The organism is Armatimonadota bacterium, from assembly GCA_035527535.1.
GTDB lineage: Bacteria > Armatimonadota > Hebobacteria.
On sequence record DATLAK010000113.1, the window covers coordinates 1 to 57,671 of the forward strand.

Consider the following 57,671-nt stretch of genomic DNA (forward strand, 5'->3'; position numbering starts at 1 on the left):
GCTCCGTTCAGAATGACACCACCAGACCGTCGTCACTGTGAGTGGCTAGGCCCGGAGGGCCGCCACGGCGGTCGCTCCGCGACCTAGCCGCGCCAGCGAAGAGTCTCGCCTGCGCAATAGCGCAAAGTGGGTAACTGTCAGATCGGGGTGCGCTTGACAGGGCGTGCCGCGGGCGGGTAGCATACCGGGCGGGGGAGGAGTCGAGGGCGGTGGTTGCGCGCATGATAGTCGGGTTGGCGGCGGGCGCGGGCGTCGGCATGATTCTGCACCTGTCTTCCATCCGCGTGCTGGGCGGCGGCTGCCCGCTGACGTGCAATCCATACGCGGCCCTGGCCCTTGGCGCGGCGCTGGGGTTGTTGTGGGCCGTCGGCGGGTGATGGCGCGGCCCTTACCGTCATCAACAACCCAGAGCCGGATGAGGAGGCGATCATGTCCGAAGTTCCCAGCGTGACCGAGCAGGATTTCGACCAGGAAGTGCTGCAGTCGGAGTTGGCGGTGCTGGTTGATTTCTGGGCGCCGTGGTGCGGACCATGCCGCGCAGTGGCGCCGGTGGTGGAGAAGGTGGGAGCGGATCTGGCGGCCAAGCTGAAGACCGTCAAGTGCAATGTTGACGAGTCGCAGGCGCTCGCCTCCAAGTACGGCATCCGCTCCATCCCCAGCCTGCTGGTGTTCCGGGGGGGCGAGGTCATAGACTCCATCGTGGGCTTCCTACCCGAGGCCGAGCTCAAGAAGCGCGTCGAAAAGGTCATCTCCTGATTGGCGGCAGGGAGATGGTCGAACACGAACTGGCAATTGTGGGGGCTGGCCCCGCGGGACTGACGGCGGCGATCTACGCCGGGCGCGCGGGGCTGGCCCCCATCGTCTTGGAGCGCCAGCTGCCCGGCGGGCAGATGGGGCTGACCTACCTCATTGACAACTACCCCGCGTTCCCCGAGGGCATACCGGGGGTGGAGCTGGCGGAGCTGATGCGCCGGCAGGCCGAGCGCTGGGGGGCGCAGCTCCGCCTCGCCGAGGTCGAGAGCATCAGCCTCACCGCGCCGGGGGTCGCCCTGCAGCTCGGCGACGAGTTGCTGCGCGCGCGCAGTCTCATCATCGCCACCGGTGCGCGCTGGCGGCCGCTGGGGGTGCCGGGAGAGCGCGAGTTCATCAGCCGCGGCGTCTCCTACTGCGCGACCTGCGACGGCCCCCTCTACCGCGGGCAGCCGGTGGCCGTGGTCGGCGGCAGCGACCACGCGGTGGAGGAGGCGCTGTTCCTGGCGCGCTATGCCGAATGCGTGTACCTCATCCACCGCCGCGACCAACTGCGCGCGACCAAGGCGCTCCAGCAGGAGGCCCTCACCAACGACAAGATCCATCCCCTGTGGAACTCGGTGGTGACGGAGATCCTGGGCGCCGACGGCGTCGTGCGCGCCCTCACCGTCAAGCAGGTAGTGACCGGCAAGACCTCCACCCTGGAGGTGCCGGTGGTGTTCGTGTGTGTGGGCACCGACCCCGTGTCGGAGCTGGCGGCGGGAGCGGTCGAGCTGGACGAGCAGGGGTTCATCACCACCGACGCCGACCTGCAGACCTCGGCGCCGGGGGTCTTCGCGGCGGGCGACGTGCGCAGCGGCGCGTGGCCGCAGGTGGTGACCGCCGCCGCCGACGGGGCGCTGGCCGTGCGCTCCGTCGAGCGCTACCTGCGATCCCCGGGCGGGAAATAGGGAACTGTCCCCAGTTTCCCCGGTTTCCCGATTCCTTGCCACAGCGCGGCCCCCCTCATTACATCACGCTTGCCGCGGCGCCCGTGAACTGCTATAATACCCCGGACAGTACGGGAAATGCTTCCGGGCGCGCCGTCGTCGCCGGCCTTTCCTGCCCCTGAGAAGGGGGCTGCCAGACCATAGGAAGGGGGTAAGTCCGCCTTGCGGCCTTACGAACTGATCTACATCCTCGACCCCGCTCTCACTGAAGAGCAGCTCTCCGAGCAGGTCCAGCGTTTCGCGCAGGCAGCCAGGGACCAGGGCGCCGAAGTTGACGAGCCCAAGCGTTGGCCCAAGCGGCGGCTGGCCTACCGCATCAAGGGCAAGGCCGAAGGCTTCTACGTGGTCATGACGCTGCGGGCGACGCCGGCGGCGATGGCGGAGCTGACGCGAGTTCTCAAGCTGGCGGAGCAGGTGGTACGCCACATGGTCGTCGCCCTCGAGCAGCCGAAGGCGCCTGCGCCCGTGCCAGCGCAAGGAGAGGGCGCCAGTGTTCAATAAGGCAATCCTGGTGGGGCGGATGTGCAACGATCCCGAGCTGCGCTATACGCCGAGCGGGGTCGCGGTGGCGAACTTCCGGCTGGCGGTGGATCGGCCGTTCACCAACAAGCAAGGCGAACGCGAGACCGACTTCATAGACATCGTGGCGTGGAAGCAGGACGCGGAGTTCGCGGCCAACTACCTGACCAAAGGGCGGCTGGTTCTCATTGACGGCCGCATCCAAGTCCGTACCTGGGAAACCCAGGACGGCCAACGCCGGCGCAGCGTCGAGGTCGTCGCCGACCGCGTGCGCGGGCTCGACCGCCCGCGCGAGGACCGGGGCGGCGGCGCCGAGGAAGAACCCGCGCCGCCCGCGGAGGAGAGCGCCGACTCGTCCCCCGACCCCTGGGGCGACCAGTAGCTCGGGGGCGATCGGCGGCCGCTGGCGCTTGCCCGCTCCCCGCCGACCGCAGCCGCGAAGTCCCCGGCTGGCGTTGCGGGCTTTGCTTGCGAGCCACGCAGGTGGTTTCGATAGAGGAGATGCCGAGTTGGTGCTCCACCGGGAGGTAGCATGAGCGACCGTTATCGTGACCGTGATCGTGACCGTGATCAGAGATCGGGACGGCCGCGCGGACCGCGGCGCCCGCGGCGGCGCGTCTGCCAGTTCTGCGCTGACAAGCTGGACCACGTCGGCTACAAGGACGTGGACATTCTGCGCCGATTCGTCTCCGATCGCGGCAAGATCCTGCCGCGGCGCGGTACCGGCACCTGTGCCCACCATCAGCGCACGCTGGCGATTGCCATCAAGCGCGCGCGCGAAATCGCCCTGCTGCCGTTCGTCGCCGAGTGACATCGCTTTGCGCTCGCGCTCGTCATGACCGCCGGCGCATGGTGGCGTCAGCGCGGGGTGGCGTCAACGCAAGGTTGAGGCCGGTCTTCGGGCCGGCCTTGCCGGTACGATTACGGCACCCCATCGCTGAAAAGGAGGACTCGCATGGCCACCGCCCGCGGACCCCATCGCCGGACGATCGCCCTCGATGATCCCACCGGCTTCAAGGCCCTCGATTCTCGCGACATGCTGGCCATGACCGCGGATTTCCCCGCCCAGTGCCGCACCGGCCTGGAGCTCGGCGACGCGCTCGATCTCGGCGACTCCTACCGCGTGGACTACGATGGCATCGTCGGCCTCGGCATGGGCGGCTCGGCGATTGGCAGCGATCTGCTGGCCGCCATCTACCGCGCCGAGCTGTCGGTGCCCGCCGCCACCGTTCGCGACTACGTCCTCCCCGCCTGGGTGAGCGAGCGCACGCTCGTCTTCGGTGTCACCTATTCCGGCGACACCGAGGAGACGCTGGCCGCTTTTCACGAGGCGCGGCGGCGCGGGGCGCGGGTCATCGGGGTGACCAGCGGCGGCGAGATGGCGCGCCGGTGCCGGGAGCAGGGCGTGCCCTGCGTGATCGTCCCCGCAGGCCAGCCGCCGCGGGCCTCGACCGGGTATCTGCTGATGTCGCTGGTGCCCGTGGTCGAGCGCCTGGGGCTGATTGGAGATCAGGCCGCGGCGCGCCGCGAATGCCTGGACCTGCTGCAGGCGCAGGCGCGCGAATACGGCCCCCAGTCGCCCACCGCCGCCAACCGCGCCAAGCAGCTCGCGGAGCTGCTGCAGGGCCGCCTGCCCATCATCTACGGCGCCACCCCGACCCTGGGCGTGGTCGCCTACCGCTGGCGCACGCAGTGCAACGAGAACGCCAAGACGCTGGCGCTCTCGCACGAGCTGCCGGAGCTGGATCACAACGAGGTCGTGGGCTGGGAGCTGGGTCGCGACCTGCTGCCGCGGCGCTGCGTCATCGTGCTCACCGATCCCGCCCTGCCCGAGCGCATGCGCCTGCGCCTCGACATCACGCGCGACCTGCTGGGTGCCGACGTTGACGTGTACCGCGAACCCGCGCGCGGCGAGTCCGCGCTCGCGCGGGTGCTCAGCGCCATGTACCTGGGCGACTTCGCGAGCCTCTACCTCGCCTTGCTCAACGGCGTGGATCCGTTCGAGATCAAACCCATCAACGAGCTCAAGCGGCGGCTGGCAGAGCACTGACGCCTGGGCGCGCCCGGCGCTCGGTCACGCACGCGGTTGCCTGAGCGGAATTGCGCCTACACCTTCGCCACCGCGCCGTTGATCGAGAGCTGCAGGTCCCTGTTCATGGTCTGCGGGCCTTGATTGGGCACGTCGAAGGAACTGCTCATGCTCATCTGCTGGCTGAGCTGGAAGTCGAAGCGCATCATCATCCCGCGAGTGGCGTCGAACTGCATGTTGCCGGCAAGCTGTTGATCCATGCTCATGGTGCCGCTCACCGGCGGCGCGCCGCCGGCGGCACCGGTCGCTCGAGCTGCCGCGCCCAGGTCCACGTCGTGGGCCGAGGTCACCGACTCGACGCGCAGGTTGGCGATCTTGCGACCGCCGCTCCAGGTCTCGATGCTCTTGAGCATCATCTTCACACTCGTCGTCGCCAGCGCCTGCGTCCCCGGCAGGGGCTCACTGCGGGACTCCTCCAACAGTTGCCCCACCGTCAGCGGCTCCTCCGGCAGCAGCATCTGATCCTTCATCATATCCCGCATGGACATCCCGGGAACCATCGCGGCGAGGTCGGAGATTCCCGGTATCGCCAGGTCCAGCACCTCGCCCCGCGGCCCGAGCTTGATCTCGATGGGGTCCTGGAGCAAAGGTATCCTCATCTTGCCCAGCATCGGGGGCAGCTTGCCGCCCTCGACCTGCTGATCGTTGTGCTTGAACTCGCACTTGCCGCCTTTGACCGACATCTCCATCCGCTGCCCCATCAGCTCCATCTTCAGCGACAGGTTGTCGGCGCGCATCCGCAGCCGCGCGCCCCCGGCGGCGTCAACCCCCAGCACCTTGGCTACGCCCTCCCCCTGCACGACCATGTGGATGGGTATCTCCCCCGGCATGCCCGCCCCCGCCGCCGGCATGAGCAGGTCCGTGCGCATTTGTCCCTCCGCCTCCGCATAGATCCGGTAGCGCATGGTCTCATTGGGCTTGAACTTCAGCCGCAGCAAGACCGATTCCGCCGGCGGCGCCGGCGCAATCGGCGGCGCCGACTCGACCTGCGGGGCCGGCTCCTGCTGAACCCACGCTGGGGACCGGCCCGCCGCCAGCACCACCACGAGCATCAAACCTGCCGTCGTCAATCGCCGCATCGCTCGTTCCTCCTCTCGCGGGAGCCCGCGCCCCCGCCGTCGAATGGCTACCCCTGACTGGATATTCCACGCCCCGATTCCCGCACCTGTCGGCTCGCGGCCCGCGGCTGGCGCGAACCTGCCCCGGGCGCGGGCGCAAGCAGCCGCCGCCGGGACGGCGGGTGTGTGCTATGCTAGGGACGCCGGAGCCATTGACAGCCGCCCGCGGGTGGAGTATAAGGATTCCATGTAACCTCAGCCAAGTGAGGAGGTGACTGCCATGGGAGGCTGCAGCAGCAAGAAGAAGTCAGCCAAGACGAGCACCAAGACAACGACGAAGAAGAAGTAGGCCGCCAACAGGCCGCAGCGCGAGACCGGAGTCAGTAATGGCTGCCGGTCTCGCTGTTTTCGAGGGGGGAGGTGAGTGCGCCGCGCCGGGATCGTCCGTCGCCACGAAGGCGCTGGTCGCCGTCCGGCGGCCCCCGCTCACTCCAGCAGACGCCGCACCGCGGCCAGGATCTGCTCGCGGGTGAAGGGCTTGGTGATGTAGTCGTCGGCGCCGGCAAGGAGGCCCGCGCGGATCATGCGTTCGTCGCGGCGGGCGCTGATGATGAGAATCTTGATGTCACGCGTCTCGAACTTCTGCTTGATCGTGTTGCAGATGCTGACGCCGTCGAGGTCGGGCATGAGAATGTCGAGCAGCACGAGATCGGGGGGGGCGGCCTCGATCATAGACAGCGCCTGCAAGCCGCCGATAGCCTCGCTGATGGCGAAAGGCCGGTCGAGCTCGACGAGCATGGCGCGCATGAGCACGCGGCTCGCGCGGTCATCGTCCACGATGAGGATTCGCTTGGCCGCCTGTTCCTCCGTCATCGCGCCCTCCAGACCGTTGATGCCGGTTGCCGTGGGGACTGCTTGTGCCGCACCGGGAGGGTACCATCTCGCCCGTGGGGTGTCAAGCGCGCGCGCTGCGTGCGGGTGTGACCTCGGAGTATTGGCATGCCCCACAAATCACGCCTCTCCCTTCCAGGGAGAGGATCAAGAGCTTGCCCTGAGCGAAGCCGAAGGGTGAGGGTAAACAGTCCCGCCGTCCACCCTCACCGGGCTCGCCAGAGCTCGCCGACCTCTCTTCCAGGGAGAGGGATGCGCACTGTCTGCGGCCGCACCAAAGAAAGCAAGGTCACACCCCTGCGTGCTGTGAAGGGCGAGTTTCGATACGGGGCGGACCAGGCGCCGCGCCTCCGGTCGCGCCGACGGTCAGGGGATGGTGAGGTGAGGAGAGATGTCGTTGATGACCAGCCCGGTGGGCGCCTTGGGGTAGAAGTAGGTGGACTTGCCCGGCATGCGCTGGCCCGTGGTTGCAGCGCGCTGCATCTGTGCGACCGTGGTGGGGCGCAGGAATAGGGCGCAATCAAAGCGGCCATCGTTCACCCGGCGCACGGCTTCCGCCTCGTCGGTGATGTAGGTCACCCGTTCGCCAATGCGCTCTTCGCCCACCACGGCGTCTATGAGCAGTCGGTGGATGAGCACGGTTGCCAGTTGGTTGTATCCCCCGGGGCCCGCGTCCGCCGGCAGGGACGCGCTCTTGACCGACAGCAGCGCGTATCCCTCGGCGCGCGTGTAGATCCCGAACTGCGCCCCCCCCGGGGGCGGTTCCAGGGAACGCGCGAGCGCACGCGCCGCGCCCTGCGGGTCGGCGGGGTCGTGGTCGAACCGGCGGCGGATAAAATGCAGTTGCGCCAACGCCTGCAGGCGCTCCCACTCCTCGCGCCCCTGCAGCTTCAGCAGGCGGTGCGTCGGCAGAATGACCATCCCTGGCTGCTGCGCGGGGCACAGCACGGCCAGGACGTAGTTGAACGCCGCCTGCGCCGGGGCGTCAGGATGGGCCGGAGCAAGCTCGCGGCTGACGGCGAGCGCCGTTTCGTAGCGATGGTGTCCGTCGGCGATAAACAAGGGCCCGCGTCCCACCAGCTCGCAGTAACGTTCAGCCACCTCGTCCGCGGGGTGGCGCCACAGGCGATGGCGCTCATCACCGGTCGCGGCGTGAGCCACCGGCTGCCCGCGCGTCATCTTCGCGATGACGTGCGCGACCTCCCCCGTGGGATCATCGTGCAGAACGAACACCGGGCTCATCTGCGCCCGGCACGCCCGCATCAGCAGCCGCCGATCCTCGCGCGCGCCTCGCAGGGTGCCCTCGTGCGGGAGCACGGCTCCCTGCTCGAACGGCGTCAGGCGCACCGCGCACAGCACTCCCACGCGCGTGAGGCGCTCGCCCCGCAGGGCGAATTCGTGGGCGTGAGGATAGAGGCTCGGGCCCTCGTCGTAGCGCAGGACGCCGTCCCGGCGCCACGCCTGCAGGGTTTGCGCGGCCTGCGCGTAACGGTCCGCGCCGCCCTCGTCCGCGGCGCCCGTGTAGCTCAGCTCAAGGCGCACCGCGTTGTGCGGGTCACGCTCGCGCAGCCGCTCGCGCTGCTCGGGGCCGATGACGTCGTACGGCGGGGCGAGAACGCCGCTGAGGTCGGTGCGCGCGTATCTGAGGCCGATCAAGGGCCGAACCACGGGGGATGGAGTCACCACCAGATCACCTTGCTCATGCTTGAGGGCGAAGCCGCGCTTCCCGCATCCGCGGCCCCTTGCTGTCACGAAAACACGTGCTGCGCACGGTAGCATCCGGAAGCGTCGTAGGCCGCTGCGGCGCCGAAGCGCCGGGCGTCGCCGACGATAGCGCCCATTATAGCGGCGCTCGCGCGCGCTGGCAAGAGCGCCCGGAGCGCGCCGTGGGATGTGACCGTTCCTGGTTGGGGTGGCCGGTTGTGTGCCCGAATGTGGCACAGCCGCCCTCGGCTGTGAAGGGGGCGCACGCCGTGCGCCCCTACAGATTCTCGCGACCCATCCCCACTTTCCGCGGTCACACCCGCGCCGTGCCGCGCCTTGACACGCCGCGGCGGGGGTTCCTATACTGGTGTGGTGCCCGCGCTGCGGAGTGACGGCTGGGGCCGCGGCGAAACAATCCATGTCAACACACCTGCCCTCCTGGTTGATCCCACGGCATCGCAAGCGGCCCGCCCTGGAGCGGATGGTTCCAGTGCTGCGACGCTGTGGCGTGTCCACGATCTGTGAAGCCGCCAAGTGTCCCAACGTCGGCGAATGCTTCGCCGCCGGCACCGCCACGTTCTTGATCTTGGGAGAAAGCTGCACGCGCAGATGCACCTACTGCGCGGTCGAGCACGGGGTAACCCAGCCTCCGGACCCCCATGAGCCCGAACGCATCGCCGCCGCCGCCCGCGAGCTGGAGCTGGGCTACGTCGTCATCACCTCGGTGACGCGCGATGATCTGACCGACGGTGGGGCGCACCACTTCGCGGCCACCGTGCGCGCCTTGCGCCGCGCGCTGCCCCGGGCGCCGGTGGAGACGCTGGTCCCGGATTTCCGCGGCGACCGGGAGGCGCTGGCGGTGCTGGCCGAGGCGCGCCCAGAGGTGTTCGGTCACAACGTGGAGACGGTGCCGCGCCTGTACCCGAAGGTGCGCCCGGGGGCGGACTACGACCGTTCGCTGCAGCTGCTGCGCGAGGCCGCGCAGGCCGGCATGCGCACCAAGAGCGGCGCCATGTTGGGGCTGGGCGAGCGCCTCGACGAGGTGCGCGACGTGATGCGCGATCTCGCCGCCGCGGGTGTCAGCGTCCTCACCCTCGGCCAGTACCTGCAGCCGTCGCGCCGCCACCAGGCGGTGGCGCGCTACCTGCGGCCGCAGGAGTTTGCGATGCTGGAGGCCGAAGCCGCGGAGATGGGATTCGACCAGGTCCAGGCCGGGCCGTTCGTACGCAGCTCCTATCATAGTTCGCGTCACCCGGCGCGCGGCGCGACCGCGCCGGACCGCGGGCAACGGTAGCCTCGGCGATGCATCGCCTCTGGAAGATACTGGTCATTCTCCTTCCCCTGCTGGTGATCGTCGCCGCGGGGGTGGCGGCGCTGTCGGGGAAGAAGCTGGCCGCCCGCCTGCGCCCGGTCGTCGAGTCGCAGTTGTCACAGACCCTTGGGCGCGAGGTGCGCGTGGGCGGCATCAGCGGCGGCCTGCTGCGCGGGGCGGTGCTGCACGACGTGACCATCGCCGACGGCAAGCGCCCGCAAGGCGGCGTCCTGGCGCGGGCGAAGCGCGTAGCCGTGCGCTACCATCTGCGCCCGCTGCTCTCGGGCGGCAAGGGGAGCGCAGCCGCGATTGACCGCGTCAGTGTCACCGGCGCCCGCGTCGAGTTGGCTCGCGACCGGGGCGGGCGCTGGAACATCGCCTCCCTGTTCAAGCCGCGGGTGCCGCCGGCTCGACGCTTCACCGGAGTCGTCACCATCGCGGACAGCACCCTCGTCTTCACCGATCAGTCGCCTCCGGCGCCGGTCACGCGCTCTCTGCAGATGCGCTTGGTCAACCTCTCGGGCCGCCTGACCCCCGACCCCAGGCGGGGATTGGTGTTTCGCCTGAGCGCGCAGGTCGCCGACGGGGGCATGAAGCGCATCGCCGTCGCGGGCAGCTCGGACGGCAAGCGGACGGTGCTGCACGTCGCGGCCGCCGACGTCAACCTCGCGGATTGGGGGACGCGTCTGGCGATGGGCGGCGTCCACCTGCTCGGGGGCAGCGCCGACGTCAACGTCACCGGCGCCGTGGCCAAGCGCGATGCGAGATGGGTCTTCGACTATGTGGCGCGAGCGCGGGTGCGCGACGCCACGCTGCGGCTGGGGCGCGGGCGGGAGCTCCTGCGTTCCGTCACCGGGCCCCTCATCATCGCCGGCGGCCGGCTGCGGCTGCTGGGTGTCACCGGCACGGTGGGCGGAGCGCAATTCGCCGCCTCGGGCAGCATCGGCGTCCTCTCGGCGCCGCAGCTTGACCTGCGCATCAGCACCGATCACCTGGCGCTCGAGACCGCCGCGCGGATGGCGGGCTTTCGCCCTCCTGCCGGGCTCCAGACTGCTCCCATCAGCCTTGACCTCGCGGTCCGCGGCAGTTTCCTCCACCCCTTTGCCCAGGGGACGGTGCGCTCCCCGCGGGTTCGCTACCGCGGCGTGGCAGTGAACGAGTTGGCGACCAAGGTTTCCTACCGCGACGGCAAGGTGTGGCTGCGCGGCATGCGCCTGCGCGCGCAAGGGGGCGCGGTGAGCGGCGACGGCTGGCTCAAGCTCGAGCGCGGGGCAACTGAGGTCGCTTTCGAGGTTTGGGGAAGAGACCTGGACCTCGGGGGTCTGGTATCGGCGGCTCGCGCGGCCGGGCTGGCCGTGGGCGCACCTGCCGCCGGCCGCGCGCCGCTGGTGGTGACCTCCGAGGCGGTCGCCGGCACCGTCAACGCCCACGTGGCAGGCACCTGGGACGCGCGCGGACTACGTGCCGCGGGGAGCTTCGAGGCCCGCGACGGGCGTATCGGCGACCTCCGCTTTTCCGCGGCCGCCGGAGCGGCGCGCCTGGAGCGCGGGGAGCTCCAAGTGGCGTCGGCGCGCATTGATTCGCCCGCTGGCACGGCCGTGGTTCGAGGCGCCATCGGCGCCGACGGCACCCTCGACCTGCAAGTGGTCGCCACCGAACTGGACCTTGCCGCTCTCACCCGGCTGGTGGGGGCGCGCTCGGAAGTCGGCGGCGTTGGCTACTTCTCCGGCACCCTCTCCGGCAGCCTCGCCGATCCCACCGCGTCCGGGAGGTTCGAGGCGCTCGACGCTGAGTACGCCGGCCAGCGATTCGACCTGCTGAGCGGCGCCGCGACCGCCTCCCGCAAGTCGCTGACCGCGGACGGGTTGCTGGCATATCAAGCTGGCACGCGCTACGCGGTATCCGGGTCTCTGACCGGGCTGGACCGCCCGCGCGATCAAATGGGCGTTGCCGGCCGGGTTGAGGTCAGCTATGCTCCGCTTGCCGAGCTGCTGGCGCGGGCGGGAATAGAGGCCGACGTCGAGGGGCGGGTCGAGGCATCGGTCGAGATCGGGGGGACGCTCGGCGAGCCCACCGCACAGGGCTGGGTGCGGCTTTATCGTCCCATGTGGCGCGGAATCGCGGGCGACTACGCGCAGGCGCGCTTCGACCTGGCAGGCGGCGTCGCGCGCATCAGCGAGGCGCGGGCGCAAGCCGGCGAGTCACAGCTAACCGCCGCGGGCGAGATTACGACCCACGGCGAACTGCGGCTGACCTACTCCGCCGATGTGCAATTGGCGGACCTGCCGCCTCGCGCCTCCCTCGGTCTGCCGCTTGATGTCAGTGGGCGCGTGACCGCGAGCGGAGAAATCGGCGGCACCGTGCGCCGACCGCTGCTTACCGCCGACGCGCGCTGCGAGCGCATTGCGATTGGGGCTGAAGTGCTGACCGAGGCCACAGCGCAGGCGCGCCCCGGCGACCCGCCGCAGCACATGGAGCTGCGCCTGTCCTTCGCCCAGGGACCGGCGCGCTATCAGGCGGCGGGCTGGGCCGACATCGCCAGCCGCACCGTGCAGCTTGAGGCGAGCATCACCGGCGGCCGATTAGGGCGCCTGCGATCCGCCCTGCAGGCGATGGCTGAGCGTTTCCCCCCGGATTCGGTCGCGGGGCGCGTGGGCCAGGCCGTGGCGACGGCGCCATCGCCGGTGCGCGGCAACCTCGACTTGCAGGCGACCGTCTCGGGGCCGTGGCGGGCGCCGCTGGCGGAGGTAGGCTTCCAGGTTAGCGATGCCTCCATCGCGGGCGCGCCCATACCCGACGTCACCGCGGCCGTCAACCTGCGCCGCCACGCGCTGGAGGTGCGGCGCTTCGAGGCGCGCCGAGGGGCGGCATACGCAATGGCGAGCGGCACGGTGGAGCTCGACGGCGAGCTTGCGCTCGAGGTGGACGCATACAACGTGCGCGCCGAGCTGCTCGAACCATGGCTGGGTCTCAAGCGGCAGGTATCCGGATCGGCGGACCTTTCCGCCTCCGTCGGCGGCACCATGCAGCGGCCCACGATCGTAGGTTCGATCGAGGTCGCGGATCTCGCCGCGGGAGGGCTGCGGGTCGAGCACTTGCGGGTGTCGCGCTTCGAGGTGCAAGGTGATTCGCTGGTGGCGGATGACGTGGTGGTAGCGCTCGGGCCTCACGTCGTACACGCGAGCTGCGCGGTGCCCATAACTTGGCGGCCGTTGGGGATTGATGCCGCCCGCCCGCTCTCGGCGGCCCTCAATCTGGAGGGGCAGGACCTGGCGCTCCTGGCGCGCGTGGCGCCCGCCGTCGCCGAGTCCGCCGGCGCGCTCGATGGGCGGGTGGTGATGGGCGGAACCCTCCGGCGCCCCGAGCTGTTCGGCGCGATCAAGGTCAGCCACGGGACCGTCAAGCTGCGCGCGCCACAGGTGGGCGTCAGGACCCTCGAAGGCAGCGTCCGCTTCGAGGGGCGCCGGGTGCTGGTGGAGGGCGTCACCGGCTTGGTGGGCGACGGCGCCTTCAAGGCGCGTGGGGAGGTCGGCCTGGTGAGCCTGCGTCCATCGCAGCTGATGTCGAATCGCTTCGACCTCACCTTTGCCGGTGCGGGTCTCGATCTCGATTTCGCTCCGCTGTTCGTGGGCAAGGTGGACGCCGACCTGGCGCTGGCGAGCCCGCCGCAGGCCGACACGCCGCCCGCAGTGCGCGGCCGGGTGCTGCTGGCGTCCGGGGATCTCGGCCTGCCGCCGCGAGGGGCACTGCGACCACTGGCGCAGAGCTCGCTCTTCGACCCGTTGCTTGCGATCAACGTGGAGTTCGACCCCAACCTATGGCTGCGCACACCGACGATGTCAATGCAGGTATCCGGCAACGGGCATATCGGAGGCCGGCTCACAGCGCCGGTCGCCACGGCCACGCTCGAGAGCCGGCGCGGCACGGTGGATCTGCCCGTCGCCCATTTCCGGGTCAGCTACGCGTCCCTGGACGCGACCGTGTCGTCGCCCAGCGCGCCCGGCCCCGGTCTGCCGCCGGCAGCGGAGGTACGCGTCGTCATGCGGCTCGATGCCGAGGCCAATGTGCGCGGGTACCGGGTGTACCTGGCCATGTCGGGGCCGCTCACCGATCCCAACGCCGAGCCGCTGGTCGAGTTGCGGTCGGTGCCTGCGCTGGATGAGCAGAGGCTGTGGGCGCTGGTCACCGGCCTGCCCCTGGGGACCGTAACCTCGGAGCTGGGCAGCTCCACCAGTGCGGTGGTTACCACCGGTCTGGGCGGGGTCGTGCTCTACCCCCTCGAGCGCGCCCTGGCGAGCGCACTCGGGCTGCAGGAATTCGGCGTCGAGTACAACCGCTACGAGCCGCTGCGGGTTCGCGTCGGCGGCTACGTTCTGGAGCACGTGTATGTTACTTACCTGCGCAGCGTGTCCGCGGACATCCGGGAGTGGGACTTCGTCCTTGCCTACGAGGTCTTGCCCTCGGTGGCGCTGGGCGCGCGCATCAATGAGCGCAACGAGCTGCTCTGGGAGGGGCAGACGACCTGGCGGTTCTAACCCAGATCATGCATCGTCAACGTGAAGCGCTCACCCCATGGGTGTGTCATCCCGGTCGCGTCGCTCCCGCGGAATGACATCCCCGAAGCCTTCCGCGTGATCCGGTGCCCACTCCTCTCACCTTCGACCGGGCAGGCTTTGGCAGGGAGGGGAATGCCTCCTCCGAGATGCCAACTTTTTGATTATACCCTCCGCGTTCACGCGCTTGACAAACCACGCTGGTGTGGTATAATGCAAACAGATGTTTACATTATGGGGGGAGACGCTTTGTTGCTCGGTTGTCTGATTCTGCCGCGATTATATATCGAGGCCGAGACGCAGCGACGCCCGCACCTTGGTGGGCATTCGGTGGCGATCCATGTGCGCGGCCGGGTCTTTGCAGTATCCTCCGCCGCCCAGGAGTCGGGCCTGCGCCCGGGCATGTCGCTCGGCCAGGCATACGCGGTGTCACCAGGCGCCGAGCGCTTGCCTTATGACGGCGATCTCTATCAATCCGCGCAGGAGCGCGTGCTGCGAATCTGTGCGGATTACGTCCCGGCGATCGAGCCGCGGCGCCTTGACGAACTCTTCCTCGATTTGACAGGGGCCGGCCCGCCCTCCGAGATAACGGCCATGATTGCCGATTCGGTGCAAAGGCGGGCCGGCTTCACCTGCCGGGTGGGGGCTGCATCGAGCAAGCTGGTGGCCCGAATAGCCGCCCTGGAGCAGCCGGGCACGGTAGTGGTGATAGGGGAGGAAGCTCGCTTTTTGGCCTCGTTGCCCCTGTCGCGGATGTGGATGCTCGACGGCGATGACATCGCACACTTGGAAGCGCTGGGCATTACGACTATCGGCCTGCTCCAAAGGGTGCCCCGGGCTCGCCTGGCGCAATGGTTTGGCCGCGGCGCGCGCCGGGTGAGTGATCTCGCGCGCGGGGTTGACGATTCCCCCGTCAAGCCCGTTTATCCGCCGCGCGTCATCGAGGCTCGCTTCGCCGTGGCCGATGGCATTGGTAACGCCGAGGGCGTGGACTACTGCCTGCGCCAGCTCTCCGCCGAAATCGCGAGCCGGCTGCGCGAACGACGAGAAGCATGTTGCCGCCTGTCCCTGCAGGTGGAGCCCGAGGGCGGGCGACGGATTGCCCGCACCCTCCGGCTGCGCTCGCCGGCGAACCGAGACCGCGAGCTCCTGAGTGGGTGCAAGCTTCTGCTGGTCCGCATGGAGCTCACGGGGCCGGTGACGGAGATAACGATCCAGGCATCGAATTTGCGCCGCTGCTCGGCCGTGCAGCACGACCTCTTCAGCGACCTGCCGCCGCGCGCGCGGGAGGGACACCCCGAGCGGTCGGGGTGCCACATGAATCGCCGGCGTGCCGGGGAGGCCTTGGCGGCGGCGCAGGAACGTTTCGGCAGCCAGAGCGTGCGGCTGGGGGCACAGCTCGAGGTGCCGCGGCGAGAGCGCATGCTCGCGGCCGTTGCGGATGACGGATAATGACCAAGCGCCTCGATCTACCGCTGCCCATGGTCGAGGAAAGCGAGGGCCGGCCGCGGGCCTTTCACTGGCGCGGTCGGCGCATCGTCGTGAGCGAGATCCTCGACCACTGGGAGGAGGCCGGCTGCTGGTGGCAGGGCGAGCAAGCGCGCCGGGTCTATCGCGTGCAGGCCGTGGGCGGGGCGATCTACGAGCTGCACCACCAGCCCCCCGCCGGCTGGCGCCTCTACCGCAGCTATGACTGAGGGAGTCCGCTCCGCAGATGACGCGGATGACACGGATTCAACCGCCAAGACGACGATGTTTGTGCATCTTCATGTCCATTCGCCGTTTTCTTTCCTCGACGGCGCCAGCTCCATCGAGGACCTGGTCGCGGCGGCGGCGGCGTGCGACATGCCGGCCCTGGCGGTGACCGATCACGACAACCTCTCCGCCGCCGTCGGCTTCCACCAGGTGTGTGCGGCGGCGGGCATCAAGCCCATCACCGGCGCCGAGGCAACACTGGAGGGCGGCCATCACTTGACCCTGCTGGCGCAGGACCCCAGCGGCTACGCCAACCTCTGCCGCATCTTGACGCAGGCGCACCTGGGATCGCCGCGCCTGCATCCCGCCGCCTCCCTTGACGCGTTGCGCGAGCACAACGCGGGCATCATCGCCTTGTCGGGGTGCATGAGGGGGGAGGTGCCTGCGCTCATCCGCCGGCGCCGGTTCGCCGCCGCAGAGCAAGCGGCCCGGCGCTGCCGCGACATCTTCGGCGACCGCTTCTTCCTGGAGATGCAGAACCTTCTGCTGCCCGGCGCCGCGAGCCTCAACCGCCGCTTGGCGGAACTCGCGCAGCATTTGGGCGTGGGCGTGGTCGCCACCAATAACGTGCACCATCGCACCCGCGCGGACTTTCCCGTCCACGACCTCCTGACCTGCGCCCGCACCCTCACCCGGCTCGACGACGTCCACCCCGCGCGTCGCCTCAACGCCCACTGCTATCTGCGCTCCGAGCGGGAGATGCGCGAGTTCTTCCGCGACCATCCGCAAGCCGTCGAGACGGCCGGGCGCATCGCCGAGATGTGCGCGCCGGCGCTGCGCCCCGGCAAGTATCGCTTTCCCGCCTACCCGGGGCTCGACGGCGACACCGCCGACGCCATGCTCCAGCGCCTGGCCGAGCAGGGTGCGCGGCGGCGTTACGGACGCATCAACGCCGCGGTCGCCCAGCGCCTGCGCCACGAGCTGTCCGTCATCCGCCAGCTCGGTTTCGCCGACTACTTCCTCGCCGTGTGGGACCTCGCGCAATTCGCCCGCCGCCGCGGCATTCGCTATGCCGGCCGCGGCTCCGCCGCCGACAGCCTGGTCGCCTACTGCCTGGGCCTCACCGGCGTGGACCCCGTCGCCCGCGAGCTGCTCTTCGAGCGCTTCATGAGCCTCGAGCGCGCGGCCCCGCCCGATATTGATATTGACTTCGCCGCCGAGCGCCGCGACGAGGTGACCGACTACGTCATCGTCCGCTACGGCGCCGAGCACGTCGCCGCCGTCGCCACCTACAACACCTTCCGCGCCCGCAGCGCGGTGCGCGACCTGGGCCGGGCCATGGGCTTCCCCGCCGAGGACCTCGATCGCCTCGCCCGCCATCTGCCCTACCTGGCGGCCGATGCCATCGCCGAGGCCTTCGACGCGGTGCCCGAGCTGCGCGACAGCGGCCTGCCTCGCGCGCGCTATCGTAAGCTGCTCGACATCTGCCAGGCGGTGGCCGGCTTCCCGCGCCACCTCTCCACCCACCTCGGCGGCCTGGTCATCACCGGCGATCCCGTCACCAACCTTTCGCCCCTGCAAATGGCCGCCAAGGGCATCCCCGTCATTCACTTCGATAAGGATGATATCGAGGACCTGGGCCTGGTCAAGCTCGACCTGCTGTGCCTGCGCATGCTGTCGGCGGTGGATGACGCCGCGCGCGCCATCCGCACGCGCGACGCGAGCTTCGACTACGACGCCATCCCCGATGACGACCGGGCGACCTATGATCTCATCGCCGCCACCGAGACGGTGGGCATGTTCCAGCTCGAGAGCCCGGCGCAGCGGGCCTTGCACGCGCGGCTGCAGCCCGAGCGCTTCGAGGACCTGGTGGCGGCGGTGGCGCTCATCCGCCCGGGGCCGATCCTGGCCGACATGGTCGAGCCTTACCTGGAGCGCCGCGCCGGGCGCGCGCCGGTGATATATCTGCATCCCGCCCTGGAGCGCATTCTCGCCAAGACCTACGGCGTGGTGCTGTTTCAGGAGCAGGTGATCGAGATCGCCATCGCCATCGGCGGCTTCACCCCGGGCGAGGCTGATCGCCTGCGCCGCGCCATGACCCATCACCGCTCGTGGGAGGAGATGGAGCGCATCGGCGAGCAGTTCATCGCGCGCGCCGTCGCGCGCGGCGTGAGCGACGAGGTGGCGCGCGAGATCTTCTCCTATATCCGCGCCTACGCCGGCTACGGCTTTTGTGAGGCCCATGCCGCCGCCTTCGCCGACACCGCCTATAAGACCGCCTACCTCAAGGCGCACTACCCGGCGGAGTTCTACGCCGCGCTGCTGTCGCACCAGCCGATGGGCTTCTACCCGCCCAACACCCTGGTGTGGGAGGCCAAGCGCCGCGGCATCCCGGTGCTGGGGCCGGATGTCAACCACAGCGCGGCGGGATTTACCGTCGAACGTGGCACCCCAACCGCTCGGGGTGTCCCTCCGGCTCGTGGCTCGCGGGCCATCCGCGTGGGGCTGGTGCAGATACGAGGGATGGGAGAGGGGTCGCTAAGAACCGTGCTTGATGCGCGTCAGGCGGGGCCGTTCCGCTCGCTGGAGGATTTCCGCCGCCGCGTCGCCATTGACCGCGACCTCGCGCGGAATATGATTCTGTGCGGGGCGTTCGATGCATTATGCCCCCATCGGCGCGAGGCGCTGTGGGACCTCGACGCGGCGCTCAGCAGCGCCGGCTTGACGGGAAACCTGTCCCCGGTCGAGCACTGTCATTCTGAGCTGAAGACGAAGAATCCCCCACCCCATTGCGCCTCGGACCTGGCCGACAGCATCCCTGGTAGGGGATTCTTCATTCCGCCGCGCGGCATTCAGAATGACATGCGTCGGCACGCTGATTCCGAGCCCTTCGAGTGCGCTCAGGGTGACAATGGTCCTCCGGAATGCGGCACCCCGACCGCTCGGGGTGTCCTTCCCTCCTCAGCGCAATCCAGTACCCATGCCCCCGACTTCTCCCCCCGCGAATAATGGCGCTACGAGTTCGATATTCTGGGCCTCGCCTTGCGCGCGCATCCGGTGGGCTTGATCCGCGAGCGCCTGCGCCGCCAGGGGATCGTCACCACCGCCGCCGCCCGGCGCGGCCGCAGCGGGCGGCGGGTCAAAGTGACGGGGCTCATCATTCGCCCCCATCGCCCACCCACCAAGAGCGGCCGCACCGTCGTCTTCTTCACCCTCGAAGACGAGACCGGGATGTTGGATGTGACCGTCTTCGATGCCGTCTATCAGCGCTGCGGCAAGGCCATCTTCACCCAGCCGATCATCACCGTCAGCGGCCGCCTCGACCGCCGGGGAGATGCATCAGCGCCCGCCGCGCTGGTTGCGGACTCAGTGACCTGACACCGCCCCACCCGTCCCCTCCCACGGATCGGGCACGGCCATAGTCAACGACCTCTTCGCGGCAGCTCTCAGGCCATTCCCTGGCAGCCGCCAGAACAACCCTCGCGCAATGTCACCCCGAGCGAGCCGAAAGGCTCGGGATGACACTCTGTGAAGGGGCGGTTTCGCCAGACACTCGAAGGCCTGACTCCCGACAGGGCCGAAGATGCCCATCGTGGAAGACCATGCCAACGCTGATGCCCGCCAGGAGGACGTGACGTGACCAGCTCACCCCAGGCTCAGGGCGGTAGCCGCCGGAACCGTCGGCGCGCCCGAGTCGCGCCTCTCTCACTCGCCCTCATCACGATCTCCATCGCAGTCACTCTCGTCGCGACCGGCTGCGCGGAGCGCGACGCGGACACCACCACTGCGGACGAGGCCATGCCCGCCTACCCCGCTTCACTCTCGTCGGAGAGCACGCCGAGCGAAGTGGCGGAGGCCCTCATTCGGGCACTGGATGAGGAGGACCAGCAAACCCTCATGGCCCTGGTCGCCGTCAAGGCAGAGATGGAGGCGATCGAGGCCATCTACCGCGAACACGGCCGCACGCACGAAACCGATCCCGTGGAAGCGGCCAGTCTCGCCGCCTCCGGCTGGCGGGCAACCTACTCCTTCCTGGCCCCGGGGGCGACCCATGTGACGGACGAGGACATCAAAGTTGCCGGGCCGGTCAGTGCGGAAACGGCGACCGTCACGGCCTCGGCCGAGAGCGCCGCTGACCGCACGCCGCGGTCACTTACGATTCGGCTGATGCGCGAGGACGGTGTGTGGAAGGTCCGGGCCGGCTTGCAGACGGCGGGCGGAGTGCCCTCCACGCGCCAGTAACCCGGTTTGCAGGCTCATTAACGCTCGGCCCCGGTTCGGCCGAGCCTTCGGCCTGCTACTCGAGCTGACTCAGCAAACGCGTGAACGTCGCCTGGTGATTCGCTTCGTCGGCGAGCAGCCGCCGCAGAATGTCCTTGTGCTCGGGTCGGCGGGCTTTGGCGGCAGCTCGTCGGTACAGTTCGATCACCCGGCGTTCGCCTTCGATGTGGGCGCGCAGCATCTCCTGCGGGGTTGACATCGGGCGCAGGAGCTTGAAGTCTCCCTTGGGGATGCCCCCCAGCGCATAGATCAGCCGCGCGGTGGTCTCGGCATGCTCCAGCTCGTCCCGGCACGCCTCGCGCAGGGCCGCCGCCAGCTCCGGGTCCTGCAACTGCGCGATGTGCTGCGGCATCAGGAACAGCGCGCCGTACTCCACCTCGATCGCCTGATTGAGAATGGTAACCAACTCCTCGACGTCGCTCATCGGTTCCTCCTGGCTGCGTCAGCATCGTGTCAACTGCAATTCCTTCCCCGCGGCAGGGCAGGGCCTTGCCAGTGCATCCGCACAATCGCGACCGCGGATGCGATCCCAAGGCGACACGCCTGGGCGGGACCAGGGTAGGCATCGTGCGCCCCGGCCCACCCAAGAGAGGAAAACGCGCGGTGACAGGCGAACCTTCTGTCGGGCAGGGGCGGCTGCTTGCCCGCTGCCGACACAGGGAGGTTTCGCATGAGCAAACCGAGGATTGGACTCCAGCTTATCATCTACGGCGGGCGCACGGCTCAGGACCTGGGCGGCGTGCTGCGCGAGATCAAGCAGGCCGGCTACCAGGCGATCGAGAGCGGCGCCCGGTTGCAGATTGGCGATCCGCGCGTGCAGGACCTGCTGTCCGAGACCGGCCTGGCGGTGGCCGGCATCCACGGCGACTTCAGAGATGTCGTTTCCGCCGAACGCGTTGACACCATTCTCGCGTCTCTCACGCAGGTGGGGGGACGCTATTTCATCTGCTCCGATGTGGCGCAGGGAGACGGCATCGAGTGCTACGAGAAGGCGGCGCCGGTGTTCAACACGGTCGGGCGGCGCTGCCAGGAGGCGGGCGTGGTGTTCTGCTACCACAACCACGCCTCGGAGTTTAAGGAATTCGGCGGCGTCAGGGGCATCCACCGCCTCGCCGAGCTGACCGATCCGGCGGTGGTCAAGCTGTGCATTGACGTCTACTGGGTGCACATCGGCGGCGAGCGCCCGGTGGACTTCATCGCGCGCTACGCCGACCGCGCGCCGTACTTCCACCTCAAGGACGGCGCGCCGGGGGTGTTCAAGGAGCTCGGGCAGGGGGAGGTTGACCTCAAGGCGGCGACCGCCGCCGCCCTGGCGGTCAATCCCGAGTGGATCGTCTGCGAGCAGGATCGCACCGACAAGGAGGTGCGGCAGTCCATCACCGAGAGCCGTGCGTACATGCGCGACGAACTGGGGCTGTGACGCGCGGCCTTGATGCGCGGCGCGCGTAAGGGCACGCCATGCCATGCCCTTACCTGCGTTCGCGATTGCCATCACCGGGGGCCGTGCGATGAGAAGCACATCTCGCTGGCTCCCCGCCCTGGGGTGGATGGCCGTCATCTTCTGGCTGTCGAGCGGCGTGGATGTCCCCGGCGGCATCGAGGTGCCGGACAAGGCCGCGCATTTCGCGGCATACGCGGTGCTCGGAGCGCTGTTGTGGTGGGCGGCGGCGCCGCTGGGCGTGGGGCGCGCGGGAGCGCTGGCGATGATGGTGGGCGCGATCTATGGCGCCGGTGATGAGTTCCATCAGCACTTCGTGCCCGGCAGGACGCCCGACCCGTTGGACTGGATGGCCGATGTAGGCGGCGTGGTCGTGGCGGTCGCGATCGCTGCGGCGATGATGGGCGCCCGCCGCGCGAGGAGGACTTGACCACCCCGGCGGCGTAATCCCCGGCGGTGGGTCAGCGCATGGCCGAGTCCACTATCTCCGGCATCCAGCCGACCGCGGCTGTGAAATGGCGGGTACACCTGGCGCGGCGCCACCCGTTGCGTGCCGCCCTCGCGCTGTGCATGGTTGCCGCCAGCGCGGCCGCTGCCTATGTCCTCTGGGGGCACCCCCTGGCCGCCGTGATCGCCGGCTTCCTGGTGCTGTCGGCGGTCGCCGAATTCCTACTGCCCATCAGCTATCGCATCGGCGCCGACGGCGTGTGGTGTCGCAACTTTCTGTCCGTGCGCCACCTGCCCTGGGCCGACATCCGACGCTGCTATCGCGACGACCGGGGCATCAAGCTGAGCCCGCTCGGTCACCGGTCGCGGCTGGAGGCCTACCGGGGCATCTACCTGTGGCTGGAGGGCAACGACGCGGCGGTCACCGACGCCATCCGCGCCCACCGGGGTGGGGGCACGGTCTTGTGAGCGCCGACTTGGCGGATGCCGATCGCGAGTTGCGCGACCGGGTCATCGAGCGCGTGGGGAGGATCATCGTCGAGCGGCGGCTGGAAACGCCGGCGCTGCTGTTTTTGGAGTCCAACCGCCCGCTGACGTTCCTGGCGGGACAGGGGGCGCTGGCGACAATGCCGTTGATCGGAGGGTTCATCCCGCCGGCGGAGATCGAGGCGCTGGCGCGAGTGCTGGAGTCCGAGGACAGCCTGGACCTGCTCGTCGCGCGCATCGAGGAACTGGCAGAAGAGCGGGACGCGCCAGCGGCGGACAAGTGATCACATGAGCCTCGAACACGCCAACCTGTTGCATATCGCCATCGTTGGCGTCATCAGCGTCACCATCCTCATTACCATCCTCTCCGCGCGCGGCGGCCGGGACCTCTACATCCGCCGCATACCCGGTTTGTCGGCGATTGATGAAGCCGTCGGCCGCGCCACCGAGATGGGCCGCCCGATGCTGTTTTCGACCGGCCTCAGCTCCATTGACATCAACACCCTGCAGGCGCTCGTCATCGCCCAGCACGTCGCTCGGCTGGCCGCCCGCTACGGCAACCGGCTGATCGTGCCGGTGGTGGACCCGGTCGTGTTCGCCATCGCCGAGCAGCTCGTGCGCGAGGCATATGCCGTGGAGGGCAAGCCCGACGCCTTCCGCTCCGAGGACGTGCGCTTCCTTTCCGACCAGCAGTTCGCCTACGCGGCCGGCGTCATGGGCCTCATCAACCGCGAGAAGGTCGCCTCCACGTTCTTCTTCGGCTACTTCTACGCCGAGTCGCTGCTGCTGTCCGAGACCGGCCAGGAGGTGGGCGCGATCCAGATCGCCGGCACCCCGGCCACCACGCAGGTGCCCTTCTTTCTGGCATCGTGCGACTACACCATCATCGGCGACGAATACTATGCCGCCAGCGCGTATCTCACCCGCGAGCCGACGCTGCTGGGCAGTCTCGTCGGCCAGGATATCGGCAAAGGGCTGCTGCTGCTGCTGGTCGTGGCGGGCACCCTGACCGCGGTTCCCGGCACGCCGCTGCACTTCGTCAACCAGTGGCTCGCGCGCTGGCTGTTCGGGGGGTGAGGACGGACTAACCCAATGCGAACCCGCAAGTGGACAATAGTCGTCACCATATACGTGATGGGCGGGCTCATCGGGGCGGTCGCCTGGTGGGCGTTGGTGCAGGCGCTGAGCCCCATCTTCAGGCCCGTCGAGGGCGGCGCATTCTACGGCGCGGTGAGCGCGTCGGTGCTGCTGTGGGCGGCCGTCATGTACCTGCTGCACCGGCTGCCGGCGTCGGTGAAGAAGCGCGTGGTGGTGTTCATGACCTTCGTCGCGGGCCTCTTCTACACGCTCGAGTTCTACCTGCCCGAGAAGAGCGCCATCTTCTTCTGGCGCCCCAGTCACACCAATCCCTTCACCCCGATGCTGGATCCCGTCGGCGCGGCCACCTCGGTGATCTTCGGCTTCACCTTCTTCCTCGGCGCCTTCAGCCTCTCGCTGGTTCACGGCAAGCATATCGCTGCGCGGCGTCCGGGCTACTACAACAGCATCGCGTTCTTCGTCGCCTTCGCCGCGATGGCGGCATTCGGCCTGTGGCAGGCATACGCGCCTAAGGCGATCCTGGTGCACGACCACTGGGGGCTGCGGAACCTCTCGGTGCGGCAAGTGTACGACTACCTGTTCATCAGCACCTACGTGCCGTTGGGGGCGGCCCTATTCTCGGTGCTGGCGTTCTACATGGCGACCGCGGCGTTTCGCGCATTTCGCGTGCGCTCGGCGGAGGCGGGTTTCATGATGGTCGCCGCATTCATCTGCATGTTGGGGCAGGTTCCGCTCGGAATGTGGGTCACCCACCACCTGCCGATGACCGGCCCGCTGTCGCACCTGCGCACGGAGGCGATAGCCAACTGGATCCTCGGCGTCTTCAGCATGGCGGGCCTGCGCGCGGTCGGCTTCGGCATCCTCGTGGGCGGCCTCGCCATGTCGCTGCGCCTGTGGCTCAACCTCGAGCGCGGCGCCTTCTTCGAGCAGGAGCTATAGTTGGGGCGTGATTCACAATTCTGGTCCCGCCGCGTGATCTGGCTGGCGCTGGCGATCGCGACCGCCGCCTTTCTGCTGGTCAAGGTCAAGGCGGTCATGTACGTCAGCAAGCCGGCGCGCGACATCTACGATGCGATCGAGGCGGTGCCGGCGAGCAAGCTCATTGTAATCTCGTGCAGCTGGGCGCCGGGCACCATCGGCGAGAACGGCCCCCAAACCGAGGCCCTCATTCGCCACTGCTTCAAGGCCGGCAAGCGCTTTGCCATCTTCGGCTTCGTTGATCCCGCCGGCCCCGGCCTCGGCCAGGCCATCGCCGAGCGCTGCCAGGCACAATACGGCCGCCGCTATGGCCGCGACTGGGTCAACTGGGGCTTCAACATCGGCGGCATTCCCATGATCCGCGGCTGGGCGAAGAATATCCCCGGCACCATCAAGCGGGACATCTTTCGCAAGCCGATCACCTCGCGCCCCGTCATGGCCGGCATCAAGACCGTGCGCGACATCGGGCTGGTGATCGAGATCACCCCCAGCCTGAGCCTGCAAACGTGGGTGGACTTCATCTATGGCATCTACCGCACACCCATCGCCTACGCCTGCACCGGCGTCATGGGGCCGGAGGCGTTTCCCTTCTATGACGCCCACCAGATCGTCGGCGTGCTCAAAGGTCTGGCAGGAGCGGCCGAGTACGAGCAACTGATGGGCTATGAAGGCGACGCCCTCAAGCGCATGCCCGCGCAGTCATCGGCCCATGCGGTGGTCATCGCCCTCATCGTGCTCGGCAATATCCTCTACCTCCGCGCGCGGCGGCGGGGCGAGGCTCCGGAGCGGAGGCTCGGCGGCTCATGAGGTCTCCTTTGCTGCGCCTGCTCATGTGGCTGGGCGTGTTCGGGGCGGGCGCCTACTTCGGCATCCGCCACCACGTCTTCGCCGGCACCCTCGCCGTGTGGCTTTCCGCCATCGCCACTCTCGCCATCTACTCCATTCTCTACCGCGAGAACGTGGTGTTTCGTTTCTTCGAGCATGTTTTGGTCGGCCTGGCGACCGGCTACGGCTTCTATATCGTTATCACCCAGGTGCTCGAGCCCAAGTGGTGGAATCCTCTGGCCCTCGAACACAAGTGGTACTGGGTCTTCGCCCTGCTGGTGGCGGCGATGTTCTACACCGTGTACTCCAAGCGCTGGTCGTGGATGAACCGGCTCGCGGTGGGGACCTTCATCGGACTGGCCGCCGGCTACGGCATGGTCGGCTTCGTCACCGAGCTCGCGCCCCAGCTCAAGGCCTCGTTCAAGCCGTTGTGGAGCCACAGCGCCCCCTATGTGCAAGCCAACAGCCTGCTCTTCTTCATCACCATCATCACCGTCATGAGCTACTTCTTCTTCTCCTTCGAACAGCGTCACCCCGTGGTCAAGGGCAGCACGCGCCTGGGCCGCTGGCTGCTCATGGTCGCCTTCGGCGCCATCTTCGGCAACACCGTCATGGGCCGCATGTCCCTGCTCATTGACCGCCTCGAGTTCCTGCTCCACCACTGGCTGCGCATCTTCGGCGGCGCCTGAGCAGCACCGCCCGCCGCCCCGCCGGGGCGCACAAGCAGCCTAAAGGCTTGACTCGCGACGCCCCCCTGGGGCAAGCTGTCTCCGCCGCGACCCTTCCGCCCCGCGTCGGATCAGCGTCACACCGCACCGCGGGCCCGCCCGCGCCGACGCCGACGCTCGGGGGATGGTTGGGCAGGACTTGACCGGCGCTGCGGACAAGAAGGGCCGCCAACCTCGCCGCGGGTTGTGCCCGCCGTTCGCGCACGGATGGAGGGCTCCGCGGGCGACGGGAGATCAAGCATGCAGGGCGATTGGACCTACGGCGACACCGATGACAGAATCGCCGAGGACTTGCGACTCCGCCTGCCGGAGCGGATGCTCGATGCCCACGCGCACCTCTACCGGCGCGCCAGCCTGAAGGTATCGCCGCCCGACCTGTGGACGACGGGGCCCGAGGTCGCCACTGCGCAGGTATGGCGGGAGCACGTCGGCCGGCAGGTGGGGGAGGGTCGCCTGGTGGGGGCGCTGTTCGCGGGCATACCGACGGTGGCGCAGCTGGCGAGCCTGGCACGCGAGAACTCCTTCGTCCTGGAGCAGTGCGAGACGCTTCCCCACAGCCGCGGGCTGGTCATCATCTCCCCCGACTGGTCGCCCGCCACCGTGGCCGCATGTCTCGATCACCCCCAGTTCGCGGGTTTCAAGCCCTACCACACGCTCAGTAAGGAGACGCCGACTTTCGACGCGGCACTGGGCGCCTACCTGCCGCAGTGGGCCTGGGAGCTGGCGGACGAGCGCGGCCTCGTCATCCTGGTGCACCTGGTAAGGAGCCGCGCCCTGGCCGACCCCGACAACGCGCGCGAGCTGCGCGAGCACTGCCTTAAGTACCCGCGGGCCAAGGTGCTGCTGGCCCATGCCGCGCGCGGCTTTCATGCGCCCAACACGGTGCAGGGGCTGCCCGCCTTGCGGGGGCTGGAGAACGTGTGGTTCGACAGCTCCGGAATCTGCGAGGCGACCGCGCTCGCGGCCATCCTCACCGAGTTCGGCCCGCGCCGGCTGCTGTGGGGCAGCGATTTCCCGGTGTCCGAAATTCGCGGCCGCTGCGTGACCTTGGGCGACGGCTTCGCGTGGCTGCAGCACGACACGCTGGTGTGGGACAAGCTGATCCCCTCGTGCGAGCCCATCCTGGCGGGGCTGGAATCCCTGCGCGCACTGGCAGAGGCGGCAGACGATTTGGGCCTCAATGCAGCGGACCTTCAGGACATCTTCGCCGACAACGCCTTGCGCCTGCTCGGGTTGAAGCAGCAGTCTCGCGCCGTCACCCAGGACCTTTATCGCCACGCCAAGCAGCGCCTCCCCGGCGGCACCCAGCTCGTGAGCAAGCGCCCGGAGATGATGGCGCCCGAGCAGTGGCCCGCCTATTTCCGCGAGGCGCGCGGCTGCGAGACATGGGACCTCGACGGCCGCCGCTACTACGACATGTCCACCAACAGCGTCGGGGCGTGCCTGCTGGGCTTCCGCGACCCCGAGGTCACGCGCGCGGTGCGGCGGCGCATCAACCTGGGCAGCATGTCCTCCCTCAACCCGCCGGAGGAGGTGGAGCTCGCCGACCTGCTGTGCGAGATTCACCCCTGGGCCGAGCAGGTGCGTTTCGCCCGCTGCGGCGGCGAAAGCTGCGCCATGGCGGCGCGCATCGCCCGCGCCACCACCGGCCGCTCGCTCATCGCCGTCTGCGGCTATAGCGGATGGCACGACTGGTATCTCGCCGCCAACCTGGGCGAGACCGATGCCCTGCGAGGACATCTGCTGCCGGGACTGTCTCCCACGGGCGTCCCCGCCGAGCTGCGCGGCACCACCTTGACCTTCAGATACAATCAGCGCGAGGACCTGCAGGCGATCCTCGATGCGCACGGCGACCGGCTGGCGGCGGTGATCATGGAGCCCTGTCGCCACGCCGACCCGGAGCCGGGATTCCTGGAGTTCGTGCGGGAGAGCGCACACCGCGCGGGGGCGCTGCTGGTTTTCGACGAGATCAGCATCGGCTGGCGCCTGCACTTCGGCGGCGCTCACCTGCGCTTGGGGGTCAACCCGGATGCGGCCATCTTCGCCAAGGCCTTGGGCAATGGCCACCCCATCGGCGCGGTTATCGGCACCCGCGAAGCGATGGCGGGCGCTCACGAGTCGTTCATCAGCAGCACCTACTGGACCGAGGGCGTCGGCCCGGCGGCAGCGCTGGCGACCGTGCACAAGCTGCGGCAGGTAGACGCGCCGGCGCATGTGGCGCGCGTCGGCGGCCAGGTGCAGGCGCTCTGGCGGGCCCATGCCGACAAGCACCGCCTGCCGGTAACGGTGGACGGCGGCTACCCGTGCCTGGCCCGGTTCGCCTTCGACCACGAGCTGGCCCCGGAGCTGCGCACCCTCTACACGCAGCTCATGCTGGAGCGGGGCTTTCTGGCGGGAACGAGCATCTACCCGACGCTGGCGCATACGGATGAAATCGTCGGGCTTTACGGCGAGGCCATAGATGAGGTGTTCGCCGAGATCGCGGCCGCCCTGACGACGGGGGAGGTCAAGGCCCGGCTCAAGGGCCCGGTGGCGCACAGCGTCTTTTCGCGTTTGGTGGACTAGGAGTGGCCAATACGCATGATCGCCGATAGCGACCTAGTGGAGCAGCACGGCAGGTATTGAGCGGCGAAGGAGACGGCAGTCATGTCGGCGACCGCGAAACCCTGGTTGGAGCGCGAGCACATCCGCCTGGCCATGCTGGGCATGGTGGACGGCAACGGACATCCCTACTCTTGGAGCGCCATCTTCAACGGCTACGATCCGGGGGAGATGGCGAAGTGCCCCTACCCGGCCATCGCCGCCTACTTGGGCAAGCAACCCAAGGACACGCTTCAGATCCCCGGCGCCCGGGTGACTCACGTTTGGACCGATGACCCGGCGCAGGCCCCGCTGGTGGCGAAGGCGTCGCTCATCCCCAACATCGCCGCGCGCCCGCAGGACGTGATCGGGCAGGTGGACGCGGTCATCATCGCCACCGACAAGGGCCACGAGCACGTGGCGCGGTGCCGGCCATTCGTGGAGGCCGGTCTGCCGATCTTCGTGGACAAACCGCTGGTGGACAACGAGCAGGACCTGGCGACCTTCAGCGAGTGGGTGGCACAGGGCGCGCCCATCATGTCGTCGAGCTGCATGCGCTACTGCAAGGAGTATATGCCGTACCGAGTCTCCACCCATGAGTTGGGAGCGCTCAGATTCGCGTGTATCACCATGGCCAAGACCTGGGAGCGCTACGGCATCCACGCCCTGGAGGGGATCTACCCCATTTTCGGGCCGGGGTTCATCTCGGCGCGCAATGCCGGGACCCGCGACCGCAATATCGTACATCTCAAACACCACCGTGGCGCGGACGCGGTGGTGGCGAGCATCGGCGACATGCTCGGCGCCTTCGGGGCGCTGCAGTTGTGCGGCACCGCCGGCCACGCGCAGGTCACCGCCGGTGACACGTTCCATTCCTTCAAGGCGCAGCTAGCGGCCTTTATCGAGTACCTGCGTACAGGTGAGCTCCCGTTTCCGTTCGCGGAGACCCAGGAGCTGATGAAGCTCGTCATCGCCGGCATCCGCAGCCGCGAGGAAGGCGGGCGCGAGGTGGGGCTGGCCGAAATTATGCCGGCGTAGCCGGCGCCGGCAAGGAGGCTCGAATGTCCGAGGCGATTCCGCTCCGTATGCGCCCCAGCCGCGTCCTGCGCAAGCTGCGCGCGGGCGAGGTGGTGAGCTGCTTCAAGGTCAACTTCGCCGACGCGCGGCCGGTGGAGATCGTGGGCCTGGCCGGCTTCGACTGCGTGTGGGCGGATCTGGAGCACATCGCCAACGACTGGTCGCTGATAGAGAAGCAGGTCTGGGCGGCCAAGGCCTACGATCTCGACGTGGTCGTGCGGGTGGCGCGCGGCAGCTACAGCGACTACGTGCGGCCGTTGGAACTGGACGCGGCGGGGATCATGGTGCCGCACGTCATGAGCCTGGCGGACGCCCGGCAAGTGGTGCGGATGACTCGCTTCCACCCGCTCGGGCGCCGGCCGGTTGACGGCGGCAACGCCGATGGCGCGTACTGCAACCTCGACCTCGCCGACTACATGCGCCAAGCCAACGAGCAGCGCTTCGTGGCGGTTCAGATCGAGGACCCCGAGCCCCTGGCTGATCTGGAGGCCATCGCCGCAGTGGAGGGGATTGACATCATCTTCTTCGGCCCCGGCGACTTCAGCCAGGGCATCGGCGCGCCCGGGCAGTGGGACCACCCCCTGATCGCGGAAACTCGCCGGCGGATCGCGCGAGTGTGCCAAGGTGAGGGTAAGATCGCCGGCACACCCGGCACGCCGGCCACCCTGCGCGAGCTGGTTGACATGGGTTACCGGTTCGTCACCATGGGCGCGGACGTGCTCGGCCTGAGCGCGTACTGCAAGGGGCTGGCAGCGGAGTTCGGCAAGCTGAGCAGGTGACGACGATGGGCGTGCGCGATCGGTTTTCTCTCGCGGGCAAGGTGGCGCTGGTCGCGTCACTGCGAGCTGTTTGCGGCGGCCCGCACCCACAGCAGCCGGCCGGAGAGGTCGGTGGAGATCTCAACCGGACAAGCGATGTCAACGTCTTCGCCGGTCAAGACATCCGTCGTCTGCAATGCCGCCGGCGGTAGGCCCATCGCGGGCCGATCGAGTTGCAGCGAGACATCCAATTTCTGCTCCAGCCACACAGCCAAGGGCGGATGCCAGGTGGCGATTGCCAGCAGGGCGCCGTTCGATGGATGGCAGAAGGCGGTCACCAGTGTCTCGGGGCGATCCACGACCACGGCGGCCGGCCGTTGCCACCATCCGCACATTCGCGCGTCTTTGATCCCGAAGCGGTCGAAAAATCGCCACAGCGCCTGCTGGCGGTCAGTGCCCGCCCCCCAGCCCATGCGCGGCCAAATGCCGAACAGCATTCCGCGGGCGAAGTACTGCTCCTTCGACAGCATCTCCGAGGGCACGCCAAAGGGCACCCCCGAGATCTCCACCAACCACGCCCAGGGGTCGAAAGCATCGTAGGGGAAACCTTCGCCGTGCCAGATGCTATCGGTGAAAGGTAGGCACAACATGTAGGTCGTGATGGGCGAATCAAGCAACGTGTCGCCGTGATGCGCGTCGATCGTCGCCGCGGGCTGCGTCTCCTGGAAGATGGTCCACAGTCGCTTGGCCATCTCGCGGTGCGCCAGCGTCGAACCGTCGGCGCCGTCCCAATACGCGCCATCGGTGCCGAAGTGCCGCGTCATGTAGCGCATGGCCTCGAGATAGAAGTTTCCAGTGCGCTTATCATTAGCCATCCCCACCGTGTGCTCGTTGCCCAGGTCGCGGTGCAAGCGCGGCCAGCCCGGGGGCAATCCGTCGGGCAGGTGATTCTCATGCCAGGCATCCTGGAAGCGCAACCGCGGGTTCGGGTCATCCGCATCGGGAAACCGAAAACCTTCATATACCAACGCCCAAAACTCGGGCGCCAGCGTGGACAATTCACGCCCCGAGTTGTAGACCTTGACCAAGATGCCGCGCTTGTGCGCCTCCGCCGTCAGCCGTGACAGGTTGTCCGGTCCCTCCCACTGCCAGGGGTAGTTGAACGCCGGTCCCCACCAATCATGCAAGTTAAGGCGCTTGACTCCCAACGACTTTACTTCATCAAGCCGCAGGCAGTTGTCGCGCAGATAGCTCTGCGGGGTGTCCTCATCAGAAGGCTCGAATCCCCCGCCCCGGTGCAGGTAGCGGAAATCCCAATGACGCGGGTCCGGTGGTTTCACCGGAGTCGGGCGCAATGCGAACGTCATTTGCCACGTCGCTGCCGGCCCCAGGTCGTGCGCGCCCAGGTTCAGGCGCAGCACGACCTCGTCGTCGTTCTCAGTGACGGTGGCGGCATCCACCCGTGATACGTCCTGCCACGGAACCGTGTCCCACGTCATCCAGCCCAGCCCCGCGTCCACGGATCCCAGCCACAAGTCAGGGGTGAAGCATTCCGCGTGGCGCGCGATCTTACGCCAAGCGCGATCACCATCCCGCCGCCCCCGGTAACCCATGCCGGACGCCAGCTCGGCGTGCCGTCTGCGCCATGACACACTGAGCGCCAGATCGCTCACCGCGCAAAGATCCTTGGCATCAAGCCGCAGCGTGATCACCGCGCAACCATCGAACTCCATCCAGCCGTCAACGGCGAGCTTCAGCGCACCAGCGTTGGCAGCGCCGCGCCAGGCGACTCGCGCGTCGGTCGCCTGCGTGATCTCGAACGCGCCGTCATGCAGCGCCAACTGCGCGCCGCCACAATTGCCGGTGAGCGTGATCGGCGCGGCCAGGATGTCCTCGCCCCCGCAGGTGAGCCTCTCCGGCAGGCCGCAGGCATTGAGTGCCAAAGTATGCCCCCAGGTGGATATGGCTCGCCCCTCCTGCGAGATCCGCAGCGGAGCGAAGGGCGGATAGACCCCTCCCGACAGCCCGATGCTGCTGTCGAGCCAACGCAAACGGCTGAGCCGCCAAAGCTCGTGATCCCCCTGGTCCGCAACCACGGCCTCGGATATCCGCAAGCGGATGGGCACGCTGGTCGCGGGCAAACCCGCAGGTTGCACCGTGACCGCCCCGGTGTACGCGCCGCCGGCGGCATCTTCAGGGATATCCACGCCGAACCACAGCGCCCGCACCTGTCCTTTCGGCAGTGCGAACGGGCCCGCGGGATTCCGCACGTAGGCCGCCTTGCTCCTCGACTCCAAGGTCAGGCACTGGATGCGCGCGCCCGGGATCACGCCGTGTTCGGAGCGCAGATCAGTGCAGGTGACCGTGAGGTCCGGCGCGCCCTGCCGACACGCCCAGATGCCAAGCTCGAAGACGCGATACTCGTTGCGGTCCGCGGCGAGCTCGATTTCAGTTCGGGGACCTTGTCGCGCCCAGTGCGCTGGGATCTCCAGGTTGAGTTTGATGGGGTGGTCCCGGTCCTCGGGGAACACCAGGTAAGAAGCGCATGGAAAGCGCGCCAGCAGATCGTCAACCTCCGACTTGAGCGCAATCGTCTCCATCGGATAGAAGCTGTCGAGCGCGCAGCGCGCCTCGATACGCTTCGCTGCCGCCGCAACTGGCGCGACGCTCGTCTCGGCGGCTAGCAGCCACGACCGCGACGGCTCGAAGAAAGCGGGCTCCGCCGCGCCGTAGTACAGATGATATACTCCGGGGCCGGCCACGGGCCGGAACTCGATGACTACGCGCTCCTGATCGTAGTGCAGCAGGCGCGCGTCGGCGATCTCTTCCTTGGTCGCGGCGCTGAGAAGCTTGAGGCCTTTCATGCGAATGGAGCGGCTGGACCTGCGCCAGACCGCTTCGCCGCGCGCCACGTCGCCCGCCCGGCTCACTGCGAAGACTATCCGGCACGGCCAGATGTTCCAGTTGAACAACTTGCGGCGGCCGGGTTTGTCGCCGCCCCAGGCGATCTCCGCCCACCGCTTCTCGCCCGAGCGCTGCTGATCCACGGGCCAGGCGTCCATTTCGGCTTGTGAAACGACTACGTGCTCAAGCATTGGTTGATTGCCTCTGGTGCTTCACGCGCGGCGTCCGCAGGTGGATTTCCTTCCGCGGCAGAGCGACTCCTGCCATTGGCGGCGCAGCGCAGAGGTAAGGCTGGCGGCCTTGGCGAACGGTCAATCTTCATTGGGCGCGCCGGCCAAGCTGCACATCTGCGGCACCGGGAGCGCCGTGCATTGCGAGCCCGGCTCAGCCCAAAGTGTCGGAGCGTACAGCCAAGCGACAGGTGTTCACCGCACTGGGTGGTTTGCACGTTTGCCCGGAAGGCGGGACTGAAATGCTCATCCCCCGAGGGGCGCTAGCGGAGTTCGGCAAGCTGAGGAGGTGACGACGATGGGCGTGCTCGATCGGTTTTCTCTCGCGGGCAAGGTGGCGCTGGTCACGGGCGGCGCCGGGCTCTACGGCCGCCAGATCGTGGCCGCGATAGCGGAGGCGGGCGCGCGCACCTTCATCGCCTCGCGCAACCTGGAGGCCCTGGAGAAGGTCGCGGCCGAGCACCGCAAGGCGGGCGCCGACGTCACCGCTCTGCAATACGACCAGGGCGACGAGGGCTCCATCCTTGCCTTGCGGGACGAGCTCATGCGCCGCGCCGGCCGCATTGACGTGCTGGTCAACAACGCCGTCACCCGCCCCATGAAAGCGGGTTACCTTGACGACGCCTCCACCTTCGCCGAGAGCATGCGCGTCAATGCCACCGGCCTCTTCGTCATCACCCGCGCGTTCGGCGACATCATGGCCGAGCAGCGCGCCGGCTCCATCATCAACATCAGCTCGATCTACGGTGTGGTCGGCCCCGACCCCACCAACTACCGCGGCACCGACATGAGTGGCTGGGGCGCGGACTACTGCTTCCACAAGGCGGGAATGATCAACTTCACGCGCCTGGTTGGCAGCTACTACGGCCCTCGCGGGGTAAGGTGCAACTGCGTCTGCCCCGGCGGCCTGCGCAGCCCCACGCAGCCGGAAACCTTCGTCCGCCAGTACGGCGACCACACCTTCCTGGGGCGGCTGGCCGACGACACCGACCTCATGGGCGTCATCGTCTTTCTCGCCTCCGATGCCTCACTCTATGTCACCGGCGCCAACATCATGGTGGATGGTGGCTACACGGCGAAATAGATGCTCACCGCGCGACTTGACGACCTGGCCCTCTCCCGGCTCATGCTGGGCACGGTTCAACTCGGCATGCCCTACGGCATCGCCAACCGCGCCGGGCAGCCATCCTACGAGGTCGCTCGCGACATCATCGCCTGCGCTTATGAGGGCGGCGTAACCTGCTTCGACACCGCGGCAGCCTACGGCGCGAGCGAGCAGGTTCTGGGTCAGGCGCTAGCGGAGCTCGGCCTCGCCGACCGGATGACGGTGGCCACCAAGATCCGCCCGGTCGAGGATCGGACCTTCTCCGACGCAGCGGCGCGGGAGAAGATCGAGGGGTCGGTAGCCGGCTCCCTGCGGGCGCTGCGGCTGGAGGCGCTGCCGCTGTGCCTGTTCCACCGCGAGCATGATTTCCGCTGCATCGAGCACCTGCTCCGGCTGAAGGAGAAGGGGCTGGTGCGGCACGTTGGCGCGTCGGTCATGACGCCAAAGGCAACCGCCGCCATCATCGGCTCGGGCCTGGCGGAGGCGGTGCAGCTGCCGGCCAGCCTGCTCGATCACCGTTTTGCGCGCGCGGGGATCCTGACCGAGGCGCGGCGCCGTGGGGTGGCGGTCTTCGCGCGCAGCATCTACTTGCAGGGGTCGCTGCTGATGTCGGAGCGGGAGATTCCGTCCTGCCTGGAGGCCGCAATCCCCGTGCGCCGCGAGCTGGAGGCCTTGGCGCGCGAGGCCGGCATGAGCCTGGCGGAGCTGGCTGCGCGTTACGTTCTCAGCCTCGACGGGGTCACCTGCGTCGTGATCGGTATGGAGTCCGTCGAGCAACTGCGCGAGAACCTGACGCTGATCGAGCGCGGCCCGCTCGCCCCCGCTCTTTGCGCCGCTATCGGCAGGGCGGTGCCCGAGCTGCCGGACGACCTGCTGATGCCCAACCGATGGCAGAACGTCTGAGCGGGCGCGCCGACGCCCACCGCCGGGAACCGGCGCGCGGAGCCCGGATCATTCATATGCGCTCGGATCCGATGCAGAGTGCAAATGCCCCGGCTAGCGGTCCGGCGGTGCCCGGGGGGAAAGGCGGCCATCATGCGCGGCGCGCAGGGCAGCCTGGTGATTCGCAATGGGGCGGTCTTGCCGCCCGCCGGGGAACCGGCGCGGACTGACGTGCTGATCGAGGGCGGGGGTATCCGCGAGATCGCCCCCGGCCTACAAGCCAAAACCGTAATTGATGCTGCCGGCGCCTATGTGCTGCCGGGGATAATTGACCTGCACATGCACGGGATGTGCCGCGAATCCCTCGAGCAGGGCGCCCTGCTCGACTTCGCCCGCCTCGAGGCCGAGCGGGGGGCCACCACCTTCTTTCCCGGCTTCTTCGGTGCGCCCCAGGCGACGGCGGAGCTCATGGCTCGCCACCGCCGCGAGACGAACGAGCTGCGGGACGTGCCCCAGGTGGGCGGGTTCCGCCTCGAGTCGCCCTACCTCGCCAATACCGGCGCCGGAGTGAGCGACGACCTGGCGCCCATAACCAGTGGCACTACCGAGACCTTGCTCGAGGCCGGCGGCGACCATATCAGGATCTGGGACATCTCGCCCGAGCTGCCGGGAGCCCCTGACGCCATCCGCCGGCTGGCGGGCCGCGGCATCCTCTGCAGCATCGCCCACACCGGGTGCACCGTCCGGCAGGCCCGGGCCGCCGTGGACGCCGGCGCCGGATTGGTGACCCATTTCTATGACGTGTTTCCGCTGCCCGACCTCACCGACCCCGATCCGGGGGTGTACCCGTCCGGCCTCACCGACTACCTGCTGATCGAGGACCGCGTCGGGTGCGAGATTATCGGCGACGGCACCCACGTCCATCCCCATCTGGTTGAGATCACGCTGCGCTGCAAGACGCCCGCCAGGGTTGCATTCGTCACCGACAGCAACTACGGCGCGGGCCTGCCGCCGGGGCGCTACACGACCCCCAGGTGGGGCGATATCGTCGTTGACGGCCCCAATCACGGCGTACGCCTGGCGGATCGCGGCATGGGACTGGCGGGCAGCGCCCTGACGCCGATTGATAGCCTCCGCAATGCCGTGCGCCTGTTCGGCAAGGACCTCGCCACTGCCAGCCGCCTGTGCTCGACCACGCCCGCCCGCCTGATGGGCCTCAACAAGGGCGAGATCGCGGTGGGCAGGGACGCCGACCTCATCATTCTGTCCCCGGAGCTGGAGCTGCTGCACACCATCGTTGCCGGCCGGGTCGCGTACAGCCGGAGCGGGGACGAATGAGCGCGCATACGCCGGTGATCGCTCCCGACCGGTCGCAGCCCGCGGTGGACATCGCGCTGCCGGGAGCAGCAGGAATCTGGCGCCTGCGGGCGCCCGAGAATGCGGTGGATGACCGCGGCTTCGTCAGGCGCTTTGATCCCGCGCCCGCGCCGAAATGGCGCGTCGGCCCACGGGGGCTGGACTGCCAGATAGCTGTTTGTCCCCCCGGAAGAAACATCACGCGCCGCGTGCCGCCAGTATTACTCCATTAGCTTAGGCGGGACCGAGTTTCGCCCCTGATACTACAACGTGTCAATCTTGGCGCAGCACTAGCGCCCCGCCGCGCGCAGGTACTCCCTGCTGATGGCGAGGTCGGCCAGCGGGTCTTGCAGGTGCGTGTCCTGCTCGACAAAGACCCAGCCGTCGTAGCCCGCGCGCCCCAGCGCGCGCATGACCGCCGAGTTGTCGAGGCCGATATTGCCCGCGCCCAGCTCGCAGAAGCGGCCGCGCTCCGGCCACCGGTCGAGCCCGATGTCGGGGTTGACCACCAGCCAGTCCTTCACATGCACCGCCACCAGGCGCTGCGCGTGCTCCTCGATGATGGCGATGGGGTCGCCCTCCGCCGCCGCGAGGTGAGCGGTATCAAGGATGAGCCCGCATCCCGGACAGCGCGCGAGGAACTGCTCCAACTGGGGCTGGGTCTCGACCGCGGTCCCGAGGTGGTTGTGGAGGCCGGCGCGAATGCCCCATCGCGCACATGCTGCGGCCTGAACGTTCACCTGGCGGCAGAAGGTATCGAAGTCCTTGCCGGTGACATTCGTCCACACGTAGGACTTGCCCAGCGCCGCGGTCCACTGAATGGAGGTCTCGGCAGTGGGGCCGAGGCAAGTGGCGAAATCCATCCCTATTCGGCGCGCGCGCGCAGCCTTGTGCATCGCCTCCTCCGCGCCGATCGCGCGCAGCCGCTCGACGCCGTCGTAGCCGATGGCCTTCAGTCCGGCCCAACGCTGCTCCGAATCGAAGTCCCCACCCTCCCACACGTTCATCCCGTAGTCAGCGACGCCAATCCTCATCGCGTTTCCCTCCAGCGGTAGCTGCGAATTCGCTCCGTCGTTCATCCCTACTGCTTGCCTTGAGCTCGTCGAATGGGTCGCAGGACGCCCCGCTCGCCGGAGGCGCGCGAAGCGGCTAGGCCCTGCGGGCCGCCACGACGGTCTTCAGACCTAGCCGCTTCGCTAGCGGATACAGCGCAGATACTGCACGTGCCCATAGCTGGCGACGCGGGCATAGGCCCACAGGTCGGGCGCATCGCCGTCGGCGCCGGGCACGACCTCGAACGTCAACGCGGTCTCGCCGCCCGGCGCCAACGCGAAGCCTTGTGCGGCCGGCCGCACCTCGGCCAGCGCGAACTCGCCGACCGCCGCGCCCCACGTCTCCAGCGGAGTGATGACATCCACCCGCCCCTGCACCGCGTCGGGGTTGGGGTTGCGCAAGGTGACCTCGATGCGATCCTCCACGCGGCGCGCGGACGCCTCCACCGGGTGCAGGTCGCCGACTGGTAGGACCTCCTGGTAGAGCTGTCCCTCGAACTCGACCTCGGCGCGGATATAGGCGGGCTGCGCGTCGCCCGGGATGATGACCGCCACCTCGTAGTCCTGCTCGCCGCCGGGCGCCAGTCGGAACGGCACCTGGGCGGGCGTGATCGTCCACCCCGCAGGCACCGACAGGCGCACCATGCCCGCGGCCTCGCGGTCCGCCAGGGCGCTGGCGACGGCGAGGCCGAAGCGCGTGGTGGCACCCATCGGCGGCGCGCCGCGCATGGTTACCGACACCGGCTGGTTGCCCATCGGCGCCGGCCCCAGGTTATGCTCCCAGTAGCGCGTGTGGCAGGGCTGGAGCGGCTCGCGCTGCGGCCCGAGGCGCGCCCCGGTCAGCAGCGCCTGCCGCTGCACCGCCAGCTCCAAGGTCTCGATCTTGCACGGCGCGAGGTCGAGCGCCACCCCGTCGCCGCCGACGTGGATCGGCGCCGTGCGCTCCTCCAAGGCGTTGACCCGCCAGGCGTCGGTGATGGTGAAGGGCGTGGACAACTGCGCGCGCGCCGCCTCGCCGTGGCCCTCGTAGATGCGGGCGATCAGCGACTCCGCCGCGGCGGGATCACGCCGCGCGCCCATGGCCAGCGGATTCCCCCGCGGCTTGAGGGCGCTGAGGAACACATTGCCCGGTTCTACGGAGAGGAAGCTGTGGCGCGCGGGCAACTGCCCCTCGGCAGGCGCGCACGCTACCACCGTCAGCGGCTGGTTGAACTCACACGCGCGGCGGGTGGTTTCGCCCCGCCGCCAATCGCCGCCGTGGGCGTACAGCGCATAGCGGAAGCGATGATCCTTGTGCTCCGGCACGAAGAAGGGCGCGAGCTTGCCCTCGCCCCAGGGCAGACCCGGCCACGCCGTGGTGTGCATGAGGGTGAGGACCGCCGTGCCGTCGGCCTCGACGCTGGCGCCGATGTTGCCGCAGTTGATGAGGGCCACGCCGTAGTCGTCGGCGCGCGGCTGCTCGTCCGCCACCGCATTGCTGTGCGACGGCAGCGAAATCACGCCGTCGGTGATATCCTTCTCCAACTCGGCGACGGCGGCGGCGCCGGCCTGCGCGTCGCGCGCGATCACCAGCAGCGCCGGCAGGAGCCGGTCCCACCCCGGCACTGCGGGCGCGCCCTCGGGGTCCCGCTCCCCCGCCGGGTCCACGGTCACGACGAACGCATAGCCCGAGCGCTGGATCGCCTTGTCCGCTTGGGCGGCGACCGCCGGCGGCGCGGCCTCCAGCAGCCGGTGCGCGTGGGCGTTGTCGCGGCCCACGGACAGGGAGAACCGGAACGTGCTGTATGGCCGGTCAGCTTCAAGGCCGGCGTCATCGGTGAAGGCGCCGGCGGTGACGCCACAGCGCGCGAGGATGCGCATGAGCCGCTCGCCCAGCAGCCGCGACTCGGTGCTGCCGCCGGTGATGATGGCGGCGTAGCCAACGGAGAAGCTCACCTCGGGGCGCCCCCTCGCCGGGCGGGCGGTGATGCGCAGGCAGTTGCCGAGCTCGACCCAGTTCTGCGCGGGCAGCAGGGCGCAGCCGGACATCGCCTGCTGGCGGTAGGTGCGGTAGTCGAGATAGCCGGCGCTGCGGCGCCGCGCGACGGCCCCGAAGCGCTCCTCGAACACGGGCGCGCACCCCTCCAGGGCCAGCGGAAAGGTGGCGGCGAAGAGTTGGTGCTGACCGCGATAGGCGCGCAGATCGGTGGTGAAGTCAATGCGGTCCACGCCGCGATAAACCGCGATCTCCTGATCGCGGCCGGCGCAGTCAGCGGCGCCGCCGCGGACGATGATCCGCTCCATGACCGGTCCCCGCTCGACCCAGACAGCGGCCGGCTCGTCCTTCGAGAACGCCTGCTCGCCGGTGGTGAACACGTGCCACGGCGGCTCCTCGCGGTCGGCCTGTTCGCCCAGCACCGCGATCTCGTTGCCGGGGTGCCCGCGGGAGAGGTCGAGCAGTTGTCGCTTGGCCCGGTTGTCGAGGATGGAAATGAGGCCGCCGCCCGCCGGCGCCACTGCGGTGACGCTATAGTGCTCGTTGGCGATCACGCCGCGGTCGGCCTCGCGTCGCTCGCCGCCGCGGGGCGCGCGGGCGGCCGGCGCGACGTGATAAACGACGTACCCCACGGGCGGCACATCGGTCGCGATGAACGCGATCTCCGCCTCCGCCACGCGGTCGCCTTCGCGTCGTTCCGAGAGCAGCTGGCACGGGACCTGCCTGCGTCCGGCCTCGTGCAGGCCGAATCCGTGCACCGGCGGGTCGAACCTCAGGCGCGCGCGGCAGACGTCGGTGCGTGCCCACGGCAGAGGGTTGAAGAGTACCAGGGCAAACAGCGCCTCGTCCCGGGCCGGCGCGGTATCCGCCAGCCCCGCCAACGCCCCCAGCGCGTCAACGTGCACCTGGTGGGCGAGGTCGAGGGTCTCCCGGTATGTGGCCATCAGGTCGAGGAAAGGAATGTCAGAGGAGACGCCGGTGATGGCATCGTGGTGGTGTCCGAACATGAGCCCGCGCCAGGCCTTGTCCAGCGGGCGATGGGGATAGTCCGCGCCCAGCGCCCACGCGATCGCGCACCAGCACTCGGCGGCGTAGAGGGCGTTCTCGGCCAAGCGGTTGGCGATCTTCAGTTCGATGCGCGAGACGTTGACGCCCGCGTGGTACATGGCAAGGTCGCGCGAGCTGGCGGGGAGTATCGCCTCCCCGCGCGCCAGGCGTTCCGCCACCATCTCCAGGTATTCGCCGGGCAGCCCCACCCGCAGCTCGGGGGTGTGCGCGCGCAGCTCCTCCGGGCGCCCCGCCAGCCACTCCAGCGGCGGTCTCATGTCCCCCCCGACCAGCCGCATATCAACCCCGAGGCCGGGGATCTCCGGCTGCACCGCCCCCTCGTCACCCTGCGGCCCGAGGCGGTCGAGCAGGTCCTGCCACGACTGCGGGTAGAACCAGTACGGCTCGCGTTTCTGGATAACCTCGGAGCCGTCAAGCGCGATCGCGCGGCACAGGGGCTCGGCGCCGATGATGTCCTTGGAGAAGATGCAGGCGCCGAAGCCCACCTGGCGCAGGATCTGCGGCAGTTGCGGGCAATGGCCGAAGACGTCGAGCGGCAGGTAAGCCTGCGGGGCGATGCCCAGGACGCCGCGCTGGAACGTGCGCCCGTACACGAGGTTGCGCAGCAAGGCTTCGCCGTGGATAGAGGTCTCGTTGGGCTGGTTGTAACCGCCGTTGACCTCCAGGCGCCCATCGGCGATCAGTCGGCGCAGGAACGCGCGCTGCTGTGGAAAGGCGTTCCAGTAAGGCTGCAGGTAGTCCAGCTCCGACAGCAGGAGCTGGAAGGAGGGATCACTGCGCGCGAGCTCCAGATAGGCGGCGATCAGATCGAAGGCGCGGGCGGTGTAGGTGCGCTGATCCTCCTTCCACACCGGGTCGTAGTGGAAGTGGGGGACGAGGTAGATGAGTCCTGTGTGCGGCATGCTCGGTTGTTCCTTTGCCGTACTCCGGGCGGCGACTCGCAGCGGCCGGCCCGCCGCCCGGCGAGTGATGATGGCCCTCCGCGCGGCATCGGGCGACCGCGCGAGCTGCTTGCTTGACCGGCCTCACGCGATGATGTATCCTGCTGCCGACGGTCGCGAGGTCTCGGGGAGCGAGCGATCAGGACGCAGCATGGTTAGGTGGATACGGCGCCGCCGGTGGTTGCTCCTGCCGGTCGTCATCGGACTTGCAGCCCTGGCGTGGGGGCAGGTGAGCGGCTACTTGGCCTGGAGGCGGACCCTGCACGGCTCCGGGTTCGTCGCCGAGATGAGTCTCCCGCGCCCGGGCGACCGCGTGCTGATCGTGGCGCCGCACCCCGACGACGAGGCACTGGGCTGCGGTGGGTTGATCCAAGCGGCCCTGCAAGCAGGCGCCGAAGTGCACGTGGTGCTGATGACCAACGGCGATGCCTCGGAGCTGGCCGTCATCTTCGGCGAGAAGGAGTTGCCGTTCGGGCCGCGCGCCTTCATCGAGCTGGGGCAGGCGCGGCGGAAAGAAAGCCTGCGCGCGCTGTCCGGCCTCGGGTTGCCCGCCAAGCAGGTCCATTTCCTCGGCTTCCCGAACAACGGCTTGGCGGCCCTCTGGCAGCCCGAGCACTGGCGCTACACCGACCTCTATCGCTCGTCGCGCACCGACGCCTCCTTCTGCCCGTATGACAACGCCTTCACCCCCGGCGCCCCCTATTGCGGGCAGCAAGTGCTGGCGGAGTTGATGGCGGTGCTGCACCAGGTGCGGCCCACCGTCGTCTTCGTCACCGCGCCGCAAGACGCCCACCCCGATCACTGGGCGACGTGCTGCTTTGTGCGCTACGCGCTGACGACGGCGGCGATGCGCGGGGCCAAGTGGGCGGCGATGACCCCGGTTTACGGTTATCTCGTGCACTGGCCTCGCTTCCCGCAGCCGGCGCGGGCGGCGACCAAGCTCGCGCTGCTTCCGCCCCCCGCTCTGTCCGGCCTCGGCTCGCAATGGCAGCGCCTGTCCCTCGCGCCCGAGATCGCGCGCCGCAAGCTCAAAGCCATCCGCAGCTATCGGTCCCAGGGCCCCGGGCTCGCCCGCCTGCTGCTGAGGTTCGCCCGAGCCAACGAAGCGTTCGAGCTGCTCCGCCCGGTGAACCTCGAGCCCGGCGGAGCATACGTCTGGAACCACCCGAACACCCGCCATCGCGGGCTCGGCGGAGCCCAGGTGACACGGCTGCGCCTGGAGGCCTCGCACCACCAGACCCTGGCGGTGCGGCTGGGTACCGCCCCCGGCCGCATCAATGACCACGCCGTCATCGGTCTCGATATCAGGAGTTGGGACCAACAGGGCGCTCCGCTCATCACCACCATTTACCTGCGCGCCGACGGCCGCGGACACGTCAAGCACGTGGGTGCGGTCGCGGCCTCCGGCGGACCCGTTACGGTGGGGGCGCACGGGCCCCGCCTCCTCGAGATCCCTGCCGTCCCGCTGGCGCCTGGCGCTCTCGACCGCGAGGAGTTCCTGATTACGTGTTGGGGGAGCACGCGCGATCGCGTCGCCGAGGCAGCGGTGGCGGGCGTGGTGCGGCTGCGGCCGACCGCCGCCCCCCGCACCGTGAGCAATGAGGACGGCGAACGACGGGGACGACGCACGTCCACTTGCCGCCTGTCTGCGTCCCGGTCGCGCTCGGCGTCTGGTCATCGCTCCCGGCGGGCATCGCAACCCGGCAGGCCAGTGCCGGCAGCCGAATCAGGCAGCGCGAATGGGTGCGAAGTGGCACGCTTCTTGCTCCCACGAGGGATTGCCGCGTGCTACAGTGTGGAGGTGCGCCAACGTGCTGCGTTGGGTTACGAATCGGGTTGTGGGCGCGCTGCTTCTGGCGCTGTTCATCGTCATTGTCGGAGGTTGCGGGTCGAGCGGTCAGGTTCCGCTCGCGCGCACCGATACCCCCACGGCGACCGTCTCGGGTATCGTCCTCGACCGCACCACCGGCCTGGCGGCCACTGATGCGATTGTCCGCATCGGCTCCATCATCGTGCGCGTTGACGACGCGGGCGAGTTTATCGCGGTCGTTCCCCCGGGGGCCTTGGAGCGCTCAGTCGGCGCCGACGGCTACCAGACCTTCTCCGACACGGTGACCGTCGTCCAGGGGGACAATGACCTCGGCGCGGTGTACCTGGTGGAGCTGCCGCCCCCACCACCGGCATTCTAGCGAAGCCGGCGCATCCTGGGCCACGAACGGCTCCCCGACCGCCGCCACCACCAGCTCGTCTCCCCGCGCGCAGTTCGCGCTCCACCATCAGCGACATGGCTGGAGGGGACAGTTCCTTTCCGCCCCGGGCGTGGGCGCTGCCCTGGGCGACGGGGAACTATCCCCTCGCGCGCGGCGCCGCGTCTGGTCAAGCGGGGAGGGATTTGATAGAATCCCCGGTGAGGCGTCGCCCCATGCCGACCTGCGACTCCACCCAGACCGCGGAAACCAGCGCGACCTACCTGTCGGCCGCCGACCGGCGCCTGCTCGATCGCGCCGCCGGCGACCTTCAGGTGGCAGCAGACCTTGCCCACGCGGACCTGCTGATCTTGTGCCCCACTGAGCGCCCGGGGCGCGTGGTCGTGGCGGCGCACGGGCAGCCCTCGACCGCCCACTCCCTCTATCCGCGCAACCGCCGGGGGGACGTCATCGCCGCCGAACGGGGGTCGCCTGTATGGCGCAGTCTCCACCGCGGCCGCCCGTCGCGCGAGCTCGACGGTCTGCTAATCGCCGGCGTCCCGGTCGAGGAGCGAGTGACGCCGATGCGCAATCGCGCCGGCAAGATCGTCGCCGTGCTCGATATGCACCGCAGCGCCTACTACCGCCGTCCGGCGCGGCGCCCCAACGACGCGCTACGCGAGGCCGCCGCGGTGCTGGCGACCATGATCTTTGCCGACGCGATTGATGCCGCCAGCATGGAGAAGCTCATTCACGCCGGCGACGGAATCGTCGTCTATGACGCCGCGGGCAGCATCATCTACGCCGACGCGCGGGCGCGCGCCATTTACCGGAAGCTCGGCCTGCCGCGGGTGGCGGGGCTGCGCCTGGACGAACGCGAGCTGGCGGGGGCGGTGGTGCTCAAGACCCATCGCTTTCGCATCCACAGCGAGCACGAGATCCAGATCCGCGACGCGGTCATCATCAAGCGGGTGATACCCTTGAGCCACCACGGGCGCGCGGGCGGGCAGTTGGCGGTCGTGTGCGATGTCACCGACCTGCGGCGGCGCGAGCGCCAGCGCCTGGTCAAGGCGGCGGTGGTGCAGGAGATCCATCACCGGGTCAAGAACAACTTGCAGACCATCGCCAGCCTGCTGCGGCTGCAACTGCGCCGCGCCGCGAGCGAGGTCACCCGCCGCGCGCTGCGCGAGAGCGTCAGCCGCATCCTGAGTATCGCCACCGTCCACGATTTCCTCAGCCGCGAAGGCACCGAGGCGGTGGACCTCAAGGAGCTGGGGGCGAGCCTCCTGCAGGCGGCGCGTGAGGGCCGCCATGCCGCGGAGGTGCGGGTTGACGTCAGCGGGCCGCACGTGTCCATCCGCGCCGACCGCGCCACTCCCCTGGCACTGGCGCTCAACGAGCTTGCATTGAATGCCGTGGAGCATGCCTTTCGCGGTCGGGACCGGGGACACGTGAGCCTGGCGCTGCGAAGGGAGGGGGAGGTGTTGGTGCTGGAGCTGCGCGACGACGGCGTGGGTCTGCCGGCGCTTTTCTCGCTCGATGCGAGCCCCAACCTGGGGCTGCAGATCGTGCACATGCTGGTGACGCAGGACCTCAAAGGGCGTTTCGAGATGGGCAGCGACAACGGCACGTGGGCCCGTATGACCGTCCCCTGGACGCAGGTGGAGGAGAGGAATGAACAGGCTGCGAGCGCTGATCGCCGATGACGAGTCGGTCATCCGCATGGACTTGCGGGAGATGCTGATCGCGGCCGGCCACGAGGTAGTGGCGGAGGCCTCCAGCGGCGAGGAGGCCGTGACCCAGGCGCGGGCGCAGCGGCCTGACATCGCCATTGTGGACATCAAGATGCCGGACTCGCCCGCCGGTCGGGAGGCGGGCATGGATGGGATTGAGGCCGCGGGGGTGATCATCGCGGAGCAGATTTGCCCGGTGGTGTTGCTCACCGCCTACGGGCAGGCCGAGCTGGTCGCGCGCGCGCGCGAGGCCGGCGTCTTCGGGTATGTCACCAAGCCGTTCGAGGAGCGCGACCTCCTGCCCGCGCTGGAGATCGCGCGCAGCCGCTACGAAGAGCTGGCGGTGCTGCGGCGCCAGGTCGGCGATCTCCAGGAGACCCTGGAGACGCGCAAGCTCGTCGAGCGCGCCAAGGGCATCCTGATGGACGCGCACGGGCTGTCGGAGAAGGATGCATTTCGCCGCCTCCAGCAGGAGAGCATGAACCGCCGCAAGTCGATGCGCGAGATCGCGGAAGCTATCATCCTCGCCGCGGATGTGGCGGAGGGGACGAAGTAGGGCACCCGGCGCGCGTTCCGGAAGACGGTGACGCAGCCGTCTTGGCTGCGAGGTATCGGGGCGACCTGCAGGGGCGCAGAGAGCCTGCGAGGGAGGTCGGGTCCATGGGACGTGAAGCGGCCAAGCTGGACTGGCGCTGCTGGTTCGAACGCTGGCAGAGAATGCAGGACTGTTATGTCCCGCAGCGTCGTCGTCGTTTCGACCTCATCTTCCAGTTTCCACAGCTTGGCCCCGAGGACGAGGTGCATATCCTCGACCTTGGCTGCGGGCCCGGGTCGCTGGCCTTCCACGCCTTTCGGCATCACCCAAACGCTCGCGTGGTGGCGGTAGATCTCGACCCGGTGTTGCTCGAAATCGGGCAGCACGTGGCGGAGCAGACGGAGGTGCAAGTCCAGTTTCTGAACAGGGACGTGCGGCAAACTGACTGGTGGCGATCATGCGAAGGCCGCTTCGAGCTGGTGGTTTCGGCGACCACGCTCCATTGGCTCGGCCGACACAGCCTCGCCGAATTGTACCAATGCGTTTTCCGAGCACTGAAGCCGGGTGGCTGGTTCATGAACTCCGACCACATTGCCAGCGATGCCCCCGGCCTCCAGGAACGCTACCGCCAGATGCTCTCCACCGCGCGAGAGGCCGCGTTCTCCGCCGCATCCGCGGACGACTGGGATGGGTTCTGGAATGAGCTGGCGCGCGACTTGGGTGATTCTGAGATGCTGGCAGTGAGAAAGGCGACCGAATACTGGGAAGGCAGCGAAGACGGTCAGCCTCGTCAATTCCATGTTTCTGCATTGCGTCAGTGCGGATTCGAACCGGTTGATGTCATCTGGCAGGAGATGGGAGAGGCGATTGTCGGCGCGAGGAGGCCGGCCTAGCCAGAGGGCAGAGGCAACCAAGGGTACTCGCAGCTGTCCGGCGCTGGCCGGCGCGCGGCCGGTACGGAAAGCCGGGGATATCAATATGGACCGCGAAACTGCCTATCTGGCCCGTGACTTCGCCCGCTTCTACGACTGGACCTACGAGGGTCGTGTAGAGGACATCCCGTTCTACATCAATGCGGCCCGCGCACCGATACTCGAGTTGGCCTGCGGTACCGGCCGCATTACCATACCGCTGGCACGGGCGGGATTCCAGGTTGTCGGCCTCGATATCTCTGCCGAAATGCTTGAGATCGCAAAGGAGAAGCTGAGCCGGGAGCCGTCGGAGGTCCGGGCGCGTATTCGACTGCTGGAGGCGGACATGAGCGCTTTCATTCTGGAGGAACCTACCGCCCTCGTGCTGATCCCACAGGCTTCCTTCTTCCATCTGCACACCAGACCAAAGCAGGCGGGCTGCCTCTCGTGCATTCACCAGCATCTCCTGCCTGGCGGGTCGCTGATCGTTGACCTGATCCCGGCCCGCATGATGTTGAACCAGACCGTAGGGGTAACCGACAGCGTGAGACGCGGCGTATCATCGTACACCGGCAGGATGACCCAGGAGCTCAATCGAAAGCTCTCGATTGACAAGCCATGCCAGCGCGTGACCGTGGAACACACCTACATTGAGGAACAGCCGGATGGCCACGAGGACCACTACGTCTTCGTGGACAGCTATACCTGGGTGACCGAAGGGCAGATGCGCAAGATGCTCCGGGCGGTCGGCTTCGGGAGCATTGAGGTGTTCGGAGATTACGACCGTCAGCCGCTCACCCACAGTTCTCCGCGCATGATATTCATGGCGAGGAAACAGGACCACGACACCGCCGAGGCCGCCCTCCTCGCCGCCGACGTGGCGCCCCCAAGGACTCGTCATGCCGGCGAGTGAATTTGGCAGTAGCTCCCGGAAGGCACCCGGGGAGACCGCGGGAAGCCGGGCACAGTTGCCCATTTCGCTGACAGGTAGGGCTGCGACGCCGCGGGGCAAATGAGGGCGGTGCGGAATCTGAAGTCGGGCCGGTCGGTGACTGACGTTGCGCCGGTCTGCGCTCCGCTGCGGGAAAACAGATGCGAAAGCTCAGCGATGTCTTCACCGCCAAGGAGCGCACGTTCTCGCTCGAGTTCTTTCCGCCGCAGACCCCGAAGGCGCTGGAGACGCTGCATCGAGACGCGGCGACGCTGGCGGAGCTGGGGCCGGACTACGTCTCCGTCACCTACGGCGCCGGCGGCTCCACCAGCAACCGCACCCGCGACCTCGTCAACCAGCTCCGCCATCGCCTCGACCTCACGGTCATGCATCACCTGACGCTCGTCAACCAGACCCGGGAGGAGCTGGCCGGCATCATCCGCGGCCTGCAGGCCGACGGCATTCGCAATATCCTGGCCCTGCGCGGCGATCCCCCGGCCGCCATGGGCGGGCGGTTCCGCCAGGTCGCGGGCGGCCTCGAGTTTTGCTACGAGTTGATTGACCTCATCCGCGACATCGGCGGCGACTTCTTCAGCATCGGCGTTGCCGGCTTCCCCGAGGGGCACCCCGACTGCCCGACCAAGGAGCTCGACACCGAGCACCTCAAGCTCAAGCTCGATCACGGCGCCGAGTTCGTGGTCACCCAGTTCTTCTTCGACAACGAGGTCTATTCCGAGTACCTGGAGCGTAGCGCGCGCGCCGGGATCAACGTCAGAATCATCCCCGGGGTGCTGCCCATCACCGACTACGACAAGCTGCTGACCTTTGCGTCGCGCTGCGGGGCCTACATCTGCGAGGCCATCCACGACACCTTCGCCTCCTTGCGCGCGGATCCGCAGGCAACCACGCGGCGCGGCGCGCAGTACGCCCGCGAACAGTGCGAGGACCTGCTGCGCCGCGGCGCGCCGGGGATTCACTTCTACTGTCTCAACCGCGTCGAGCCGGTGCGAACGCTCTGGCGCCAACTGCGCGGCTGACCCCCAAACGGTTGCTGGTCTCGCGCCGTCGGGCGAGGTCCGCCAGGCACGCGGGCAGGCGAGGGCTTGAAGGCGGGGGCTTGACACAGCGCGGCCCGGCGCTATCATGTTGCAGGCGCGATTGCGCCTCCGGCGCGCCCGACGACGGGCAATGAAGTCCAACACCCCACCCCCCCGCGGGGCGGGGCTATGCGAGCTGAACCTGGCGCTGCCCGTCGTCTCCACCATTCGCCGCCAGAAGGCGCAAGCCGTCGGCAGGCTCATCGCCCGCTGCGGCGACCGCCGCCACCGGCAAGGGGCAACTCGATGAGCGTCAGCAGGCCGAACATCCTCTATATCATGTCCGATGATCATGCCTCGCACGCGATGAGCTGCTACGACAGTCGCATCAACGAGACGCCGAACATCGACCGCATCGCGCACGATGGCATGCGCTTCGACAACTGCTTTTGCACGAACTCCATCTGCACGCCAAGTCGGGCCGCCATCCTCACCGGTACCTACAATCACGTCAACCGCGTCACCACCCTGACCACCAGGATGGATAATCGCTTGCTGACCTTCCCCAAGCTGCTGCAGCGGGCCGGCTATCAGACGGCGGTCATCGGCAAGTGGCACCTGGGGGAGGGGAAGGCCCACCAGCCCACCGGCTTCGACTACTGGAACGTCCTGCCCGGACAGGGCCTCTACCACGACCCGGTGATGATCGACATGGGCCGCGAGAAGACGTTTCCCGGCTACGCCACGGACCTGATCACGGATTTCTCCTTGCGCTGGCTGAGGGAGCGCGACCCGGCAAGGCCGTTCATGCTTCTCTGCCATCACAAGGCGCCGCATCGCGCTTGGGAGCCGGATGCCGAGCACGCTACGATGTACGAGAACGCGGCCATCCCCGAGCCGGAGACCCTTGATGACGATTACCGCAACCGGGCCCGGGCGGCGGCGGAGGCACAGATGCGGATAGAGCGCGACCTGGTGGACGAGGATCTGAAGCAGCCCGTTCCCCACGGCCTGACGCCGCACCAGGAGAAGCGCTGGAAGTATCAACGCTATATCAAAGATTACCTGCGCTGCGTGGCGGCGATCGACGACAACGTGGGGCGCATGCTCGACTTCCTTGACGCCGATGGGCTGAGCGAGAGCACGGTCGTGGTTTACACCTCCGACCAAGGCTTCTTCCTGGGCGATCATGGCTGGTACGACAAGCGCTTCATGTACGAGGAATCGCTGCGGATGCCGTTGCTGGTGCGCTATCCGCCCGAGATCGCCCCCGGCTCCGCTCGCGGCGACATCGTGCTCAACGTGGACTTCGCGCCCACGTTTCTCGATCTCGCAGGCGTAGATGCGCCGGACGATATGCAGGGTCGCAGCTTCCGTCCTCTGCTGAGGGGCGAGCATGTGGCGGACTGGCGGCACGCGATGTACTACCGCTACTGGATGCACCTCGGCCATCACCGTGTCGCCGCCCACTACGGGCTGCGCACCCTGCGCCACAAGCTCATCTATTACTACGGCGACGCGTGCGGACAACCCGGGGCGGTGGACGATCCCAGAGAGCCGGAGTGGGAGCTGTTCGACCTTGACAAGGACCCGCACGAGCTAGACAACATGTATCACGATGCCGGCTGCACCGAGGTAGTGAAGGAGCTGCGCCGGGAGCTGCGGCATCTGCAACAGGAGGTTGGCGACGAGCCGCACCAGGCAGAGCTGTAACGCGGTCCGCCAGCGCCATCCACGCCAAGGGAACCGTGCAAACCTCGCCTGTGAATCCGGCACCGCGGCCGCGGCGCCCAACACGGCCGAGGCGGCCATGCTACATGGAGGCGGCTAGGCCAACGCTCCGAGTTCACCGCACCGCCACAATTGATATTGACAAGCGGGTCTCGCTGGCATACAATCCACACGGCTGACGGCCGAAAAAACCATAGCGATGCGGCAGTAGGCCAGGCGTCCCCGCCCGGCCCAGCAGGAACCCGCGACTTCAGCCCTTGACGCGCCTGCTTCATGCCATCCTGAGCACCGGGTGGCAAGGAGCAGGCGCGTTTGGTTTGTGGCCGTCAGTGGCGGAAGGAGCGATGACCGTGTGGGACAGACTGCAGTTGGAACCTATCGTTTCCGGGTGCCCAAATCGCTGCCGTCACTGCTCGGAGGAGGGTGGCCCGCCTTTCGGCGCGCTCATGAGCCTTGATGATGTCAAGTGGCTTGTGGGCGAGTTCGGGCGCGCCTTCGAGAAAACGACAGGCCACGCCCCGAGTGTCCGCTGCGGGCTCGACACCTTCGAGCCCACCGCTCATCCGGACTTCGTGCGCCTGAAGGCATACGAATTGTCTTTCATCCCCGAGGCCCGGCGGCACGAGTTCGACATGCTCAGTTCCAACGGATATGGCCTGGCTCGCCTTGAAGACTGGCGACCCGTCTATGAGGCGCTGATTGCTGCAGGCTTCTCGGGAATTGGCTTTGCGATCCACGGGCTGGAGGCCGAGCACGACTGGTTCGTGCGGCGATCGGGAGCCTACCGGGACCTGGTAATCGCGACCCAGCGGGCGCTTGCCTGCGGCATGAGAGTCTGGTTCGAGATACACCTCAACAAGAGAAACCTGGACTCGTTCAACTCGATTGCTGAGATGCTGGAACAACTCGGTGGAGGCAAGATCAGGATTATCACCGGCGTCCCCGGTTTCTTCCCTAATGACCGCCTACGGGAATTCGAGGCGTTGCTTCGGCCCACCAAGGCTGACCTCGACTTGTTCGCCGAGGCCCTAGAGCGGATGAAGTGCGGGGTGGAAACAGAGGCGGTCTGGACGCAGCGCCTTATGGAGAAGGGCAGGAAGATATGCCCGCACACCTACGAGCATGGCGGCAACGTACCCTCGGAACGCACGCTCGGCCGGCTTGTCGTCATGCCTGACTTAGACGTGAAGGAGTTGTTCTTCTCACGCCCTGCGATTCCGCACGGCAATGTCAGGCGGGACGGCATCGAAAGCGTCTGGCGCAGCATTCTCGAAGCGCAGGGGCCCCCTCTCCCTGAGCCGCAAGAACTCGCGCGGCTTTACGGCGACTTCGGGTCCCAGGCCCTCCATCCTTGCGGCGACAGCGTCTACATGAAACTTTGCGATCGCTACTGGCACGGTCGACCGCAGACCGCAAGCGGGAGGACATCAAGATGACCCCAGGCCTTGTGATCAAAGAAGGGTCCCGCGTACGGATTCGTCAATTGTGCGAAGACGATATTCCGCGCATGGCCGCGCACGGCTTCGGCGGCGAGGAGGGAACAAGACGGTGCTACGCCCAGGAGTTGGAGAAGCCCGACGGGCCGCGAGAGGGCATCACTAAGCAATTCGCGGTCGAGACGAAGGACGGCGTATGGATCGGCTTTGCCGGCTTCGGGGCAACGCGCGGCGCGGATGCAGGAGGCTACTTCTTCATTGACGAGCCCTGCCGCGGCCAGGGGTATGGCACGGAGCTGATGCGCTGTGTCCTGCAGGTCATGTTCGAGGACTGCGGAGCGGCTCGCTGTCTCATTGATTACCATGACTGGAATCAGGTGGCGGCACGTCTGTACGCGAAGTTCGGCTTCGAGGAGAAGATGCGCATCCGCATCCCCGATGATAAGTTGACAGACGAGGATCGAGCGATGGCGCCCGGCCAACCGGTCCATGCCGTGGTGATCGAGTTGACAAGGGAGCGGTGGGAAGCATTGCAGGCATCACGATGAACGCGATACTCAATGAGATGATGCAAAGCTGGCACCTGGGCCCATGTACTGACGCCAGCGCGCAGATTCCTGCCTTACTGGAATCCCTCCAGGCGGCGGGCCTGCTGCGCGCCAGCGCTTGCGCCGTGCTGCTGGGCGAGCAGTATCACCTCGGCGGGGCGGAGGACACGCGGCACATGGCGCAGGCGGTGGGAATCGCCGCTGGCGACAGGGTGGTTGACCTCGCCTGTTATGTCGGCGGGCCGGCGCGGCAGCTTGCGCGGGAGTTCGGCTGCCAAGTAGTTGGCGTGGACATATCGCCGATGCATATCGCCATCGCGCGGGAATTGACGGAATTGTGTGGCATGTGCGGTGTAGGGGCGGGATTCATCCCGCCCACCGGAGGGCGCGACAGAGAGGCTGTCTCAAGATTGGCAGCGTCGGAGACTCTCCGGCAAGAGTGTCATTCCGAGGGAGTCGCAGCGACCGAGGAATCCCCTACCGGGGCTGCACAGGAGGTAGGAGATTCCTCGCTGGCGCTCGGAATGACAACGTCGAGGGGCGCGCCTGAACTCCATGACAAAGTGAGCTTCCTCTGCGCCTCGGCGGATGCGGTACCGATGTCGGACGGCTCGTTTACCGTCGCCTGGTCGCAGGGCAGCTTCCCCTCCGACCTGAGCTGGCTGACGGAGATCAAGCGGCTGCTGGCGCCGAACGGGCGACTGACGTTTACGGCGACGATTCGCCGCCATATGGAGCATGGGCGCTTCGCCCGTGACCTCCAGGCCGGGGGCGGCCAGGCTCCATCGCTACCATGCCCCACAGAAGGGCCGGCATTGCTGTCGTTGGGCGAGATGGCCGACCGTGTCACTGGATTCGGCTTCCGCGTCATCAGCGCCGAGGACATCTCGCAGTGGGAAATCGAGCACGGTTGGCTGCCCGCGCGGCGCAAGCTGGAAGAGCGCGAGGAGCACTATCACCAATTGATGGGCGAAGAGTGGGTGCGCTGGGCCTACGAAAGCCTGGACGCCGACATCGCCTTGTGGCGCTCCGGCGCGGCGGGCAGCGGGCGCATCATAGCGGTGAAGGAATAGACGATGCCTGCCATTGTGCCTGATGAAGACATTGGCCTTGCCTTCGACATGCACGGCTGCCCGAACCGCTGCCGGCACTGCTATATCGGCATACCCGCGGCGGCGACGGGGCGCATGACCGAGGACGATGTGCGCTGGACGGTGGCGCAGTTTCGCGCCTTTCGCCGCCCCGGCGAGGACGCGCCGCTGTGGCCGCGTATTCGCGTTTCCACCTCGGTGCGCGAGCCGGACTACGGAGACAACTACCGGCGCCTGTACGAACTGGAGAACGAATTGAGCGACCTGCCGTCGCTGCGGCCAAGGTGGGAACTGCTCAGCGTCTGGCGGCTGGCGCGCGACCCCGAATACGCTGCGTGGGCGCACAGCATCGGCGTGCGCGTTTGCCAGATGACCTTCTTCGGCCTGGAGAAGGTCACCGACTGGGCTTACCGGCGGCGGGGCGCGTTCCGCGACCTGCTGCTTGCCACCGAGCGGCTGTTGGCGGCGGGTATTCGCCCGCGCTGGCAGTGGTTCTTCACCAAGCGCATCCTGCCCGACCTGCCGGGGCTGATCGCTTTGACACGGGAGCTGCGCCTACGCGAGCGCTGCGAGGCGCTGGGCGGCCCGTTCACCCTGTTCATGCACTGCCCCTCGCCGGACGGCGAAGCCTGGCATCTGGAGCATCTGCGCCCGACCGCCGTAGACGCGCACCGGGTCTCAGCGTGCCTGCGGGAGCACGGGGAAGAGCAGATTCTGCGCCCCCTGGGTGAACCGGAAGGGCGAATCGCGCATCTACTATATGGGGAGCACAAACCGACTTCCACCGCAATCGGCGACCGCGTCCTCGAGGGCAATCACCTCTGGCTGGACATCCTGCCCGGCTTCGACGTCTATTCCAACCTCGGCGAGCTGACCCCCGCCTGGCGCCTGGGGAACCTCAAGACCGACGGGGTGGCGGCCGTCATTGACACGCTGGAGAACAACAGCACGCCAGCGCTGCGGGCGTACTTCCGCGTGCCGGTGTCCGAGCTCGCGCGACGCTATGGCCGCCCGCGCGGGCGGCGGCTCTACGTGCCGGACGACTTGAAATCGCGCTGGGCGATCATGTGGGCGCAGGACAACTCGCACGTCGCTTGCGCTGCGCTCAAGGGGAATTGACGTGGCTGCTGCTGATAGACTGCCGGAGGTGATAAGGAAGGCCGTCGCGCGGGCGGCGCCCGACGCCGAGATCCGCGTCGCGGCGGCCAGCGACCTTGGCGCGGACGGGCGCTACGGCGAGCGCTGGCTGGTGCTTGCCGGCGACCGCGTGCTGGTGCTCGCGCCCGACGGAGCCGAAGCGACGACGCGGGTTGACCTGCCGCTGAAGGACATCAGCGAGGTGGTGGTGGACAACCTCGTCGGCGGGGGGATGCTGCAGGCAGTGGTCGGCGGCTACAAGCTGGACTTGCTGTCGTACACCAATGCCCTGTCGGAGCGCTTTGGGCGGGTGCGCGGCCAGCTCGACGCCGCCGCCAAGGACAAGCCCATCCCCGATCAGCCCGAGCGCCAGAGGCGCTGCCCTATGTGTGGCCTGGTGCTGGGGGTGGAGACGAAGGTGTGCCCGCGCTGCGTGCGCAAAGGGGCGGTGCTGCGGCGGCTGCTGCAATACGCTCGGCCCTATCGCGCGAGCCTGGTGCTGGTGGGCGCGCTGATGCTGGCCGCCGCCGGCTTCGGCCTGGCGCCGCCGTACCTGACCAAGATCCTGGTGGACCGCGTGCTCATCCCGCGCGCGGAGGCCCACCTGCTCGTCTGGCTGGTCGCCGGGCTGGCGGGCAGCAGCGTCCTGAGCACGATCATGGGCATCTGGCGCGGCCGGGTGGCGGCATGGGTGGGCGGACGCGTCAGCTTCGACATCCGCGCCCGGCTCTACGAGCGCCTGCAGTGGTTGTCGCTGCGCTTCTTTGATCAGCATCCGACCGGCGCCCTCATCTCGCGGTTGACCCAGGACTCCGGCGGCGTTCAGGACTTTCTCGCCTTCGGCCTGCCATGGATCGCCAGCAACGCCATCGGCGTCATCGGTGTGGCGGCCGCGGTTTTCGTCATCAACTGGCGGCTCGCCCTGCTGGCGCTCATCCCGGCGCCGTTGGTGAGCCTGCTCTCGCGCGCCCTGTGGCGCCGCATGCACCGGGCGTTCCACAGCTTCTGGTATCGCTGGGGCCGCTTCCACACGCTGATCAACGACGCGTTCTCGCGCATCAAGATCGTTCGTGCCTTCGCCCAGCAGCCGGCGGAGATCGAGCGCTTTCGGCTGCGCAACGCCGACTTGCTCGGCGCGTCCGTCTATGCCGAGCAGACGTGGGCGACGCTCATGCCCTTGGTGGGGATGCTGATTGCCAGCGGGTCGTGGCTGGTGTGGTACTTCGGCGGGCTGATGATTGTCGGCAGTCGCGGCCCCACGGTGGGCGACCTGATGGCTTTCCTGGCCTATCTCGCCATGCTCTACGGCCCCTTGAACGGCCTCACTCAAAGCGCACAGTGGATGTCGCGCGCGCTCACCGCCGCCGAGCGCATCTTCGAGGTGCTCGATGCCGAGGCCGACAGCGAAAAAGCCCGCGGCCATGTCGTGCCCGAGACCATTCGCGGCGAGGTTGAGTTCCGCAACGTTGTCTTCGGCTACGAAAAGCACCAGCCGGTGCTCAAGGGCCTCTCGTTCAAGGTCGCGCCGGGGCAGATGCTGGGTCTGGTGGGCAAGAGCGGCGCGGGCAAGAGCACCATCATCAATCTGCTGTGCCGCTTCTACGACGCGGACGAGGGGGAGGTCTTGATTGACGGCGTCAGCTTGCGCGACCTCGACCTATCATTCTACCGCGCGCGCCTGGGCGTGGTGCTGCAGGAGCCGTTCCTGTTCAACGGCACCATCGCCGAGAACATCGCCTACGGCCGACCCGACGCCACGCGCGAGGAAATCATGGCCGCGGCCAAGGTCGCCAACGCCCACGACTTCATCGTCAACAAGCCCGACGGCTATGACGAGCAGGTCGGCGAGCGCGGCGGCAAGCTGTCGGCGGGTGAGAAGCAGCGCCTCTGCATCGCGCGCGCGATTCTGCACGACCCCGCGGTCCTCATCCTCGACGAGGCCACCGCCAACGTGGACCTCGAAACCGAGGACCAGATCCAACAGGCGGTCGCGCGCCTGATCGAGGGGCGCACGACGTTTGCCATCGCGCATCGCCTGTCCACCCTGCGCAATGCCCACAACCTGCTGGTGCTGGAGGAGGGCAAGCTCGCCGAGTTCGGCACCCACGACGAGTTGGAGGAGAAGAAGGGCGTTTACTATCGCCTGCTGGACATCCATCGCAAGACTTCGATGATCAAGGCCGTGAGCAGATAGCTATGGATAACCAACAGCCGGTGCCATCTGTGCAGCCTGGCGAGCCGCCGACGCTGCGCTACCTCGACCCGGAACAGGTGCGCGTCTTTCGCAGCGAGGACGGGCGACTGCGGGCCACCATCGCCGACGAGCTCAGCATCCTCGCGCCGCGCTTCCTGCGCGTTCAGCCGCTGACAGACCCCGACCGCTACATCTCCATCCGCGAGGCCGACCCCAACGGCAAGGAGGCGGGGCTGCTGCGGCGCTGGCGCTCACTCGCCCCCGAGTCACGCGAGCTGGTGGGAATCGAACTCGACCGGCGCTACCTCTACCCAACGGTGCGGCGCATCCTGTCGGTGCGCAACTTCTGGGGGCTTGTCCAGTGCGTATTCGAGACCGACCGCGGGGTGCGCGAGGTGACCCTGCGCGATGTGCACGACAACGTCATCTACC

50 protein-coding genes (1 of these 50 running past the window's edge) are annotated in these 57,671 nt (G+C 68.2%); 43 read left to right on the forward strand and 7 right to left on the reverse strand.

Annotated elements, in window-relative coordinates:
• Nucleotides 1–221: 221 nt before the first annotated feature.
• From VM221_08080 to VM221_08110, 7 genes are all read left to right on the forward strand, one after another.
• Nucleotides 222–377 carry a hypothetical protein gene (locus VM221_08080; GenBank protein HUT74776.1) on the forward strand — a complete coding sequence of 52 codons (156 nt, stop codon included), beginning with the start codon at nucleotides 222–224 and terminating at the stop codon, nucleotides 375–377.
• Between the two features lie 52 nt (nucleotides 378–429).
• Entirely contained in the window at nucleotides 430–756 is a 327-nt protein-coding gene (trxA, locus tag VM221_08085; protein HUT74777.1) for a thioredoxin, read from the forward strand.
• A gap of 14 nt (nucleotides 757–770) precedes the next feature.
• On the forward strand, nucleotides 771–1,700 hold the full coding sequence (trxB, locus tag VM221_08090) for a thioredoxin-disulfide reductase (GenBank protein HUT74778.1): 930 nt from the start codon (nucleotides 771–773) through the stop codon (nucleotides 1,698–1,700).
• A gap of 201 nt (nucleotides 1,701–1,901) precedes the next feature.
• Nucleotides 1,902–2,240 (forward strand): 30S ribosomal protein S6, encoded by a 339-nt coding sequence (gene rpsF, locus VM221_08095; protein HUT74779.1) that lies wholly within the window; start codon nucleotides 1,902–1,904, stop codon nucleotides 2,238–2,240.
• Nucleotides 2,230–2,640, forward strand: coding sequence for a single-stranded DNA-binding protein (gene ssb, locus VM221_08100; GenBank protein HUT74780.1), 411 nt, complete (start codon nucleotides 2,230–2,232; stop codon nucleotides 2,638–2,640). The genes rpsF and ssb overlap by 11 nt, the downstream gene beginning before the upstream one ends.
• Before the next feature lie 150 nt (nucleotides 2,641–2,790).
• The gene (gene rpsR, locus VM221_08105; GenBank protein ID HUT74781.1) at nucleotides 2,791–3,069 is read left to right on the forward strand and encodes a 30S ribosomal protein S18; all 279 of its coding nucleotides are present in this window, start codon (nucleotides 2,791–2,793) and stop codon (nucleotides 3,067–3,069) included.
• A 144-nt stretch (nucleotides 3,070–3,213) separates the two neighbouring features.
• On the forward strand, nucleotides 3,214–4,308 hold the full coding sequence (locus tag VM221_08110) for a bifunctional phosphoglucose/phosphomannose isomerase (protein ID HUT74782.1): 1,095 nt from the start codon (nucleotides 3,214–3,216) through the stop codon (nucleotides 4,306–4,308).
• A 56-nt stretch (nucleotides 4,309–4,364) separates the two neighbouring features.
• Here VM221_08110 and VM221_08115 read toward each other — a convergent pair whose 3' ends face one another.
• The 3 genes from VM221_08115 to VM221_08125 all read right to left on the reverse strand — a co-directional run bounded on the left by VM221_08115 (nucleotide 4,365) and on the right by VM221_08125 (nucleotide 7,979).
• Entirely contained in the window at nucleotides 4,365–5,426 is a 1,062-nt protein-coding gene (locus tag VM221_08115; protein ID HUT74783.1) for a hypothetical protein, read from the reverse strand.
• A 465-nt stretch (nucleotides 5,427–5,891) separates the two neighbouring features.
• Entirely contained in the window at nucleotides 5,892–6,278 is a 387-nt protein-coding gene (locus tag VM221_08120) for a response regulator (GenBank protein ID HUT74784.1), read from the reverse strand.
• 384 nt (nucleotides 6,279–6,662) lie between these two features.
• A complete protein-coding gene (locus VM221_08125) occupies nucleotides 6,663–7,979 on the reverse strand; it encodes a DUF1015 domain-containing protein (GenBank protein HUT74785.1) in 1,317 nt (438 codons plus the stop codon).
• 409 nt (nucleotides 7,980–8,388) lie between these two features.
• On the opposite strand from VM221_08125, the gene lipA reads away from it, so the two are divergent.
• The 7 genes from lipA (at nucleotide 8,389) to VM221_08160 (ending at nucleotide 19,802) form a co-directional block, all read left to right on the forward strand.
• Entirely contained in the window at nucleotides 8,389–9,294 is a 906-nt protein-coding gene (gene lipA / locus VM221_08130) for a lipoyl synthase (GenBank protein ID HUT74786.1), read from the forward strand.
• Between the two features lie 8 nt (nucleotides 9,295–9,302).
• Complete coding sequence (locus VM221_08135) at nucleotides 9,303–13,847, forward strand: translocation/assembly module TamB domain-containing protein (protein HUT74787.1); 4,545 nt, start codon at nucleotides 9,303–9,305, stop codon at nucleotides 13,845–13,847.
• 252 nt (nucleotides 13,848–14,099) lie between these two features.
• Nucleotides 14,100–15,317: a hypothetical protein gene (locus tag VM221_08140; GenBank protein ID HUT74788.1), complete on the forward strand. Its 1,218-nt coding sequence runs from the start codon at nucleotides 14,100–14,102 to the stop codon at nucleotides 15,315–15,317.
• Nucleotides 15,317–15,562, forward strand: coding sequence for a DUF6504 family protein (locus VM221_08145; protein HUT74789.1), 246 nt, complete (start codon nucleotides 15,317–15,319; stop codon nucleotides 15,560–15,562). The genes VM221_08140 and VM221_08145 overlap by 1 nt, the downstream gene beginning before the upstream one ends.
• Complete coding sequence (locus tag VM221_08150) at nucleotides 15,555–18,569, forward strand: DNA polymerase III subunit alpha (protein ID HUT74790.1); 3,015 nt, start codon at nucleotides 15,555–15,557, stop codon at nucleotides 18,567–18,569. Before VM221_08145 ends, VM221_08150 begins: the two co-directional genes overlap by 8 nt.
• 48 nt (nucleotides 18,570–18,617) lie before the next feature.
• Nucleotides 18,618–18,938 (forward strand): OB-fold nucleic acid binding domain-containing protein, encoded by a 321-nt coding sequence (locus tag VM221_08155; protein HUT74791.1) that lies wholly within the window; start codon nucleotides 18,618–18,620, stop codon nucleotides 18,936–18,938.
• 258 nt (nucleotides 18,939–19,196) lie between these two features.
• Nucleotides 19,197–19,802 carry a hypothetical protein gene (locus tag VM221_08160; GenBank protein ID HUT74792.1) on the forward strand — a complete coding sequence of 202 codons (606 nt, stop codon included), beginning with the start codon at nucleotides 19,197–19,199 and terminating at the stop codon, nucleotides 19,800–19,802.
• Nucleotides 19,803–19,857: 55 nt separating this feature from the next.
• Here VM221_08160 and VM221_08165 read toward each other — a convergent pair whose 3' ends face one another.
• Complete coding sequence (locus VM221_08165) at nucleotides 19,858–20,265, reverse strand: ferritin-like domain-containing protein (protein ID HUT74793.1); 408 nt, start codon at nucleotides 20,263–20,265, stop codon at nucleotides 19,858–19,860.
• Nucleotides 20,266–20,511: 246 nt separating this feature from the next.
• Here VM221_08165 and VM221_08170 point away from each other — a divergent pair, with 246 nt between their 5' ends.
• From VM221_08170 to VM221_08220, 11 genes are all read left to right on the forward strand, one after another.
• Nucleotides 20,512–21,261, forward strand: a complete 750-nt coding sequence (locus tag VM221_08170) for a sugar phosphate isomerase/epimerase (GenBank protein HUT74794.1) — start codon at nucleotides 20,512–20,514, stop codon at nucleotides 21,259–21,261.
• An 88-nt stretch (nucleotides 21,262–21,349) separates the two neighbouring features.
• Nucleotides 21,350–21,709 (forward strand): VanZ family protein, encoded by a 360-nt coding sequence (locus VM221_08175; protein HUT74795.1) that lies wholly within the window; start codon nucleotides 21,350–21,352, stop codon nucleotides 21,707–21,709.
• 38 nt (nucleotides 21,710–21,747) lie between these two features.
• Nucleotides 21,748–22,194, forward strand: coding sequence for a hypothetical protein (locus VM221_08180; protein HUT74796.1), 447 nt, complete (start codon nucleotides 21,748–21,750; stop codon nucleotides 22,192–22,194).
• A gap of 8 nt (nucleotides 22,195–22,202) precedes the next feature.
• A complete protein-coding gene (locus VM221_08185; protein ID HUT74797.1) occupies nucleotides 22,203–22,496 on the forward strand; it encodes a hypothetical protein in 294 nt (97 codons plus the stop codon).
• Between the two features lie 4 nt (nucleotides 22,497–22,500).
• A complete protein-coding gene (locus VM221_08190; GenBank protein ID HUT74798.1) occupies nucleotides 22,501–23,289 on the forward strand; it encodes a DUF6754 domain-containing protein in 789 nt (262 codons plus the stop codon).
• Nucleotides 23,290–23,304: 15 nt separating this feature from the next.
• On the forward strand, nucleotides 23,305–24,249 hold the full coding sequence (locus VM221_08195; protein HUT74799.1) for a hypothetical protein: 945 nt from the start codon (nucleotides 23,305–23,307) through the stop codon (nucleotides 24,247–24,249).
• Nucleotides 24,250–25,095, forward strand: a complete 846-nt coding sequence (locus VM221_08200; GenBank protein ID HUT74800.1) for a hypothetical protein — start codon at nucleotides 24,250–24,252, stop codon at nucleotides 25,093–25,095. It begins immediately after the preceding gene.
• The gene (locus VM221_08205; protein ID HUT74801.1) at nucleotides 25,092–25,802 is read left to right on the forward strand and encodes a hypothetical protein; all 711 of its coding nucleotides are present in this window, start codon (nucleotides 25,092–25,094) and stop codon (nucleotides 25,800–25,802) included. The genes VM221_08200 and VM221_08205 overlap by 4 nt, the downstream gene beginning before the upstream one ends.
• Nucleotides 25,803–26,081: 279 nt before the next feature.
• A complete protein-coding gene (locus VM221_08210) occupies nucleotides 26,082–28,406 on the forward strand; it encodes an aminotransferase class III-fold pyridoxal phosphate-dependent enzyme (protein HUT74802.1) in 2,325 nt (774 codons plus the stop codon).
• An 81-nt stretch (nucleotides 28,407–28,487) separates the two neighbouring features.
• A complete protein-coding gene (locus VM221_08215) occupies nucleotides 28,488–29,459 on the forward strand; it encodes a Gfo/Idh/MocA family oxidoreductase (protein ID HUT74803.1) in 972 nt (323 codons plus the stop codon).
• A 23-nt stretch (nucleotides 29,460–29,482) separates the two neighbouring features.
• Complete coding sequence (locus VM221_08220; protein ID HUT74804.1) at nucleotides 29,483–30,277, forward strand: aldolase/citrate lyase family protein; 795 nt, start codon at nucleotides 29,483–29,485, stop codon at nucleotides 30,275–30,277.
• Nucleotides 30,278–30,333: 56 nt separating this feature from the next.
• Here the strand turns inward: VM221_08220 and VM221_08225 are convergent, their stop codons facing one another.
• Nucleotides 30,334–33,351, reverse strand: coding sequence for a glycoside hydrolase domain-containing protein (locus tag VM221_08225; GenBank protein ID HUT74805.1), 3,018 nt, complete (start codon nucleotides 33,349–33,351; stop codon nucleotides 30,334–30,336).
• Between the two features lie 337 nt (nucleotides 33,352–33,688).
• Between VM221_08225 and VM221_08230 the strand changes: the two genes are divergently transcribed.
• The 4 genes from VM221_08230 (at nucleotide 33,689) to VM221_08245 (ending at nucleotide 36,966) form a co-directional block, all read left to right on the forward strand.
• On the forward strand, nucleotides 33,689–34,474 hold the full coding sequence (locus VM221_08230) for an SDR family oxidoreductase (GenBank protein HUT74806.1): 786 nt from the start codon (nucleotides 33,689–33,691) through the stop codon (nucleotides 34,472–34,474).
• Nucleotides 34,475–35,398 (forward strand): aldo/keto reductase, encoded by a 924-nt coding sequence (locus tag VM221_08235; GenBank protein ID HUT74807.1) that lies wholly within the window; start codon nucleotides 34,475–34,477, stop codon nucleotides 35,396–35,398.
• A 132-nt stretch (nucleotides 35,399–35,530) separates the two neighbouring features.
• The gene (locus tag VM221_08240) at nucleotides 35,531–36,715 is read left to right on the forward strand and encodes an amidohydrolase family protein (GenBank protein HUT74808.1); all 1,185 of its coding nucleotides are present in this window, start codon (nucleotides 35,531–35,533) and stop codon (nucleotides 36,713–36,715) included.
• The gene (locus VM221_08245; GenBank protein HUT74809.1) at nucleotides 36,712–36,966 is read left to right on the forward strand and encodes a hypothetical protein; all 255 of its coding nucleotides are present in this window, start codon (nucleotides 36,712–36,714) and stop codon (nucleotides 36,964–36,966) included. The genes VM221_08240 and VM221_08245 overlap by 4 nt, the downstream gene beginning before the upstream one ends.
• A 57-nt stretch (nucleotides 36,967–37,023) precedes the next feature.
• Here VM221_08245 and VM221_08250 read toward each other — a convergent pair whose 3' ends face one another.
• The gene (locus VM221_08250) at nucleotides 37,024–37,767 is read right to left on the reverse strand and encodes a sugar phosphate isomerase/epimerase (protein HUT74810.1); all 744 of its coding nucleotides are present in this window, start codon (nucleotides 37,765–37,767) and stop codon (nucleotides 37,024–37,026) included.
• A gap of 162 nt (nucleotides 37,768–37,929) precedes the next feature.
• Nucleotides 37,930–41,730, reverse strand: coding sequence for a glycoside hydrolase family 38 C-terminal domain-containing protein (locus VM221_08255; protein ID HUT74811.1), 3,801 nt, complete (start codon nucleotides 41,728–41,730; stop codon nucleotides 37,930–37,932).
• A 190-nt stretch (nucleotides 41,731–41,920) separates the two neighbouring features.
• Here VM221_08255 and VM221_08260 point away from each other — a divergent pair, with 190 nt between their 5' ends.
• The 14 genes from VM221_08260 to VM221_08325 all read left to right on the forward strand — a co-directional run.
• Nucleotides 41,921–43,753 (forward strand): PIG-L family deacetylase, encoded by a 1,833-nt coding sequence (locus VM221_08260; GenBank protein ID HUT74812.1) that lies wholly within the window; start codon nucleotides 41,921–41,923, stop codon nucleotides 43,751–43,753.
• A gap of 28 nt (nucleotides 43,754–43,781) precedes the next feature.
• Nucleotides 43,782–43,958, forward strand: coding sequence for a hypothetical protein (locus VM221_08265; GenBank protein ID HUT74813.1), 177 nt, complete (start codon nucleotides 43,782–43,784; stop codon nucleotides 43,956–43,958).
• Between the two features lie 233 nt (nucleotides 43,959–44,191).
• Entirely contained in the window at nucleotides 44,192–45,661 is a 1,470-nt protein-coding gene (locus VM221_08270) for a sensor histidine kinase (protein HUT74814.1), read from the forward strand.
• Entirely contained in the window at nucleotides 45,630–46,244 is a 615-nt protein-coding gene (locus VM221_08275) for an ANTAR domain-containing protein (GenBank protein ID HUT74815.1), read from the forward strand. Before VM221_08270 ends, VM221_08275 begins: the two co-directional genes overlap by 32 nt.
• Before the next feature lie 104 nt (nucleotides 46,245–46,348).
• A complete protein-coding gene (locus VM221_08280; protein HUT74816.1) occupies nucleotides 46,349–47,116 on the forward strand; it encodes a methyltransferase domain-containing protein in 768 nt (255 codons plus the stop codon).
• 85 nt (nucleotides 47,117–47,201) lie between these two features.
• Nucleotides 47,202–48,047, forward strand: coding sequence for a class I SAM-dependent methyltransferase (locus tag VM221_08285; protein ID HUT74817.1), 846 nt, complete (start codon nucleotides 47,202–47,204; stop codon nucleotides 48,045–48,047).
• Between the two features lie 179 nt (nucleotides 48,048–48,226).
• Nucleotides 48,227–49,102: a methylenetetrahydrofolate reductase gene (locus VM221_08290; GenBank protein HUT74818.1), complete on the forward strand. Its 876-nt coding sequence runs from the start codon at nucleotides 48,227–48,229 to the stop codon at nucleotides 49,100–49,102.
• Between the two features lie 306 nt (nucleotides 49,103–49,408).
• Complete coding sequence (locus VM221_08295) at nucleotides 49,409–50,815, forward strand: sulfatase (protein ID HUT74819.1); 1,407 nt, start codon at nucleotides 49,409–49,411, stop codon at nucleotides 50,813–50,815.
• Between the two features lie 362 nt (nucleotides 50,816–51,177).
• Nucleotides 51,178–52,269, forward strand: a complete 1,092-nt coding sequence (locus VM221_08300; GenBank protein HUT74820.1) for a radical SAM protein — start codon at nucleotides 51,178–51,180, stop codon at nucleotides 52,267–52,269.
• Complete coding sequence (locus VM221_08305) at nucleotides 52,266–52,817, forward strand: GNAT family N-acetyltransferase (protein ID HUT74821.1); 552 nt, start codon at nucleotides 52,266–52,268, stop codon at nucleotides 52,815–52,817. Before VM221_08300 ends, VM221_08305 begins: the two co-directional genes overlap by 4 nt.
• Nucleotides 52,814–53,890 (forward strand): methyltransferase domain-containing protein, encoded by a 1,077-nt coding sequence (locus VM221_08310; GenBank protein HUT74822.1) that lies wholly within the window; start codon nucleotides 52,814–52,816, stop codon nucleotides 53,888–53,890. Before VM221_08305 ends, VM221_08310 begins: the two co-directional genes overlap by 4 nt.
• Before the next feature lie 3 nt (nucleotides 53,891–53,893).
• Nucleotides 53,894–55,027 carry a hypothetical protein gene (locus tag VM221_08315; protein HUT74823.1) on the forward strand — a complete coding sequence of 378 codons (1,134 nt, stop codon included), beginning with the start codon at nucleotides 53,894–53,896 and terminating at the stop codon, nucleotides 55,025–55,027.
• A 1-nt stretch (nucleotide 55,028) separates the two neighbouring features.
• Complete coding sequence (locus VM221_08320) at nucleotides 55,029–57,239, forward strand: ABC transporter ATP-binding protein (protein HUT74824.1); 2,211 nt, start codon at nucleotides 55,029–55,031, stop codon at nucleotides 57,237–57,239.
• A gap of 2 nt (nucleotides 57,240–57,241) precedes the next feature.
• On the forward strand, nucleotides 57,242–57,671 hold the 5' portion of the coding sequence (locus VM221_08325) for a DUF1854 domain-containing protein (protein ID HUT74825.1). 110 nt of this gene lie beyond the right edge of the window; only the first 430 of its 540 coding nucleotides appear in the window; it begins with the start codon at nucleotides 57,242–57,244; its stop codon lies off the right edge, out of view.

Bases quoted from the DNA above. Each gene is read 5' to 3' on its own strand.
- VM221_08295 (HUT74819.1), top strand. From the start codon at position 49,409: ATGAGCGTCAGCAGGCCGAACATCCTCTATATCATGTCCGATGATCAT.
- VM221_08175 (HUT74795.1), top strand. From the start codon at position 21,350: ATGAGAAGCACATCTCGCTGGCTCCCCGCCCTGGGGTGGATGGCCGTC.
- VM221_08170 (HUT74794.1), top strand. From the start codon at position 20,512: ATGAGCAAACCGAGGATTGGACTCCAGCTTATCATCTACGGCGGGCGC.
- trxA (HUT74777.1), top strand. From the start codon at position 430: ATGTCCGAAGTTCCCAGCGTGACCGAGCAGGATTTCGACCAGGAAGTG.
- VM221_08210 (HUT74802.1), top strand. From the start codon at position 26,082: ATGCAGGGCGATTGGACCTACGGCGACACCGATGACAGAATCGCCGAG.
- VM221_08080 (HUT74776.1), top strand. From the start codon at position 222: ATGATAGTCGGGTTGGCGGCGGGCGCGGGCGTCGGCATGATTCTGCAC.
- VM221_08135 (HUT74787.1), top strand. From the start codon at position 9,303: ATGCATCGCCTCTGGAAGATACTGGTCATTCTCCTTCCCCTGCTGGTG.
- VM221_08260 (HUT74812.1), top strand. From the start codon at position 41,921: ATGGTTAGGTGGATACGGCGCCGCCGGTGGTTGCTCCTGCCGGTCGTC.
- VM221_08240 (HUT74808.1), top strand. From the start codon at position 35,531: ATGCGCGGCGCGCAGGGCAGCCTGGTGATTCGCAATGGGGCGGTCTTG.
- VM221_08205 (HUT74801.1), top strand. From the start codon at position 25,092: ATGAGGTCTCCTTTGCTGCGCCTGCTCATGTGGCTGGGCGTGTTCGGG.
- VM221_08280 (HUT74816.1), top strand. From the start codon at position 46,349: ATGGGACGTGAAGCGGCCAAGCTGGACTGGCGCTGCTGGTTCGAACGC.
- VM221_08290 (HUT74818.1), top strand. From the start codon at position 48,227: ATGCGAAAGCTCAGCGATGTCTTCACCGCCAAGGAGCGCACGTTCTCG.
- VM221_08245 (HUT74809.1), top strand. From the start codon at position 36,712: ATGAGCGCGCATACGCCGGTGATCGCTCCCGACCGGTCGCAGCCCGCG.
- VM221_08140 (HUT74788.1), top strand. From the start codon at position 14,100: ATGGGGGGAGACGCTTTGTTGCTCGGTTGTCTGATTCTGCCGCGATTA.
- VM221_08315 (HUT74823.1), top strand. From the start codon at position 53,894: ATGCCTGCCATTGTGCCTGATGAAGACATTGGCCTTGCCTTCGACATG.
- VM221_08300 (HUT74820.1), top strand. From the start codon at position 51,178: ATGACCGTGTGGGACAGACTGCAGTTGGAACCTATCGTTTCCGGGTGC.
- trxB (HUT74778.1), top strand. From the start codon at position 771: ATGGTCGAACACGAACTGGCAATTGTGGGGGCTGGCCCCGCGGGACTG.
- VM221_08220 (HUT74804.1), top strand. From the start codon at position 29,483: ATGTCCGAGGCGATTCCGCTCCGTATGCGCCCCAGCCGCGTCCTGCGC.
- rpsR (HUT74781.1), top strand. From the start codon at position 2,791: ATGAGCGACCGTTATCGTGACCGTGATCGTGACCGTGATCAGAGATCG.
- VM221_08225 (HUT74805.1), bottom strand. From the start codon at position 33,351: ATGCTTGAGCACGTAGTCGTTTCACAAGCCGAAATGGACGCCTGGCCC.
- VM221_08165 (HUT74793.1), bottom strand. From the start codon at position 20,265: ATGAGCGACGTCGAGGAGTTGGTTACCATTCTCAATCAGGCGATCGAG.
- VM221_08110 (HUT74782.1), top strand. From the start codon at position 3,214: ATGGCCACCGCCCGCGGACCCCATCGCCGGACGATCGCCCTCGATGAT.
- VM221_08250 (HUT74810.1), bottom strand. From the start codon at position 37,767: ATGAGGATTGGCGTCGCTGACTACGGGATGAACGTGTGGGAGGGTGGG.
- VM221_08285 (HUT74817.1), top strand. From the start codon at position 47,202: ATGGACCGCGAAACTGCCTATCTGGCCCGTGACTTCGCCCGCTTCTAC.
- VM221_08270 (HUT74814.1), top strand. From the start codon at position 44,192: ATGCCGACCTGCGACTCCACCCAGACCGCGGAAACCAGCGCGACCTAC.
- VM221_08275 (HUT74815.1), top strand. From the start codon at position 45,630: ATGAACAGGCTGCGAGCGCTGATCGCCGATGACGAGTCGGTCATCCGC.
- VM221_08255 (HUT74811.1), bottom strand. From the start codon at position 41,730: ATGCCGCACACAGGACTCATCTACCTCGTCCCCCACTTCCACTACGAC.
- VM221_08180 (HUT74796.1), top strand. From the start codon at position 21,748: ATGGCCGAGTCCACTATCTCCGGCATCCAGCCGACCGCGGCTGTGAAA.
- VM221_08150 (HUT74790.1), top strand. From the start codon at position 15,555: ATGACTGAGGGAGTCCGCTCCGCAGATGACGCGGATGACACGGATTCA.
- VM221_08310 (HUT74822.1), top strand. From the start codon at position 52,814: ATGAACGCGATACTCAATGAGATGATGCAAAGCTGGCACCTGGGCCCA.
- VM221_08235 (HUT74807.1), top strand. From the start codon at position 34,475: ATGCTCACCGCGCGACTTGACGACCTGGCCCTCTCCCGGCTCATGCTG.
- VM221_08230 (HUT74806.1), top strand. From the start codon at position 33,689: ATGGGCGTGCTCGATCGGTTTTCTCTCGCGGGCAAGGTGGCGCTGGTC.
- VM221_08305 (HUT74821.1), top strand. From the start codon at position 52,266: ATGACCCCAGGCCTTGTGATCAAAGAAGGGTCCCGCGTACGGATTCGT.
- VM221_08115 (HUT74783.1), bottom strand. From the start codon at position 5,426: ATGCGGCGATTGACGACGGCAGGTTTGATGCTCGTGGTGGTGCTGGCG.
- VM221_08190 (HUT74798.1), top strand. From the start codon at position 22,501: ATGAGCCTCGAACACGCCAACCTGTTGCATATCGCCATCGTTGGCGTC.
- VM221_08195 (HUT74799.1), top strand. From the start codon at position 23,305: ATGCGAACCCGCAAGTGGACAATAGTCGTCACCATATACGTGATGGGC.
- VM221_08215 (HUT74803.1), top strand. From the start codon at position 28,488: ATGTCGGCGACCGCGAAACCCTGGTTGGAGCGCGAGCACATCCGCCTG.
- VM221_08145 (HUT74789.1), top strand. From the start codon at position 15,317: ATGACCAAGCGCCTCGATCTACCGCTGCCCATGGTCGAGGAAAGCGAG.
- VM221_08120 (HUT74784.1), bottom strand. From the start codon at position 6,278: ATGACGGAGGAACAGGCGGCCAAGCGAATCCTCATCGTGGACGATGAC.